The 56240-nt window shown below is 46.2% G+C and carries 61 protein-coding genes and 1 pseudogene (2 of these 62 cut by a window edge); 37 read left to right on the top strand and 25 right to left on the bottom strand.

The window, feature by feature from the left end; genetic code table 11:
• The 3 genes from ACMGDE_RS09720 to ACMGDE_RS09730 form a co-directional block, all read right to left on the bottom strand.
• A protein-coding gene (locus tag ACMGDE_RS09720; protein ID WP_436832591.1) for a DUF6266 family protein crosses the window boundary here: on the bottom strand, positions 1-211 show its 5' end (the start). The gene continues 428 nt to the left of window position 1, outside the view; only the first 211 of its 639 coding nucleotides appear in the window; its start codon is at positions 209-211; its stop codon lies off the left edge, out of view.
• Between the two features lie 354 nt (positions 212-565).
• Positions 566-847: a helix-turn-helix domain-containing protein gene (locus tag ACMGDE_RS09725; protein ID WP_436832592.1), complete on the bottom strand. Its 282-nt coding sequence runs from the start codon at positions 845-847 to the stop codon at positions 566-568.
• A 162-nt stretch (positions 848-1009) separates the two neighbouring features.
• Positions 1010-1858, bottom strand: a complete 849-nt coding sequence (locus ACMGDE_RS09730) for a hypothetical protein (RefSeq protein ID WP_436832593.1) — start codon at positions 1856-1858, stop codon at positions 1010-1012.
• Positions 1859-2121: 263 nt separating this feature from the next.
• Here ACMGDE_RS09730 and ACMGDE_RS09735 point away from each other — a divergent pair, with 263 nt between their 5' ends.
• The 4 genes from ACMGDE_RS09735 (at position 2122) to ACMGDE_RS09750 (ending at position 4359) form a co-directional block, all read left to right on the top strand.
• Positions 2122-2511, top strand: a complete 390-nt coding sequence (locus ACMGDE_RS09735; RefSeq protein ID WP_436832594.1) for a hypothetical protein — start codon at positions 2122-2124, stop codon at positions 2509-2511.
• Positions 2512-2652: 141 nt separating this feature from the next.
• Complete coding sequence (locus ACMGDE_RS09740) at positions 2653-3222, top strand: Crp/Fnr family transcriptional regulator (RefSeq protein ID WP_436832595.1); 570 nt, start codon at positions 2653-2655, stop codon at positions 3220-3222.
• An 82-nt stretch (positions 3223-3304) separates the two neighbouring features.
• The gene (locus ACMGDE_RS09745) at positions 3305-3886 is read left to right on the top strand and encodes a MauE/DoxX family redox-associated membrane protein (RefSeq protein WP_436832596.1); all 582 of its coding nucleotides are present in this window, start codon (positions 3305-3307) and stop codon (positions 3884-3886) included.
• A gap of 62 nt (positions 3887-3948) precedes the next feature.
• Positions 3949-4359, top strand: coding sequence for a hypothetical protein (locus tag ACMGDE_RS09750; RefSeq protein ID WP_436832597.1), 411 nt, complete (start codon positions 3949-3951; stop codon positions 4357-4359).
• Positions 4360-4397: 38 nt separating this feature from the next.
• On the opposite strand, the gene ACMGDE_RS09755 is transcribed toward ACMGDE_RS09750, so the two are convergent.
• From ACMGDE_RS09755 to ACMGDE_RS09765, 3 genes are read right to left on the bottom strand one after another with little or no spacing between them, the layout of a single operon-like run.
• Positions 4398-5801: a RagB/SusD family nutrient uptake outer membrane protein gene (locus ACMGDE_RS09755; protein WP_436832598.1), complete on the bottom strand. Its 1404-nt coding sequence runs from the start codon at positions 5799-5801 to the stop codon at positions 4398-4400.
• A 20-nt stretch (positions 5802-5821) separates the two neighbouring features.
• Positions 5822-9022, bottom strand: a complete 3201-nt coding sequence (locus ACMGDE_RS09760) for a SusC/RagA family TonB-linked outer membrane protein (RefSeq protein WP_436832599.1) — start codon at positions 9020-9022, stop codon at positions 5822-5824.
• A gap of 11 nt (positions 9023-9033) precedes the next feature.
• Entirely contained in the window at positions 9034-9705 is a 672-nt protein-coding gene (locus ACMGDE_RS09765) for a TlpA disulfide reductase family protein (protein WP_436832600.1), read from the bottom strand.
• Between the two features lie 774 nt (positions 9706-10479).
• On the opposite strand from ACMGDE_RS09765, the gene ACMGDE_RS09770 reads away from it, so the two are divergent.
• The 7 genes from ACMGDE_RS09770 to ACMGDE_RS09800 all read left to right on the top strand — a co-directional run bounded on the left by ACMGDE_RS09770 (position 10480) and on the right by ACMGDE_RS09800 (position 16737).
• The gene (locus ACMGDE_RS09770; RefSeq protein ID WP_436832601.1) at positions 10480-10893 is read left to right on the top strand and encodes a helix-turn-helix domain-containing protein; all 414 of its coding nucleotides are present in this window, start codon (positions 10480-10482) and stop codon (positions 10891-10893) included.
• Positions 10894-10976: 83 nt separating this feature from the next.
• Complete coding sequence (locus ACMGDE_RS09775; protein ID WP_436832602.1) at positions 10977-11609, top strand: hypothetical protein; 633 nt, start codon at positions 10977-10979, stop codon at positions 11607-11609.
• Between the two features lie 95 nt (positions 11610-11704).
• Positions 11705-12397 (top strand): hypothetical protein, encoded by a 693-nt coding sequence (locus ACMGDE_RS09780; RefSeq protein WP_436832603.1) that lies wholly within the window; start codon positions 11705-11707, stop codon positions 12395-12397.
• 144 nt (positions 12398-12541) lie between these two features.
• Positions 12542-12682 carry a macro domain-containing protein gene (locus tag ACMGDE_RS09785; RefSeq protein ID WP_436833112.1) on the top strand — a complete coding sequence of 47 codons (141 nt, stop codon included), beginning with the start codon at positions 12542-12544 and terminating at the stop codon, positions 12680-12682.
• Positions 12683-12821: 139 nt separating this feature from the next.
• Complete coding sequence (locus ACMGDE_RS09790) at positions 12822-14564, top strand: NACHT domain-containing protein (protein ID WP_436832604.1); 1743 nt, start codon at positions 12822-12824, stop codon at positions 14562-14564.
• A 276-nt stretch (positions 14565-14840) separates the two neighbouring features.
• A complete protein-coding gene (locus ACMGDE_RS09795) occupies positions 14841-15485 on the top strand; it encodes a hypothetical protein (protein WP_436832605.1) in 645 nt (214 codons plus the stop codon).
• Between the two features lie 664 nt (positions 15486-16149).
• The gene (locus ACMGDE_RS09800) at positions 16150-16737 is read left to right on the top strand and encodes an Abi family protein (protein WP_436832606.1); all 588 of its coding nucleotides are present in this window, start codon (positions 16150-16152) and stop codon (positions 16735-16737) included.
• A 546-nt stretch (positions 16738-17283) separates the two neighbouring features.
• Here ACMGDE_RS09800 and ACMGDE_RS09805 read toward each other — a convergent pair.
• On the bottom strand, positions 17284-18600 hold the full coding sequence (locus ACMGDE_RS09805; protein ID WP_436832607.1) for an ATP-binding protein: 1317 nt from the start codon (positions 18598-18600) through the stop codon (positions 17284-17286).
• Positions 18601-20115: 1515 nt separating this feature from the next.
• Between ACMGDE_RS09805 and ACMGDE_RS09810 the strand changes: the two genes are divergently transcribed.
• Positions 20116-20838, top strand: a complete 723-nt coding sequence (locus ACMGDE_RS09810) for a contact-dependent growth inhibition system immunity protein (RefSeq protein ID WP_436832608.1) — start codon at positions 20116-20118, stop codon at positions 20836-20838.
• An 83-nt stretch (positions 20839-20921) separates the two neighbouring features.
• Positions 20922-21500 (top strand): YdeI/OmpD-associated family protein, encoded by a 579-nt coding sequence (locus ACMGDE_RS09815; protein ID WP_436832609.1) that lies wholly within the window; start codon positions 20922-20924, stop codon positions 21498-21500.
• Positions 21501-21676: 176 nt separating this feature from the next.
• Here ACMGDE_RS09815 and ACMGDE_RS09820 read toward each other — a convergent pair whose 3' ends face one another.
• Positions 21677-22084, bottom strand: a complete 408-nt coding sequence (locus ACMGDE_RS09820; RefSeq protein WP_436832610.1) for a GNAT family N-acetyltransferase — start codon at positions 22082-22084, stop codon at positions 21677-21679.
• Between the two features lie 185 nt (positions 22085-22269).
• Here ACMGDE_RS09820 and ACMGDE_RS09825 point away from each other — a divergent pair, with 185 nt between their 5' ends.
• From ACMGDE_RS09825 to ACMGDE_RS09850, 6 genes are all read left to right on the top strand, one after another.
• Positions 22270-22638, top strand: a complete 369-nt coding sequence (locus tag ACMGDE_RS09825; RefSeq protein ID WP_436832611.1) for a DUF6934 family protein — start codon at positions 22270-22272, stop codon at positions 22636-22638.
• 108 nt (positions 22639-22746) lie between these two features.
• Positions 22747-22902, top strand: a complete 156-nt coding sequence (locus tag ACMGDE_RS09830; RefSeq protein WP_436832612.1) for a hypothetical protein — start codon at positions 22747-22749, stop codon at positions 22900-22902.
• 224 nt (positions 22903-23126) lie between these two features.
• Complete coding sequence (locus ACMGDE_RS09835) at positions 23127-23639, top strand: TlpA family protein disulfide reductase (RefSeq protein ID WP_436832613.1); 513 nt, start codon at positions 23127-23129, stop codon at positions 23637-23639.
• A gap of 399 nt (positions 23640-24038) precedes the next feature.
• Entirely contained in the window at positions 24039-24599 is a 561-nt protein-coding gene (locus ACMGDE_RS09840) for an ORF6N domain-containing protein (RefSeq protein WP_436832614.1), read from the top strand.
• An 83-nt stretch (positions 24600-24682) separates the two neighbouring features.
• On the top strand, positions 24683-25222 hold the full coding sequence (locus tag ACMGDE_RS09845; protein WP_436832615.1) for a hypothetical protein: 540 nt from the start codon (positions 24683-24685) through the stop codon (positions 25220-25222).
• Positions 25223-25251: 29 nt separating this feature from the next.
• On the top strand, positions 25252-25950 hold the full coding sequence (locus tag ACMGDE_RS09850; RefSeq protein ID WP_436832616.1) for a hypothetical protein: 699 nt from the start codon (positions 25252-25254) through the stop codon (positions 25948-25950).
• A 53-nt stretch (positions 25951-26003) separates the two neighbouring features.
• On the opposite strand, the gene ACMGDE_RS09855 is transcribed toward ACMGDE_RS09850, so the two are convergent.
• The gene (locus ACMGDE_RS09855) at positions 26004-26300 is read right to left on the bottom strand and encodes a winged helix-turn-helix transcriptional regulator (protein WP_436832617.1); all 297 of its coding nucleotides are present in this window, start codon (positions 26298-26300) and stop codon (positions 26004-26006) included.
• Positions 26301-26337: 37 nt separating this feature from the next.
• Here ACMGDE_RS09855 and ACMGDE_RS09860 point away from each other — a divergent pair, with 37 nt between their 5' ends.
• The 5 genes from ACMGDE_RS09860 (at position 26338) to ACMGDE_RS09880 (ending at position 29030) form a co-directional block, all read left to right on the top strand.
• Positions 26338-26724 (top strand): DoxX-like family protein, encoded by a 387-nt coding sequence (locus ACMGDE_RS09860; RefSeq protein WP_436832618.1) that lies wholly within the window; start codon positions 26338-26340, stop codon positions 26722-26724.
• The gene (locus ACMGDE_RS09865) at positions 26690-27424 is read left to right on the top strand and encodes a DUF2071 domain-containing protein (protein ID WP_436832619.1); all 735 of its coding nucleotides are present in this window, start codon (positions 26690-26692) and stop codon (positions 27422-27424) included. Before ACMGDE_RS09860 ends, ACMGDE_RS09865 begins: the two co-directional genes overlap by 35 nt.
• Complete coding sequence (locus tag ACMGDE_RS09870; RefSeq protein ID WP_436832620.1) at positions 27421-28182, top strand: class I SAM-dependent methyltransferase; 762 nt, start codon at positions 27421-27423, stop codon at positions 28180-28182. The genes ACMGDE_RS09865 and ACMGDE_RS09870 overlap by 4 nt, the downstream gene beginning before the upstream one ends.
• Positions 28166-28564, top strand: a complete 399-nt coding sequence (locus ACMGDE_RS09875; RefSeq protein WP_436832621.1) for a hypothetical protein — start codon at positions 28166-28168, stop codon at positions 28562-28564. Before ACMGDE_RS09870 ends, ACMGDE_RS09875 begins: the two co-directional genes overlap by 17 nt.
• A 202-nt stretch (positions 28565-28766) precedes the next feature.
• Positions 28767-29030: a DUF7683 domain-containing protein gene (locus ACMGDE_RS09880; RefSeq protein ID WP_436832622.1), complete on the top strand. Its 264-nt coding sequence runs from the start codon at positions 28767-28769 to the stop codon at positions 29028-29030.
• Positions 29031-29154: 124 nt separating this feature from the next.
• Here ACMGDE_RS09880 and ACMGDE_RS09885 read toward each other — a convergent pair whose 3' ends face one another.
• Positions 29155-30504, bottom strand: a complete 1350-nt coding sequence (locus tag ACMGDE_RS09885) for an ATP-binding protein (protein ID WP_436832623.1) — start codon at positions 30502-30504, stop codon at positions 29155-29157.
• Positions 30505-30787: 283 nt separating this feature from the next.
• Here ACMGDE_RS09885 and ACMGDE_RS09890 point away from each other — a divergent pair, with 283 nt between their 5' ends.
• Entirely contained in the window at positions 30788-30955 is a 168-nt protein-coding gene (locus ACMGDE_RS09890; RefSeq protein WP_436832624.1) for an ORF6N domain-containing protein, read from the top strand.
• A 245-nt stretch (positions 30956-31200) separates the two neighbouring features.
• Positions 31201-31644 carry a DUF6934 family protein gene (locus tag ACMGDE_RS09895; protein ID WP_436832625.1) on the top strand — a complete coding sequence of 148 codons (444 nt, stop codon included), beginning with the start codon at positions 31201-31203 and terminating at the stop codon, positions 31642-31644.
• Positions 31645-31776: 132 nt separating this feature from the next.
• Here the strand turns inward: ACMGDE_RS09895 and ACMGDE_RS09900 are convergent, their stop codons facing one another.
• A complete protein-coding gene (locus ACMGDE_RS09900; RefSeq protein WP_436833113.1) occupies positions 31777-32142 on the bottom strand; it encodes a TraB/GumN family protein in 366 nt (121 codons plus the stop codon).
• Between the two features lie 305 nt (positions 32143-32447).
• On the opposite strand from ACMGDE_RS09900, the gene ACMGDE_RS09905 reads away from it, so the two are divergent.
• Together ACMGDE_RS09905 and ACMGDE_RS09910 are read left to right on the top strand one after the other, a co-directional pair.
• Positions 32448-33086 (top strand): 3-keto-disaccharide hydrolase, encoded by a 639-nt coding sequence (locus ACMGDE_RS09905; RefSeq protein ID WP_436832626.1) that lies wholly within the window; start codon positions 32448-32450, stop codon positions 33084-33086.
• Between the two features lie 77 nt (positions 33087-33163).
• Positions 33164-33370, top strand: a complete 207-nt coding sequence (locus ACMGDE_RS09910; protein WP_436832627.1) for a hypothetical protein — start codon at positions 33164-33166, stop codon at positions 33368-33370.
• 148 nt (positions 33371-33518) lie between these two features.
• Here ACMGDE_RS09910 and ACMGDE_RS09915 read toward each other — a convergent pair whose 3' ends face one another.
• Together ACMGDE_RS09915 and ACMGDE_RS09920 are read right to left on the bottom strand one after the other, a co-directional pair.
• Positions 33519-33776 carry a hypothetical protein gene (locus tag ACMGDE_RS09915; RefSeq protein WP_436832628.1) on the bottom strand — a complete coding sequence of 86 codons (258 nt, stop codon included), beginning with the start codon at positions 33774-33776 and terminating at the stop codon, positions 33519-33521.
• On the bottom strand, positions 33773-34483 hold the full coding sequence (locus tag ACMGDE_RS09920) for an RpnC/YadD family protein (RefSeq protein ID WP_436832629.1): 711 nt from the start codon (positions 34481-34483) through the stop codon (positions 33773-33775). Before ACMGDE_RS09920 ends, ACMGDE_RS09915 begins: the two co-directional genes overlap by 4 nt.
• Positions 34484-34775: 292 nt before the next feature.
• On the opposite strand from ACMGDE_RS09920, the gene ACMGDE_RS09925 reads away from it, so the two are divergent.
• The 3 genes from ACMGDE_RS09925 to ACMGDE_RS09935 all read left to right on the top strand — a co-directional run bounded on the left by ACMGDE_RS09925 (position 34776) and on the right by ACMGDE_RS09935 (position 36560).
• Entirely contained in the window at positions 34776-35012 is a 237-nt protein-coding gene (locus tag ACMGDE_RS09925; protein ID WP_436832630.1) for a hypothetical protein, read from the top strand.
• Positions 34994-35293 carry a type II toxin-antitoxin system RelE/ParE family toxin gene (locus ACMGDE_RS09930; protein ID WP_436832631.1) on the top strand — a complete coding sequence of 100 codons (300 nt, stop codon included), beginning with the start codon at positions 34994-34996 and terminating at the stop codon, positions 35291-35293. Before ACMGDE_RS09925 ends, ACMGDE_RS09930 begins: the two co-directional genes overlap by 19 nt.
• A 763-nt stretch (positions 35294-36056) precedes the next feature.
• Entirely contained in the window at positions 36057-36560 is a 504-nt protein-coding gene (locus ACMGDE_RS09935; RefSeq protein ID WP_436832632.1) for a DinB family protein, read from the top strand.
• A 209-nt stretch (positions 36561-36769) separates the two neighbouring features.
• On the opposite strand, the gene ACMGDE_RS09940 is transcribed toward ACMGDE_RS09935, so the two are convergent.
• Entirely contained in the window at positions 36770-37663 is an 894-nt protein-coding gene (locus tag ACMGDE_RS09940) for an Rpn family recombination-promoting nuclease/putative transposase (RefSeq protein ID WP_436832633.1), read from the bottom strand.
• 79 nt (positions 37664-37742) lie between these two features.
• Here ACMGDE_RS09940 and ACMGDE_RS09945 point away from each other — a divergent pair, with 79 nt between their 5' ends.
• Positions 37743-37943 carry a macro domain-containing protein gene (locus ACMGDE_RS09945; RefSeq protein ID WP_436832634.1) on the top strand — a complete coding sequence of 67 codons (201 nt, stop codon included), beginning with the start codon at positions 37743-37745 and terminating at the stop codon, positions 37941-37943.
• Here the strand turns inward: ACMGDE_RS09945 and ACMGDE_RS09950 are convergent.
• Positions 37932-38471, bottom strand: coding sequence for a hypothetical protein (locus ACMGDE_RS09950; RefSeq protein WP_436832635.1), 540 nt, complete (start codon positions 38469-38471; stop codon positions 37932-37934). The genes ACMGDE_RS09945 and ACMGDE_RS09950 overlap by 12 nt on opposite strands.
• Before the next feature lie 273 nt (positions 38472-38744).
• On the opposite strand from ACMGDE_RS09950, the gene ACMGDE_RS09955 reads away from it, so the two are divergent.
• The 3 genes from ACMGDE_RS09955 (at position 38745) to ACMGDE_RS09965 (ending at position 42199) form a co-directional block, all read left to right on the top strand.
• Positions 38745-41090, top strand: coding sequence for an ABC transporter permease (locus ACMGDE_RS09955; RefSeq protein ID WP_436832636.1), 2346 nt, complete (start codon positions 38745-38747; stop codon positions 41088-41090).
• A gap of 110 nt (positions 41091-41200) precedes the next feature.
• Complete coding sequence (locus tag ACMGDE_RS09960; RefSeq protein WP_436832637.1) at positions 41201-41653, top strand: SRPBCC family protein; 453 nt, start codon at positions 41201-41203, stop codon at positions 41651-41653.
• Positions 41654-41674: 21 nt separating this feature from the next.
• Complete coding sequence (locus ACMGDE_RS09965; RefSeq protein ID WP_436832638.1) at positions 41675-42199, top strand: DinB family protein; 525 nt, start codon at positions 41675-41677, stop codon at positions 42197-42199.
• Between the two features lie 14 nt (positions 42200-42213).
• Here ACMGDE_RS09965 and ACMGDE_RS09970 read toward each other — a convergent pair whose 3' ends face one another.
• The 4 genes and pseudogenes from ACMGDE_RS09970 to ACMGDE_RS09985 all read right to left on the bottom strand — a co-directional run.
• Complete coding sequence (locus ACMGDE_RS09970; protein WP_436832639.1) at positions 42214-42675, bottom strand: MarR family winged helix-turn-helix transcriptional regulator; 462 nt, start codon at positions 42673-42675, stop codon at positions 42214-42216.
• Between the two features lie 25 nt (positions 42676-42700).
• Entirely contained in the window at positions 42701-43060 is a 360-nt protein-coding gene (locus ACMGDE_RS09975; RefSeq protein ID WP_436832640.1) for a VOC family protein, read from the bottom strand.
• A 77-nt stretch (positions 43061-43137) separates the two neighbouring features.
• Positions 43138-46080 (bottom strand): PVC-type heme-binding CxxCH protein, encoded by a 2943-nt coding sequence (locus tag ACMGDE_RS09980; RefSeq protein ID WP_436833114.1) that lies wholly within the window; start codon positions 46078-46080, stop codon positions 43138-43140.
• A 45-nt stretch (positions 46081-46125) separates the two neighbouring features.
• Positions 46126-46975: pseudogene (locus tag ACMGDE_RS09985) on the bottom strand (DUF6807 family protein); the annotation flags it as partial.
• Between the two features lie 276 nt (positions 46976-47251).
• Here ACMGDE_RS09985 and ACMGDE_RS09990 point away from each other — a divergent pair.
• Entirely contained in the window at positions 47252-48217 is a 966-nt protein-coding gene (locus ACMGDE_RS09990) for a TolB family protein (protein WP_436832641.1), read from the top strand.
• Positions 48218-48237: 20 nt separating this feature from the next.
• Here ACMGDE_RS09990 and ACMGDE_RS09995 read toward each other — a convergent pair whose 3' ends face one another.
• The 3 genes from ACMGDE_RS09995 to ACMGDE_RS10005 form a co-directional block, all read right to left on the bottom strand.
• On the bottom strand, positions 48238-48864 hold the full coding sequence (locus tag ACMGDE_RS09995) for a response regulator (protein ID WP_436832642.1): 627 nt from the start codon (positions 48862-48864) through the stop codon (positions 48238-48240).
• Positions 48861-50822 carry a tetratricopeptide repeat-containing sensor histidine kinase gene (locus ACMGDE_RS10000; protein WP_436832643.1) on the bottom strand — a complete coding sequence of 654 codons (1962 nt, stop codon included), beginning with the start codon at positions 50820-50822 and terminating at the stop codon, positions 48861-48863. The genes ACMGDE_RS09995 and ACMGDE_RS10000 overlap by 4 nt, the downstream gene beginning before the upstream one ends.
• An 82-nt stretch (positions 50823-50904) precedes the next feature.
• A complete protein-coding gene (locus ACMGDE_RS10005) occupies positions 50905-51264 on the bottom strand; it encodes a response regulator (RefSeq protein ID WP_436832644.1) in 360 nt (119 codons plus the stop codon).
• Positions 51265-51425: 161 nt separating this feature from the next.
• Between ACMGDE_RS10005 and ACMGDE_RS10010 the strand changes: the two genes are divergently transcribed.
• Positions 51426-52484, top strand: a complete 1059-nt coding sequence (locus tag ACMGDE_RS10010) for a threonine aldolase family protein (protein WP_436832645.1) — start codon at positions 51426-51428, stop codon at positions 52482-52484.
• On the opposite strand, the gene flxY is transcribed toward ACMGDE_RS10010, so the two are convergent.
• The 3 genes in view from flxY to ACMGDE_RS10025 are tightly spaced (at most 28 nt apart) and all read right to left on the bottom strand, a layout consistent with a single transcriptional unit that may run on beyond the window.
• On the bottom strand, positions 52472-53767 hold the full coding sequence (gene flxY, locus ACMGDE_RS10015) for a flexirubin biosynthesis putative acyl-CoA ligase FlxY (protein ID WP_436832646.1): 1296 nt from the start codon (positions 53765-53767) through the stop codon (positions 52472-52474). The genes ACMGDE_RS10010 and flxY overlap by 13 nt on opposite strands.
• Positions 53733-55436: a C45 family autoproteolytic acyltransferase/hydrolase gene (locus ACMGDE_RS10020; RefSeq protein WP_436832647.1), complete on the bottom strand. Its 1704-nt coding sequence runs from the start codon at positions 55434-55436 to the stop codon at positions 53733-53735. Before ACMGDE_RS10020 ends, flxY begins: the two co-directional genes overlap by 35 nt.
• Positions 55437-55464: 28 nt before the next feature.
• On the bottom strand, positions 55465-56240 hold the 3' portion of the coding sequence (locus tag ACMGDE_RS10025; protein WP_436832648.1) for an NAD(P)/FAD-dependent oxidoreductase. It continues 448 nt past the right edge of the window; 776 of the gene's 1224 nt are visible here — the last part of the coding sequence; the start codon falls outside the window, past its right edge; the stop codon is at positions 55465-55467.

Raw genomic sequence — 56240 nt, forward strand, 5'->3', positions numbered from 1 at the left:
TCAGGCCGATCTCCAACAGTCCTTTCAGGGGCAGCAGGAACTGTCCCATCAGACCAAACCGCTGCTGCTGCGCAAGCTGTGCTTCAGTAAAGGGCTTCGTGCGTTTCTTGCTCAACCCACGCATGTAAGGGATACTACGCCAGCTGCTACCGATGATGCTTCCCACTTTTCCGGAGAAGGTGCCAATGGCACCGTTTACGAATTTTGCCATATCATTTCATTTTTATGTTTGACTTAAAAAAAACCATCGCCGGTGTCCTGCCCTGGGGCAGCCCAACACCGACGAAGCAAACATAAAACACTGAAAAATAGCATACTATAGCTGACATACGATTGTCCGACAGGTGTCCGGCCAAAGCCAAAAATTGTCCGGAAGATGTCCGCTAAATGTCATGGTGGCTGCTGACGTTTGTAACAAACCCCGCTCGGGATCGGCTTCGGTGCTCAGCCCAGCCTCCGCCTTCACTCGGCCGAGGTTCATTGCGGACCGTCCGCTTTGAGCCTCAGTACAAGGCAGTGCAAACCAGCGGTCAGCGTCGGATAAGCACCCAAGCCGGACCCAAGCCTATTCCCCGTGGTAATACCTCCGGCAGCGTTCGATGTCGCTTTCGCGGAACAGGCGTCTGCCATTCTCATACGAGTCCACGGGTAATATACCCTTCTTGATAAGGCGGTAGAGTGTCCTGTCTACCACGCCGATGCGGTTTGCCGCATACTTCGCGTCATGAAGGGGATCGGGGTTTTCGGCTTGCTCACGTTGGATGGCATGCAGCATTTCTACGCACTGGCGCAGCAGGGTGATGATTTCACTTAGGTAATCAGTCAAGGTATGGATAAAGGTTTTCATGGACAATCGTGGTTTAGCACCATTGTCAATGCGGGGAGCCCGGCGACACCTCGAAGCAGGCGTGCTCAGGCAGGTAATGTTGGTTTTCCACGGGTAGTTGTCGCAACCGCCGACAAGTGGCAGATGTAACAATTCATTATTACAAACTTAAGCAAAAAACACTTATGTCTGATACCAATCAAGAAAGGCACCGGTCCGCGCCTTGCTGGTCAAAAACACGACACGCTCATACGGGCGCCGCAGCGTAATACGATAATGCCGCCCAATGGGTTTAGCCGCTGCGATCATATCCCGGCGGATGATGGCACCCTTTCGGATACTGAAAAACTGATGAGTATTCAGTTCAGCTTGCAATTCGCGGATGGTACGGGTATCGATCGTGCGCGTCCCCTCCTCCCAATACGCCATCGTCACCTTTCCTTCGGATTGGTAATACGCCGCCAGCGGCAAAGGAGGAAGTGAATGATCAGTCTGATCCGGGACAGCCGGTGGAATATCGGGAACCGCAGCCGCACCCTGCTCCGCGCCGGCGGCCTGCCTGGGCACCTTCCAATAATAGTACCGGATGTAAAAAGCGTTCAACAACAGCAGCAGCACGACCACAAAGGGAAGGTCCTGTACCAGGTAATCGAAGATCCGCGCAGGCACCTTTCGGAAAACAAAATACAGGAGGTTCCAACCCAAGGCGAAAACCGCCGGGATCAGCAAGCCACCGATCGCCTGCGCGGCCAATCGCTTCCAGAAGTAGCTGCGCCACGGCAGGCGCTTGTCCAGGTAGCGTGCACCACCGGATACGATCCGCATGGTGAAGTATGCACATGCTACACTGGGGATGACAGAGAAGTAAAAGCCCTTCGCCCAAAGGAGTGTGCCGAATGGAATGCGGTGGCCATATACCACCATCAATAGGCCGATCGAGGCGGCAAGTAACGGGATGGCCCACTTATCAGGATACTCTACATGCGGGGCATCCCTAGCACCATCCGACGTGTGCAGCAAATTTACAATCATGGTACAGCAGCAGTCTGGGTATGGTATGGATTTTCTAAGGTAGCAAATGACGGGCAAAAACCCAAACCACGGAGGCCGATTGTCCCATTCATCCGGTGGTCTGCCCGTTCATCCCCGCTTCGCCCGTTCTTCCCGAAAACCCTGCCCATTCATTCCAAAACCACGCAATCCCCGCTGTAACGGCCCGGTGCGGGCGTTAATTTCGGCACCAAAGGACACACGCGGTGTGTGTCTATTATGGTTAAACCTAACAAATACTTTACATGAAAGACAGGTATTTATTTACCAATGACGGGGTGCAGCTATGGCAAAGCGCCCTGTATGCACAGACCGATGCCGAGTTGTGGAAAGAGGCAGCCTTAGTTGCTGCCGGACTGGCCGATTGGCTACCCTACCGGTTTGAATTGAGCACAGATCAGGTAACATTCCTCATCGGCATCGACGAATCGTTGAGGCAGGTTTGGGCCGTGGAAATCGCCTACGCCATCCGGCACCGGATTCCGATCATCCTGAACAAGCCGGAGCAGCCGGAAGGTATCAGCATCACCAATACGAAGCTGGTGCTCAGCGAAGGCGAATTGGACTCGTCGCCCGGCAGCACTGCCAGCAGCGGAGGCGAAGGCCGTCACCTTACGTTTATAATCGTGTACTGATGCCCCGCCCGCCTTCAGGCAGGTAGAGGCATCAGCCACCGGTTTTCCATCGGGGGCAGGCATATCCTGCGGGCCACCGATTCTATACCGCCCAGCCCACGGAGCCCGAGCTGGGCGGTGTTTTTCTGTAGCCGGTTGCATATGGAACGATTTTACACCTACTGGAAAAAGCATTTCCAGCCCGAACAGGCAGCATGGGAATATCTGCAAGAACATGCCCGGGTCAGATCATATGCAACGGGCAGCTATTTCATGTTAGCGAAAGACGTACAGCCATACTGGTGCTTTGTACTGAACGGACTGGTCGCCGCGCTTGAGCTATTGCCCGGTAATAAAGCAGCCTATGCCTGGGTAGTCGACGCCAACCGTTATTTTACCGGTACCCGCCACCTCTTTACGACTCATGCCCCGGATTTCCACATCCAGTTCCTGCGGCCCACCCAGCTGCTGCTCATTCCGGTGGCCGTTATGCGCCAAGCCCAGCAACACTTCATGAGCGTGAGCGAACTGCTGCACGTGCTCAAGCAGCAGCGCATCAAGCGCCAGGAAACCATGCTGTTGCTTGCCCTGGCCAATACCGTCCAGCGGTATGCCCTGTTCAGAACCCTCCTGCCCGATTTGTACGCCCAATTAAACGAACACCAGCAAATCGCCTTCCTGCATATGAGCCGTAGCCAGTTTTACCGAGCCAAAGCTGCCTGGAACCGCTAGCATGGCGATCGCACTTGAACCGATCATCAATTCAGTCCGAAATCGGACTATTTACCCCATTTCCTTACTTCATATTTGCATTATGTCGATTACGAAAAAACCGTTCACAAACACCATTACCTCCCTCATCCGGCTGGCACTGTTGGCGCTGTGGGTTCCGGTCGCAGCGGACAAGCTGTGGGATCTGACGAGCTTCCACAGCACCCTGCTACGGCAGCCTTTTCCCAGCTGGTGGGCCGATGTGCTCTTCTGGCTGCTGCCCCTGCTGGAGCTGGCAGCTGCGGTGCTCATCGCTTGGCCGCGCAACCGGCAGCGCCAGCACCAAGGGACGTGGCTTTCGGCGGTGCTCATGCTCGGCTTTACGTTGTTTATCCTATTTGGCGTACTGGGCTGGTACGAAAAGCGCCCCTGCGGCTGCGGGTCGGTGATCAGCGGGCTTAGCTGGGAGGAGCATTTATGGTTCAACGCAGCCTACCTCCTACTGGCTGTCCTTGGCATCCGGCTTACAAGACCTCAAAAAACTGACGGCGAGCGCAAACCCCACCATAAAGCCACCCGACTTTTCGGGGGCAAAAGAATCACAAACCACATTCCTATTTACCGCACCCTTATTATGCGGCTACGTTTCCCTCGGAAGTTCGCGCTTTTCCGGCGCAGGCCGTGAGCAGCGCCAGCAAGGTACAGGAAACCTGAAGCAGGTGGCCTGCACCGATTACGGATCCCTGCATGCATGCCGCAGGCAAAAAAGGTGTGCCGCAAAAATTATTTATAATGATACTATTACAAAAATCGGTGAAGGTAGTCAAGGATTATTTCTTCACCCTGGCCCTGGTGGTCACGTTTATTGGGTTTTCGGCGTTTAAGGTGGTTCAGTCTACCCAGGCCCCTGAGGATGGGTGGTACAATGTAAGTATCACAGGAAGTCCAGCTTCGGATCCTGGGAACCAGCAAATCGGAATGAAACTCACCACCGATCCGCCGACGAGTGGGCTTGGTTGTGCTCAGCAAAATACTGGTGATCGCTGTGCGATTCATCTCGCCTTTGACGCAACCGCAACGGAAGTACCAAACACGGTTGAGGAAGCGGAAGATAGCAGCGAAGTCACCGTTGGAGACGATGCCAGTGACAGGCCCTAAGTAGTCAAAGGAGGCCCTGCGTGGGCCTCCTTTATCGATTATCGCTCATTTTGCTTCAACGCAGCCAGTGCAACTTCCTCATCCGGTATAGGCCAAACATATCGCTTTGAAAGCGGCTCAAGTTCATATGTACCTCCTTGCACAGTCCTATACAACGTTCTTTTATGGTTTTCATCCTTATTAAGCCTTCTCAGGTCTTCCCACGAAATGCCACGGAAAATCAATTCTTTACGCCGTTCAGCTACAATGATTTCAAGGAGCGCTTTGGAACCTTGGTCCACAATTGGATTAAAGGCATCTTTGTTATACCGATTTTTCATCAGGTAGTTCAACCGATCAAGAGCTTTGGTATGATTTCCCAAGCGGGCGGCGCATTCAGCCGCAATTAAATACATCTCATCCAAGGCAAGGCCGGTAAAAAAGCCAAATGGCCCATCGCCACAGTAGCTTCCTTTGAACAATAACTTATCTGTTTTGCCGCTGAAAAGTGCCTCCGCATCCCGCTCAAAATAAACATGGCGACGCAGGTCATTTTCTGCATACATTCCAAACAAAACGGTATCCACGTTAAGTCTCGCAGGATCCGTGACAGCGATGTTGGGGATGGCCGAAAAAAATATAACTTCCTTATTACGGTCTGTCGTATAAGGCTGCGATGGAAAAGGGTAATACCCAATTGAGTCAATTATATTGAAATCTATCAATCCGTTACCAAGTGCAATGCATGTTTCGGCATGAGCTTCTGCTTCGATGTACTTTCCCATATTCAGGTACGTTTTTGCAAGTAGCGCTTCAGACGCCTGCTTGGCCGGGAGCAGGGTGTTTTCAGAATGTTGCGGTAAAAATTCAAGTGAACTGCTTGCGTCCCGAATGATCCGATCATAGAGCGCTGCCACATTTCCACGTCCTAACTGTACTGTTATATCGGCCTCAAGCCTCAATGGTACTCCGGGGTCGATTGACGCCGAAGTGGAATCATACGGGTTACAAAATAGCTGGGCCAGGCAATAGTAGTTAAATGCCCGGATAAACAGGGCTGTACCCTTAACTCGATTCCAGGCGTTTTCATCATCGGCGGGCGAAATCTTACTTACACCGTCCAGCGCCATGTTTGCCAATAGTATCCGGTGATAAGCGTTGTCCCAATCCCCTACGTTTGTCTGTTGATAGACATCTGAAGCCCATATATAGCCATTTTTCTGATAAGGATCCCTTAGCGTTACCCAATCATCGTCCGTGAGGTAATACTCGTCGCTGCCTACCGCTGAAAGCAGATGGCTCGAATTGTAATTGACAGCATTCATGTTATTGAATAACGCCTCGTAATCCTGGATCGTTCGGGGTATGACTTGGCTCCCATCCCGTTTGATATCCAGAAATTCGCGCCCACATGCGGCAAATATCGTCAGTATGGCGAGCAATAAAAATTTTGTTGTCTTCATTTCTGCTTCGTTTTCGTTGGTTAAAAATCTAACTGCACACCCAGTGCGACAGTTCGAGGAGCGGGATATTCTGCATCTTTAAAATCCGGATCTATGCCATTGTCGTTAGATCGCCATAGTATCCCCAAATTTCTGGTGTAAGCATATAGGCGTATGCTTTGTAAAGGAAAGCTTCGCCTGCGATTGACATTTAAGGTATACCCAATCGTAACATCTTGAAGTCTTATTTGATCACCTTTGGTTACTAAAACCTCTGAATCCCGGTATACCGCATCGGCGTACGGCGTATATGCCGACGCATAAGCGGGAACATCGGTGCGCAATTCATCGCCCGGTTGCAGCCATCTTTTGAAATAGTCCATATGATATCCGGCGTTACCGAAAAATTCCTGGCCCGAAAACATGGAACGCCGCCGAAACACATATCCGGCCCTGAAAACAATGTTTACACCGAGTTCTATTCCACGCCATCCCAACGTGTTCCTCACACTACCATAGTAAGGCGGAACGGCGACTCCGGCAACCACTAATTCATCGGCACTATGACTTCCGTAGAACGCTTCGTAGTCATCCGTCCGGACGCCATCACTGTACATCACCGGATACCCCGTCTCATGGTCGAGCCCATACCAGGGCAGCGCATATACCACATCCCTCGATCGGCCGATGACAGGGGGCGGATTGGTAAAATAGGTGCCGATGGTAGGCACATCTCCTATGTTGAAATGTGTGACCCTGTTCTGCACGTAGCTGAACTGGAAATCGGTCTGCCACTTCAGTGCGCCCGTCAGGTTGCGTGTAGTGACCTGCACATCCCAGCCGTGCGTACGCAGGTTGGCATAATTGATCTGGTTGGACAGCCGGGCCGCGCTGTTGATCCCCGTAGATGGGGCCATGTAATCCTCGCCGATCAAGTCCTCGGCATGTTTCACATAATATTCCACATTCCCCTGTATCCGGTTGTTTCGGCTGGCGAAGTCCAGCCCGAAGTTCAACGTATTGACCTGCTCCCAGCGCAGCGACGGGTTGCCCACGCTCTGCACGTTGGCCACGGGCAACCCGGTGGTGGAGTTGGTGGTAAACCGCACCACCGGAAATACGCTCACCTGCTTATTGACATTGCCCGCGCTGCCATAGGTTGCCCGCAAGCGCAGGTATGGCAGGATCTCGTGCAGCCCGTAAAAACTTTCCTTGCTCATATTCCAGCTGCCGCCGATGGACCACAGCGGCACGCCCTTCTGGTTGGTCTTCACCCCAAAGAGGTTGCTGCCATCCCAGCGCAGGCTACCCGAGAGCGTGTAGCGATCGGCATAGGTGTAAGCCGCATTGCCGAAGTACGACAGGTAGCGGTCGGTATAATGCGTCAAACCCGTAGGGGGTGTGGGCAGGCGCGAGCTGCCAGAGGGCCGCACGGGATAAGACTGGTTATAGTTGTAGGTGGCCGTACCCGTCAGCACTTCGCGGTCAAAGTTGTAAATCCGGTAGCCCGGCGAGCTTTCGCTGATGGCCTCCCGGATCTCCGCACCGGCCAGGGCCGTTACACTGTGGTCGCTGCCGAAATCACGGCTGTAATTGAGCTGTGCACGGCCGGACTGGCTCCGGCCCACGGCATTGCGCCCGCCGTCCAGGATCGCCCCATGCGGCACGACCAAACTTCCGTCTGCCTGCGTGAACCGGTTTACCATATTGCGCACGAAATAGCTATCGGCATCATAGTAATTTTCGTTCGTACTGCTGCTTTGCAGGTATTGGTACGTCACGTTCAGGTTGAAATGGTCGAGGAAGCTGTAGCGCAGCGCGGCATTCAGCCGGTACTCGTTGCCGCTGGAAGTGTTGTCGGCCAGCCGCAGCTCGTCCAGCGGGCGGTAGTGCCAATCGAGCAGCCCCTCGCCCATCGCCGCGTCATAATATGCCAATCGCCGTTCCTGAGGTATGGCCCGCGCATTCCCATCGTCATCCGCCAGGCGCACGTAGGTAGACACCTGCTGTGCAGCGGCCGGATCGAGGCTGCCGAGGGAAAGGCCATTGCTGGCCGCCCGCTGCTGGGCATACCAGATACCTGCGGTCACTTCCAGTCCGTCGATGGGCCGGAAGGTGTTCTGCAGATTGATGTTCAATCGATTATTGCTGTTACCTACCAATACACCCCGATTCTGGTCATATCCAGAGGAAAGGTAGTAGCGGTATCGCTCCCCGCCCCCGCTGATATTCAGCGCATACTGCTGGTGGGCCTCACCCCGGTATAGGTGGCGCATGGCTTCGGTGCGCACATCCGTGCTGCGCATGAGCCCCTCCTGCCGGGCCAGCTCCGCATCACCGACCAGCCCGTCCCGGTGCTTGATCAACCACTCCACATAACCCGGAATCGGCGTCCGCGGCTCCTCGGCATAATGGCCGCGTTCAAACAATTCCTTTTCAATTTCCATCACCGTGGCACCTGGCAGCCAGCTCTGGCTGTAGAATAGATCCGGCTTCTCTCCCATGGTGAAGTTGCTGTTGAAAGATATTTTGGCTGCCTGATTGTATCGCCCCTGCTTAGTGGTGATAACAATGACCCCATTCCCTGCACGGGCACCCCAGATGCTGGCTGCCGCTGCATCGCGCAGCACCGTGATGCTCTCGATATCGTTGGGGTTGATGCTGTTGATATCACCCTCGTAAGGGAAATTATCCACCACGATGAGCGGCGTTTCATCCGATTCGATGGTGGCCACTCCGCGCACACGGATGTCCGCGGGCGAAGTGCCTCCGGCATTGACAAACTGCACACCGGGTGCGATGCCTTCCAGGCGTTGCAGGACATTCGGTCCCACACTGCGGTTGAGCAGCTCGTTGTCGATGTGCATGAAGGAGCCCGTGGCCCGCTCCTTGGGCACCTCATAGTAGCCCGTATTGATGATTACTTCTTCCAGCGCGGATGCGTCCGTTTCGAGATGAATCTCAATGGATTCGGAGCCATTCAGCCCATTGGTGGGCATACGTTGCGGTATGTAGCCCACATACGTTACCAGTATGGTATCGGTATCCACAGAGACCATGATCCGGAAACGGCCTTCGGCATCCGCCGTAGCCGACCCGCCATACCGCATTGAGCGGACATTGGCACCACCAAGCAGTGCACGCTCTTCTGCCGACCTCACGGTGCCCGTTATTATCTGCTGGGAAAATGCCGCGGCCACAGCAAAGCATAAGAATAGTATCAATAATAGGGTTGATTTCATTTCAAGATGGTTTAGTTGTTGGCAATAGGTTGTTCAGGCTGATTTTCCATATCCACATGCTCGCCGTTGATGACCTTGGCGATGTTTTCGGCAGTGATATCTTCATACTGCGGAATAGCCAGCAGTTTGCCCTCATGTATCCACACGGTGCCGAAGGCCGTCACATAGCGCGAAAAAGCGATGCCGTGCAGTGCAGGGTCGTTCACGATCGAATACCGGGTCCATTGATGCTTTTCCATGAAGGCTACAGCCCGGCGTTCGCTGTCGAACGCCTGCACTGGGATAACCGCCAGTTCAGCCTGAAATGCCGAATCTCTTATTGCATCCAGCTTATTGAGCGACTCCAGGCAAGGCTTGCACCACGTGGCCCAGAAATCCAATATGATCAGCTTCTTATCCCGGTAATCATTGAGTGTAATGGTATCCTTCCTTTCTGGATGGTTCACCACCTGCAGCGGCAGGTGCCACAAGGCTTCGGGGATGGTATCCCCGATTTGCAAGGGCTTGATACTATCCGAGGAAATACCCGACAGCACAGGCCCCGAGGGCTCGGGGCGCTGTGCGTGGGCTTCTGCACACATGAAAGAAACTACAGCCAAGAGACTGATATGTCGTATGTCGAGATGTTTGAGTATATGTTTGGTTAGGGCATAGTATACCCCTAAGCGTAAATTTTGCTTCATTAGATATTGGTAGTTAACGGTTTAAGAAAAATTGTTTCAAAAACCGGCCTCCAACGCCGAAGAAATTTCCATGAAAGTTGGAAGTATGAAAAAAAGCGTCTACTTTTAGCTATTGCGAATTGACTGAAAATAAACACCTTCTCCAACCTGAACTAAAACGGATTTATCCTTTCAGCATTGGGGTCGGTGGCAGCAGAGGAAGAGGCTTTTTATTGGCCGTGCTTCGGGGTTTGGCTTTTTAGGCCTCTCTCCTACGCGCTTCCGTCGGCTGCTTCGTTTTCGGCTAGCCCTATTCGGGACCGCATATAACGTTCTTTGTAAGGATACGCTGCACAAACCGTAGCCGCACCTCGTTGAGGCGGGATTCGGCATTTTGGTTTTGGTTTAAAATCGTTCTTTTCATAATCAATGTGGTTATGATATGAACGATGTTGGTCTCGAAGTGTAATAGGCACCACTTGAAATAAGCAAGGGGCAGCCGCACACCTTAGGCCCGAGGGTGACCAACCCAGTAGTCCCTAAGTCTTCACGAGACTCACGAGAGCACATTTTCCACCTAAAGCTGACGTGCAGCCACCCACATGCTATATGACAAAAGTAGGAAACTTTTTCAAAGCATGGGGCGATCACACGGTTCCCTCGGTGGAAATTGGTCGTTTACGGACCGAGAAAACATCGTTCATCAAGGCAAAATTGCCGTGATTATCAATCGCTGAAACAAATATAAGAACAATGTTCTAAACCCCCAAATATTTGGTGGTTAAATTTTTATTTATGACCGAGATTTATCAGACAAAAGCTATCTTTCGAATAGAATATGAATTAATATTAAATGTAAAGGCATTCCGTGACAAAAGAGGATGGTCCCAGGAGGTTCTGAGTGGTAAAATGCTTCTTGCCGTCAATTTTGTCGGCAAATGCGAATCTTTGGATCAGCCAGAGAAATATAATTTGCGCCATATAGGGATTTTGAAAAGAGTATTCGGCTTCAAAAGCCTTGATGAATTTTTCCCCTCTGGAATACCTAACGATGAACAGATTGTTATTAGATACAAAAAAGTGCCTAAGAAGAAAGCCGACGGAAGTGATTCCAAGATTATGGAAAATGTAGTGGTGGAAATAGTTGTTGTCGATGGGGAAACGAAAGCGGAGGTGAATAAGATGAATAAGAAAGGAACTGATGAGTAAAATTTAGCCGGCTAACAGATAGTGACGCAATAAAATTATAAACCGCTTATTCCAGAAACCAAACCAATGAACCTAAATGAATTATGGCCGTAATTAGATTTCTAAAAGAACAAAAGCTTACAGACTGGATACAAGTATGCTGTTCAATACTATTAGTGTTAGCCGCATTTTGGGCATTGTTTACTTGGAGAAATCAAAAAGAATATGAAGTCGAAATTTTGGGGATTTCGAATGCGTCAAAACATTTTGATACATTCATGAATGTCTATGCGATTAGTGAAGAAGGGCTGTCGGATGATCAAAGGAAGGTATTATCAGAATTTGTCAAAAAACAAGACAAATTAATCGAGCACAATCACAAGTTTTTGAATCTGTTAATTCACAAAACACTTATAGACAACAACAAAGAAAAGTACCGAAGCGAACATGATCTTATGATTGAACATATAAATCTGGTATTGTCAACTTTCAAAAAGAGATCAGATAAAACCTTATACCAATTCTATCACAAACTTTATACAGAGATTAGAGCAACTGATGTACGCCTGGAGATGTCCAGTATGATATTAAATTCCTTAAAAGATGATGGTATTATTTCTGACAACGATGTTGCAGAGTTGGCGGAATATGCCAACTGGTTAGATGATTCCGTCAAAAACACTAAAGCCAACTTGTTGTCGATTCATAAATTATTAACAGAACTAATAGATTTTTAACAAAGACGAACTCAACCTTTGATATCGCGTTCTATGATATCAAACACGAATACAGACCTATGGTGAAAAGCCAATAGAAAGACAGATACCTCCAAATGAAAAAATTATCAGAAAACAAAAAAAAAAATATTAGGAATGCATCATCGTTCGTATTAGGTGTGATAATAACAATAATAATAACTAAGACGTCAGACAAGATTGTTCCGAACGACCCGGTGATTGTAAAGGAATATACTGATACGATTAAAATAGTCCACGATTACAAAATTCCAAACGAATTAAACGGTGATTCGACAACACAAGAACTTGAAAGGAAAATTAAAAACTTAGAGCTATTGAATAATTATGACAGACAAATCAAAGAAAGAATTACGCTAACAAAAAATGTTGACGGAGTAATCCCAAATTTAATTCTAACAGGAAGTGAAAATAGAATAAAAAGTAAAGGGTACACATATGGCAGTTCTTCTGCTTATTTTACTTCCGTTTGTCCCGATATGAACAATGATTTTCTGGATATAAGACTTGATTTTTTTAACCCGACTTTCACGAAGGATATTGCTTATTTAAGAGTTAATATCTACCGTTTCGACAATAAGAACTCCAATGAAGCCAGAACTTCTATTCTCGAAGAATTTTACGAAGTAAAATCTCAAAATAATATAATTAGGATAAGCAATGATTTTCCAAAAGGAAAATATGAAATTCTTTATGGTTTTATATTTAACAACGAGCTTACAAAAACATTTCCTTCCTTTAATTTCAAGAAATGTATAGTGACCAAATAAAATTTACTACTGCCTGGATATGGCGGAGGTAACTGGGTTATGGTTTTCGCTGATGAAGGCTCTTCCCATTTTTGATGGTGGCCACCGCTCACCGATGTGCCGTTTTAAACAAAAGGTGGAGTAATTAGGCACAATGCTACAAACATTAACCTAACAAAAGCTTATGGCATATCTGAGCAAAACAGGTCGGCTTGCAACGTGGGCGAAGCGATGATCACCACCGCTGGCAATCTACCTGCGAAGTACGTAATCCATTCCGTAGGGCAGTTTACCTTTATAAATTGAAAACCAATTAGGCTGATAACTAAAAGAATATTAATGACATATGAAAAAAAAGTAAAATACTATTACAACTCGGATACCCTTCAATCCGAGACCAACACTTAATAAATATTTAAATAAAACACTTATAACCGTGCTGATTATGGAATTAATTAAAGAATTGATAGGGAAACCCCTTGATGCGTTCTGGTCTACACTAGGCGCTGAACTCAAAAACATCATTTCTAACCGAATGTTGGAGTACGAAATTGAAGAGTATGAAAGAAATTATTACACTAAGACAATAGTACATCGAACTGAACCCGTTAAATTATTCGACTTTTATTTACCTCTTCATATAAGGAAGCATGGCAATAATTACAAAGAAGATAGATTGCCTACGCTGAGCTGCCGAGATTTATTTGCCGACCATTCTGACTTTCTGACCATAATGGGGACAGCAGGAAGTGGGAAAAGTACTATTGTTAAATATTTAGTTGTTAAAGCAATTGAAGAGAAATTCAAGATACCTATTAAGGTCGAATTGCGATATTTGAATAGCTATAGTGGAAGTTTAAATAGTTTTATTGAACACGAGATATTCAAGTTCCAGCAATTGGCTTTTGATAATAATATTATTGATAGGCTATTAAAATCTGGTAATTTCATTTTCTTCTTTGACGGCTATGACGAATTGAGTTCCCATGTCAAAGATGGTATTACTAGGAACATTAACGACTTCACCAAGTTATATAACAAAAACTCTTATTTGTTAACAACAAGACCATTTACAAACATTGAGTTGTTGTCAAAATTTCGAAACTTTGAAGTGTGTCCCCTTAGTGAGGCCGAAATAGAACAATTCGTCAGGAAGCAAATCCCACCCAAAGAAAAAGAAACAGCAAATAAAATAGTAGAAGCGGCAAACTCAGCCGAAAATAGCAATTATACGTCCTACCTTAGCAATCCGTTACTTCTGTCAATGTTTATTCTAACATATCAGACTTATTCTAACGTTCCGCCTAAAAGAAGCTCTTTCTATCGACAGGTTTTCGAATCTCTATTCTATCTACACGATAGTATGTCAAAATTGTCATGGACAAGGGAAAAAAAATCTGGACTCAATAAAGAGCAATTTGAATATGTTCTTCAGCTATTCTCCTTTATAAGTTTTTTTCACGAAATGTTTGTCTTTGATATCAGTTACATTGAAGCTATTTTAAATCAAATAAAGGATAAAAAGAAGTCCATTGAGTTCGACAATAAAGATTTGCTAGACGATTTACAGGTTGGAATATGCATTTTGAATAAAGAAGGAATAGACTATGTGTTTCCTCACAGGTCTCTTCAAGAATACTTTGCATCACAATATATTGTCAATTTAGATCCTAAGAATAAGAAGGAGATTTATAAGAGGATTTTAGACCAATTTGTTACCTCCGACATTGTAGATTATTTTACTAAAGATAACTTTTACTCTTTAATCGCTGAACAAGATCCTATGGGAGTTATAAGAAACATATCTATACCTTATTTTGAGGAAGTTAATCAAAAGATTAAACTTGAATTGACCGAAGAGCAAAAAGCGAATCTAATTGATTCTGTTCGCTATTTCAGTTTATCTTTCCACACGAGCCATATTGATTTGACGCAGTTATTTAGAGCTTTTTCGGATTTTGCCGACGAGAGAAACCGATTATTCAAAGAAATATTTTCAAGAAACCGTAAATTGAAGAATGAAAACGGCAATATTAAACTCTTAAAAACAGAGAGCGAAAAATTATCTTCGATATATAATAACCAAATTAAGAATCTAAAACATTTATTACCGTCAATAATAAAGAACTGTAGAGGATTTCTTAGGGATGAGGAAAATAGCGACAGTGGAATCATCGATTTAATATAAATTAGTCACGACTTAATCTGACAGTTACAATTAGAAAAGTAACTTTAAGCAGATTAAGTAACATGGCAACACAATAAAATCAAGAACAAGTTAGGGGGTGTCCCAATGTATGTAGAATCCATCAAGCTGGCTTCTCGTAGAGAGGGAATGGTAGAGGCGATGAAGATATATCATGAAAACATCGAGACCGACAACGATACAAGCAAGTAACCGCCTTGCAACAATGCAATATCAACCATCGTAGGGGCGTACCTAATAGTACTATAATGCATCATTATGAGGGAAAGTATTCTCGAAAAGATTTCAGAGCTAGTTGCCAAAGGAATTAAATCGGAAGCGGAGTGTGTTTACCTGCTGGCACAAACAAGAAAATATATGGAACAGCAAGGCATGCCCGGATATTGGAATCTGAGGATGTGCGCCAATTGGACCCTGCACAGTCAGCTGGACAATCCTACCGTACAGGGTTTCCTCCGTGAACTGAACGATTTCCTTATCGATGCTGAAGCCCAGAGTAGATATAATATAGACCGTCATCCCTCGCTTAAAAGTAAGCTTTCCTTCGTCGCCTCTTTACAAGACGAGCTGTCCGAATTTCTAAATACTGTCGGAATCGATTCCACGATATGCACTGATTATTCAGCATTTCGCAGTCTTTTGGGGATATTCGGTCAAGTGATTGAAGACACGCCATTGCTTTGCAAAGCTAATTCGCCACTTTCCCATCTCAGTGAAGTGACATTTGCAAGGCGAAAATCCATCTTCCAAAAAGATATATACCCGATATCGCTTTACTGGAAGATTAAAAATGGGGATAAGGCCATTCTCCTAATAAAGTCAGACATACGTTCCGTACCATTAGGTCCATTTGAGGTTATTACCAAAACATTTACCATCGTGACGAATGACAACGAGTTATAGAAAAGGATGGTGCAGACTTTTAACGGTGTCTTGTACACTAATTCCAGAACATCCTCTCACAACCACGCATGAACGGCTACCTCGTTCCAAGTAATTTGGATACAGTCTTTAAACTTTCTACCTTTAACCTAACCAATGTGACCTAAAACACCGTTGGCATCGTTCCCTGCTGTTAGTCTCGTGCGAATCTGTTTACCGGTCCCATTGTGGCTGCCCGGAAACAGCGGTTTTTCAAATTGAGGACCGCTTGGGCTACATCAGAAACGATACATTGATCTACCAAATACCAAAAGAGAGTGACATTGCTTTATTCTTTCCGTATGAAACAGCCATTATCTGCAATATGGCTGTATTAGGAGCGTTATGACGCACCGTAACAAATTCAGGGATTCACGATAAACCGTAAATACCAATATATTACTAAAAAATTTGGCTAGAACCTATTGATTGTTTATCTTTACCACAACCAGCGTGAACTGATATTGAGAATAAGTTTCAGTTTAGAAAGGGAAAGAAAACCCTATAAAACGAAACCCGATAGCTTGAATTGCTTCAGGGGCTACCGGGAATAATCTTATACAAAGATAAGACTATCTATTGAAATAACAAAATACTAGGCCTAATGTTGTATTGCGATTTTCAGAGCATTATTTCACAACCACGCATGAACAGGTATCTTCATGCCTGCAACGGCGCTAGCAAAAAAGCGATGACGCTGTATCGGAAAAACCTCAAACTATCACAGGAGTTATTTACAATTATCAGCTGTTTTGAAATCGCGTTGCGGAATAAAGTGGATGTGGTCTACCGAAATGCACATGGTGCTGAATGGCTAAAAAACGCTGCGATAAATGGCATGTTCGACAATCAGAACTGCAGGCATACAAAAGCCATCATCCTGCAATGCCTCAAAAAACTAAATCATAACTACACTCCAGCAAAGCTTATTGCGGAAATGGATTTTGGTTTCTGGCGTTATCTCTTCGCACAACCGCAATTCCATGCAGGCAGTAAAATTCTGCTCAAAGCGTTTCCGGCCAAACCGACTAGTACACCAGCAATCCAATATAACCACAGCTACGTATTTAACCAGCTCGGCCAAATAAACGAACTGCGCAATCGCATCGCCCATCATGAGCCGATATGTTTCGCGCCCGGCCAGCCGTTGATCGATACAACATATGCGCGGCAACATTATAACCTCATATTGCAATTATTCCAGTGGATGAACATTGACGAATCGGCACTATGAAAACCACCAGCTCGCTGATAGTCGCCTGTCCACGTGATTTCACAGATTCCAGAATTTGAAGGGATAAGGCAGGCAATTGCCCCAGTAATAATTGCTCGCGGGCTACCTTGACTTCCAGCCGTTGCTTTTGCTGTCGCAATGCGAAGAATAACAGCCAAGGCTGTCAATTGGGGGTGTCTTCATGCAACGTCCCTTAGGTTTGGCGCAGCACAAGATAATAAGCCTCTTTGCTGTGTTCAATGATGGCTTCAAGCGAACTGTAGGGCACAAACACATACCCCGCGCGTAGTAAGAGGTAAGTATTCGGACAACTTAACGGACATTTATCGGACATTTCACCGCTTTAACGGACATTTATCGGACATAACTAATAATTTCGTCTGTTTATTTTTTTGTTTTTCAGCTGCCAGATGGTGCCTTTGATGATCAAAATAACCGAAGCTCACTTGTCAATAATCATTGCCCTGTGTGCTTAAATGCGAAGCATTCATGAGCACCTCTTGAAATAAGCGGAGAGTGAATAACATTATCTTAATCATGTCGGGTTCATTTATATAGGTACCTAGAAGATTTTTTGTCACCTTCTCTGTTTAGGAGTTGTTTCTCCACCAATTCCGACAAATCCCTCCTAGCAGTCCTATCCGTAATATCGTATCTTTTTACATATTCAGAATTGACGATTTCACCCTTTGTCTTGAAAAACAAAAGCGCATCAATTTGTCTATCATTCAATCCTAATCCGGACAGGTATTCCATATTGTAAATATCTTTCCGAAACACCACCCAAAAACCGGACATGTCGTAATCATACAATGGCTCAGGGAGCCCTGCCTTTAAACACTGACTGGTCATCTTAGTAAAACCTCGCCCCCACGCTTCGATATAACCGCTGCGGAAAAACGCATTGGCGATATCCGGGTTGTATGGCATGGACGGATGTTTCGCAAGCAGCTTTTCCATCGTCCAGTTATCGGGCATATTCCCTTGATTCCAGATCATGATCTTATCGCTGTACACGCTTATCTGTATGGGTATACAGCCTTCGTACATCTTATGTGCTAACGCATTGAGCAGGGCTTCTCGAACGGCTTCTTTGGGATATTCATGCGTTTCTACCCGACTGATGCCTTCGTAGCTGATGATAGCCTTGATATACTTGGTGAATAACAAATCCATGGCTTTCTCAATCTGCTCAAACAAGTTGCCGTGTATCTCATCCTGGAAGATCAGGTCAGCATCCATTTCGAAATAACCAATTTTGATGTAGGCCCCAGTGACAAATTTCTCCGGCCGTGGGTGGAACAGCAGGATGGCCGCCCGTTTCAGGTATTTTTTCTCAATCAGATCGAGGTTGGCAAGCAGGTGTTCATTGTCATCATCAATGCTACCTTCGTCCAGCCTTTGACTCTTTACCCCCTTCTTACGGAAGAATTCGAAGGTTTCGTGTTTAAGGTCGCTAACCGCCACATTTGGCACAGGCACGCCATCCCACCGCTTGCCCTTCCGCTGCAACAGAAACCGATTCAACGCGGCACCTTTCAGCTCTTGCTTGGTGCTTCCACTACGATAGTGGTATTGCCCTTTGTAATCCACGGGATTGGGATGAGCATCAACGATGATCTCCAGGTAGTCGCCTACTAGGGCTTTATGAAGGTTTACGTCTACAATAATCCCCAATATATCCCGTACTTTATTCGGAATGTCTTCAAGTAATTTTTCAGCACTGGGCATGCCCACGACGTTTCCCCTGTCGTCCATACCGATAAACAAATGCCCGCCATCGGCGTTCGCGAAGCCGCATATCCATTTCAGGTATTCATCGCGCCAAGAGGTTTTGTACTCGGTGTGTTGTGATTCGGCCATTGGAAGTAAGGTCTATCAATTAATACAGCAAATATATTAAATTTTGCTAAAAATATACGCACAGGCTACGCTCCAGGTTTGAAACAACCCTGAATACGGTCGTTTGTCCCTCAACCAAAAACACCGCCATACAGTCCAAAAACAAAGCCCCGAAACGGGGAGAATCGGGGCTTGTTAACTAACCAATTATAAACCTAAATTATGAACCCGACATGATTTAAATAATTATTAAATTACAAAGGGATAAGAATTATTTAAATCATCAAAGGCTCCATCTGGCAATAAAAAACAAACACAATCAGATGAAAAGACAATAGCATAACAAAAAGAGAAACCCGTTATATGCATGATAAATCCATGTATGCATTGGCCACAAGTACAAAAAAGGGTTCGACAAATTATGTTGTCCGAACCACCTGGAACTGAAACGAGGAGAGTGATTATGCCCGACGATTTAAGTATTTGGATTTTACAGGTAAACCGCCTATCTCTAACGAAACCGATGTGACCTGGGCCTGAAGTAAGTGGAATGTTTTGGTTTGAACGATTACGAAAATTATGAATAGAGATTTTAGAGATACTCCCTTGCCACAAGCGATAAAGCTCATCGATGCTTAAGATGGAACGGAATGTTTATGTTTTCTACGTTGTTTGAAATAAACAACGGTCTTAATCTTGACATGGAAAAGTTGATGAGCCAATTTTTTATAATAAAATATGGTAACGAATTAACTCGAGATCAAGGCTATTATATGGAAAGTTATCAAAATAGCTTCATAGCAACAACGAGACTTGGAAAAACGGGGGCCAACTGAAGAAAAAATCCTTTCCTGATATTTTGTTTGCAAAGGAGACCATGCAGCGGGCGCACGACCTCCTTTAGTTTACAAAACTTTATTAGTGGCTCATTTACTGAATCTCTCTTTCTAAGATTTACTTCTGAATAGAAGATAAATAATCGGCCAAACGAAAGGTAAAAAAACAATGCCCGCCAAATTCAGCCAATGTATTTGTCTACGTCTTTTACCCATATCGTAAGCAACCCAAAAGAAGGATACCACGATAAGACCTAACATAACAAAAAACAGAAGTTCCATAAACAATTATAATAAAAAAAATTTAATATCCTAATTAATAGCGCAGGCTGCCGCAGATGCCACAGCCATAGAAGCGTGGCAACTTGGAGTCATGTCACACATGAAATCACAAGTAGCATCGCTTTCACAAGCGTCTTTGGCAGCCTGATAAACTCTCACGGTACAATCTATAAAGCTTTCATCCGGCGCAACACGCCCTTGGAGATTCTTTCCGGCTACCGCTACCTTGTCGATCCTTCTTATCTTTAGCGAGTTGGTTGGCCACGTAGCCTTCATCAATCCTAAATCAAAAAGATAAATTTTTTAGTATTTCATGTCTGTATTATTGGAGGTCAAAAACTAAACACCTATATTTACCTCAAGTAGATTGTCCATCTTGAGGTCACAATTTGTGACTTCAAGATTAAACGACCAACTTATGGCAAAAACCGAACTAGATAACGATGAGATAGTGATAGCTACTGAATCGGTAATGAATCAAATTTTCAACATCAGAGGACAGAAAGTGATGTTGGATTTTCATCTTGCTGCATTGTATGAAGTGGAAAATCGCATACTCAAACAAGCAGTGAAAAGGAAACAAAACAGGTTCCCAGATGATTTTATGTTTCAGCTTACCAAGGATGAATGGCAGGAGCTTATCACAATTTGTGATAACCTACCTGAAGGAATCAAATTCAGTCCTGCCACTCCCTTTGCCTTTACCGAGCAGGGGGTGGCTATGCTGTCCAGTATTCTGAATAGCGAAAGGGCGGTAGCTGTTAACATTCAAATCATGCGTGTTTTTACCCGTATCAGGCAAATGCTTACCGACAATACGGAGCTACGCTTGGAAATAGAAAAAATAAAACGCTCACTTGATAACCAAAATAAAAACATCGAACTAGTATCCAAAAAGCCATTGAATGAATTCTCGGCAGAAGATTTGAGGCTTATGATTGGACAGGGGGCTTCATTAAATTACCTAATCCCTTTGGCTTTTGATTTCTTAAAAGAAGACTTGTTAACAGAAGGCGACCTCTATCCTAGCGATTTGCTTAAGAGTGTACAATCGATAGATGAAACATTTTGGGAAAGCAATCCAAATTTGCGGAAAGAACTGAATAAATTGATTGATGATAGAAAGATAAGCACTAAATGAATGTATTTAAACAGAATTACGTTTGATGCGGTTTGTTGTGAAAATTAAGGAATTACAATAGAACGAAAAAAAAGTTACAGTATATGACTAAACTAAACACTATTCCTATTGTGGAATTCAAAACAGCTGAAACATTTGAAACCTGGCTCGTAAAGAATCACGATAACTCAAATGGGCTTTGGATCAAAATATTCAAGAAAGATTCCGGGAAAAAGACCATCAGCTATGCAGAAGCACTTGATGTAGCGCTTTGCTACGGGTGGATTGATGGTCAAAAACAAGCATATGACGAACAAGCCTGGCTACAAAAGTTTTGCCCCCGAAGCGCAAAAAGCATTTGGTCCAAAATAAATATTGGACATATCGAAAGATTAATTAATGAAGGAAGAATGAGACCCGCAGGATTAAAGGCTGTCGAAAAAGCCAAAGCAGACGGTAGTTGGGAAAAGGCTTACGATCCGCCAAGCAAAATGACGATCCCTGAAGACTTTCTAAAAGAACTTAGCAAAAACGAAAAAGCGAAAGCGGCTTTTACGGGTCTCAATAAGACCAATCTGTTCTCCATTGGATTTCGCCTACAGACCGCAAAAAAACAAGAGACAAGGGAAAAGCGTATGAAAGAAATTATTGAAATGCTGGAAAAGGGTGAGAAATTCCATTAAATGGTAGCACAAAGTTGAGCTTAGACTCTTCAGTGGTATCAGCACACCATCAGTGTCCCATCATCGTTGATAGCTGTTTGCGGATTCTAAAATGAAGGTGGCGTTGCTTTCAGGTCTGAATCTAAAAAGTCGCGTATCCCAAAAAGAAGCCCCGAAATGGAGGTCTTGTGTCGGCATCAATGTTCGCCTCCTCGGTATATCCACATGGGTTCGGTCTCCCCCGCCCTAACGAAACCTACTTTTTCGTAAAATGCGGTGGCCTTTCCATCGGCCGTCAGCATCTGCATATGGAAATGTCCATATCTTTCCTGCATTTTTTTCATGATCATCTGCCCTATTCCTCGTCCTTGGAACGAGGGAAGCACCAACAAATGGGGATAGTAAACAACCAAATATCCATCTGAAATAGCATTGCCGATCCCAACTAACTTCTCACCTTCCCAAGCCGAAAACAATGAATGGGAATTCATCAATGCATTATACAATTCAATGGGTTTGTTTGCCGAACTCCAGTTGTTCGCTTTGTAGAGTTCGATGATATCATCAAGTTTGATGTCGCGATTTTCTGAGATCCGTATTTCCATAACTGATACAAATGTACAGCTAATCCCGACGTGCAAAAACACCGTTGTACAGTTTAAAAACAAAGCCTCGGTGGTGGATAATAAAAATCTATTTACTATATTTGTTAGCACAACAACTAAAAAACATAACCAAAACCATCTGCCTAATGGATAGGGTATGGGAATTTAACTGGTAAACCAAGGGTATGAACTTAGACCATTACGATCTACATCCCGGATCCGAGAATTTTTATTACGAGTTCTATAGTGAAGGGCCAAAAGGACGCATCCGGAAACTGATCCAGTTTCACATGTTACAGGACAGCCCCGACATTATTTACAATCTGGGTTTTGGGGATTGGGTAGACGAAACGGGTGATGTGGATGACCTTGCCGTCTCCAATAATAGCGACAGAAAGAAAGTGCTTTCAACTGTAGCAAAGGCTGTGCTGACTTTCACGGACAAACACGAAAACGCCTTTATCGTTGCTAAGGGAAGTACGCCTGCACGAACGCGGCTATATCAAATGGGCATCGCAGAATTCTATGATGACATAGAATCACTATTTACATAAGCGGCAGAATAGGCAATCAATGGTTTGCTTTTGAGAAAGGAAAAAACTACGATGCATTTTTGATAAAGCGCAAATAATTCGATAACTTTGTTTTCAGGAGGTATTACCATGTCCGTAATCAAAAAAAAGAGAGATTCCAAAAAGCAGGAGCAAGAAACAACACGTTTTGAGCGGTATGACAAAGCGCCTTATTTTATCGAGAAGAATAAGCAAGCAGCCAAATTAATTAAAGAAACACCGATTCCCGATTGGATGAGAAAATAATCCGATGTATTAGTATATCTTCTCCCCTATAGCGATCCGTATCCAGACACAGAATATTTTCTTCCCTACAACTAGTCAGCGGGAAATTCGTCCTCCCTCCCATCCCCCGCGCTCGCCCGTTAATTGATTGATCAAGAACCCCGCTCTTTCCCCCATTAATTGGTTCTATTCGATTTCCGACCAAAGCGATGGAGTCCTTCTCGGACCTTTCATGGATGGATTGAATGGATAGGGAAGCCGAGAATTCGTGGTATTACTCCACGTACTTGACAGACTATGAGCCGGAGACACGCAAGTCCTTATCCATCATCGAGATCGGCGAAAAGGCTCCTGAAATTGACCTGATTGATTTGCGTACGGGGAGCCGGGAAACGCTATCAGACTACCGTGGCCGGATGGTGTCATTGGAATTCTGGATAACGAACTTCGGCTATTGCATTGAGGCCGTACCGATACTGAACGAACTAGCCGGGCTGAATAATGCGGACGAACTGGTTGTTTTGGGCGTTAATACCATAGACAGTGAAAATACGGTCAGATCCTTCATGCTGCGAAACAAGGTAACGTTCGACATGCTTTGGGGAGCCGACGCGAATATCAATGAGGGATACGGAATCGATGCCTTCCCTCAGGTGGTATCACTCGATGAGGCTGGCGTGGTCAGTTACTCCGGCCGCCTGGATGTGCAACGGATTATGGCCATAATCAATAAGGGTGAAGTTGATGATGGGCTTTGAATGGGCATGTATGCCAGCCCCTTTCGTCCCTGAAGCCAGCCGATTGCATAACTAAACATAGCCATTCGTCCCTATATATGGGCTTTTGTCCCACCATGCGACAGTTTATCCCTGAATATAGCATGTCGTCCCATAATTGAAAGAAAACAGGTGGAAGAAACGGTAGTGAGTAATCCGAATCGGAAAGTGCTTTCGTAAAAAAAGAAACCTGTCTCGTCTAAAACGAGATGAGAATCCGCCGCCAACGGGTTGGAAGAGTTGGATTTGGATATTGTGCCCAAACTTTTTACCTTTATCAAAACCAATGGGACCTGGGCCTGAAGTAATCGGAATTTTTTGGTTTTGGAATACCTAAGATCGCAAATTGCGACCTTAGATAACAATACGACATCTAAGCTTATGGGTAAAACACAAAACGAAACCATCAAGAAAACAGTAATACCTGATGAGATAGTTATCAGCAAAATATACCTCATTCGGGATCAAAAAGTAATGCTTGACAGCGATTTGGCAGAATTATATGGCGTGAAAACATTTAGGCTTAATGAACAGGTAAAGCGAAACATCAATAGATTCCCAGAAGATTTTATGTTTCAATTAACAGAAGATGAATGGGAATCTTTGACATCGCAAATTGCGATATCAAAGAAAGGACGGGGCGGAAGAAGAACGCTTCCATACGTATTTACGGAGCATGGTGTACTTATGCTATCAAGCGTATTGAACAGCGAACAGGCAATACAGGTAAATATCCAGATTATGCGCATCTATACCAAGATAAGGGAAATGTTGCTTGCACATAAGGACGTATTCCTGCGCGTGGAACAGGTGGAGAAACAAATGATCAAACAGGATCAGAAAATTGAGGTATTGTTCGGCTACCTGAGCAAGTTCATCGAACACGAAGACAAACCAAGAAAGCGGATTGGGTATGAGATAGGGCTACATCGTGCTCAATGAACTGGAAAGGAAATTTGGAAAGCAACGGTCACGGGCTTTCAAGTCAAACTAGGATATTTTTGGATGAAGTGAAGACATAAAACATGAATAAAAAACAGGCAACCGATCGGATAAAGCTAACGAAGTGGCAACTTTTCTGGCATTTTTCCGTGGTACCATTTTTACTCATCTTACCCGTTGCTACAATAATCGATATCATCCGAATGTACCTCGATGATACCTACAGACCGGTTCCAGCGGAAGAGGAACTGCTTTGGATCGTAGTGATATTTATTGGAATGGCGCTTATTTCGTTCTTCATACAGCGCGTAAGACTTCGCTTTAAGGTATTCGATATCCAATACAATGATGAGCAATTCGACAATGCCTTGAAAATGACATGTGAGAACCTGGAGTGGACAATCCTAACGAAGCGGAAATCTTATGTAAGGGCCAGCAGACGTTGGGATTGGTCCTCAAGTTGGGGTGAATTGATAACGATCAAGCGGAAGAAGGATAAAATATTGATCAACAGTATCTGTGATCCAGATGCCATCCCTTCGGTTATTTCCTATGGCTGGAACAAGCACAATGTCAGAACGTTTATGGGTAATTTAAAAAAGCAAAGTGAGGCCGTTTCATAAAAATAAAGATGATACCATAAGCTATTCCAATGACCGTTGAAGAATTAACCTTGGAAATTCTAGGCGAAAGGGCATTTTCCCAGTTTGACAGCAAAAACCTTGTTGATTGGGCAGTAAACGTCATGGCGCTAGGATATGAAAGTGAAAACTTAGTCATTTTAGCCGGTTTGGATTTCGACACCACAGAAATACGGGAAAAGTACTTCCGGAAATCTATCGAGGATTTGAAGATAGATACCAATAAGCGCGACGAAGAGATCCTTGAAAAATATGCTTTGATTACAGCTGAAAAGGCTGTGGCGGGTGAGATAAGCATCAATCATGCGTTTGGACGGATGCGAAATATCGTATCCGCCAGTGGTTACGACGCACGATATATAGCTTTTTATGAGATAGATGAAGACTTGGATTGCTTGAGGTATAATGATTCCGTCCTTTTCAATAGCGAACTTACACTGGAAAACCAAAAGGAATATATTTTGGAGGAGCTTAAATTGTTTTATAAAATGGAAAGCCTTGGTATTCCTGTGGACGAACGAAGAAAATGGTATTGTAAACGATGCAAAAAGCTGACCTCTCCTACCCTAAAAACAAAATATCAGTTAAAACAGCCCTTCAAATATCAAACTTGGTGCTGTGGAATATGCGGATCGGAAAAACACATAATTGGAGGTATCCATACGGTTAAAAGAAAAATTATACAGGAATTTGTTGATCGTAATACATGATGAAAAAATTATTTGGCCTCCTCCGTAAAAACAGCCGCAGCCATTGGTGTGGTTTAGTTATCGAGCACCTCCCAATGACCGCCCCTGGCAGGGCCGATATGCTCGATTAATCCCATATCGCGAAGTTTCCCGATATTCTTATAAATGCTAATCGTGGATACACCGATGCGTTCAGATAATGCAACTTGGGTCACCTTGCTATCTGCTTGCATTGCCTCAATAATAGCCAGCTGCGTTGGAGAGAGTTTTTCACCTAACTTTTCACCTAACTTTTCACCTAACTCTTTGTCCGTAGCTGCGAGTCGTAGGTAAATCGGCCTTATAAAACCTATATTTGCCCTTAAATACATTAACCATCATTTAAATACTAACCATCATTCTTTGACAATGTACCGTGCATTGACTTATTCCCTCGCAGCAATATGGCTGGCAAACGGCTTTGCTTGCAAAGTATTAGGCTTAGTCCCGAGGCACGGACAGATCGTGGCCAGAATCTTGGGCGATGGTCTTGCTAGGCCGCTAACCCTCCTGATCGGACTGGCCGAAACGGGAATGGCAGTGTGGATTTTGACTCGGTGGATACCGAGAACCAATGCCATTGCTCAAATGGTGCTTGTAGCAATGATGAATATGCTGGAATTTTTCGTGGCGCCTGACTTGTTGCTTTGGGGTCGGGTAAACGTTGTATTTGCGGGTCTATTCATCGGGCTTGTATATTATTGGGAATTTGTGCTTAGATATGAAGATGCTAAAAAATCATCCGTTTGCAGTTGATGCGTTCTTCGAACATTCGCTGGTACTAACATTCGCGATGCCAAAAGCGCAATTGGCTGGTATGATTCCCGAATGCCTCGAGTTGGATGTACTGCGAGACGAATGGGGCTTCCTTGCGGTAGCCATGGTGCAAGCCCGTGGCTTGCGGCCCGCGCACTTTCCAAAATGGATAGGCAGCGATTTTTTCTTGATCGGCTATCGGATTTTTGTCCGCTACCGGACCCGCGCCGGGAAACGCCTACGTGGGTTGTATATCCTCAAGTCCGAAACCGATAACGGCAAAATGGCTCTTTTGGGAAATATCTTTACTCACTATGCATACACGACCACCGATATCTGCCAGGCGGTAACGGATAAAACAAAGACAGTCCACTCGGAAAAATCTTGCCTTGAGGTTTCTGTCTTATATATAGACGGTGAAGTACCGCTGCCCAGCGGGTCACCTTTCGCAGACTGGAAGGACGCCCGGAAATTCGCTGGCCCCATGCCGTATACCTTTGGTTATGACGCAGCAAAAAAGGAAGTGGTGATCGTTGAAGGAGTCCGCCAAAACTGGGAACCGGCTCCGCTCACGGTAAGCAATTATTCGATAGGTTTCTTTGGCCAGCTACAACTGTCGGATACGGTACTGGCAGGTGCATTCGAAGTTTCAAATATTCCATACCACTGGAAAAAAGGGAGGGTGGAAAAGTGGAAATGAAACGGAAATCGTACCAGGGCGTCGCAAATATCGTCCGCTTCAACTGGCATTTCTACGCTATGGCCAGTGCGGCCGTCGCTGTGGCATGGATATCGGCAGACGCCTTTCCGGATGGCATTCAGCAGTTGGTGATGATTGCAGCTGTCCTATCCATTATTACCGTCGTCACTTCGTTGACGGCATCTTTTTATATTTATGACCTTTCCAACCTTTATTGCATGAGATGGCTCGAAAGTGCTGGCTTGAACGACGATCAACCGCGTATTTTGAACATCCATGCGGGATTTGACGAAACGAGCGGAATTCTGAAACAGAAATATGGCAAACTGGCCGTAACCATCTGCGATTTCTATAATCCGGAAATGCATACCGAGGTATCGATCAGGCGCGCAAGGAAAGCGTATCCGCCCCATCCAAAGACCGTAATGGTTACGACGGAAAACCTGCCTTTTGCCGATGGAGCGTTTGACCTTGCGGTGGTTATGCTTGCTGCCCACGAAATCCGCGACCGCGAAGAGCGGATACGGTTTTTCAGGGAAGTCAACCGGGTAATCACGGCTACGGGAAACGCCACTGTAACCGAGCATCTGCGCGACGTGAACAATTTCTTAGCGTTTTCGATAGGTTTTTTCCATTTTTACCCACGAACGTCATGGTTACGGACGTTTCGGGCGGCGGGTTTGAATGTGAAGCATGAAATCAGGTCGACTCCCTTTATTCGGACATTCATACTGGAAAAACATGACAGTGCATCTTAAAATAACCGGCGTCCTATTGATGGCATTGGCGCTCATCCATGTGTTTTTCCCCATGTATTTCAACTGGCGGGAATCGTTGAGGCCCTTGAGCCTGATCAATAGGCAGATGATGCTGGTACATGTGTTTTTCATCGCACTGACCGTATTCTTGATGGGTTTGCTATGCGTAACGCATGCGGAAGATATAATCACCACCGGCTTAGGTAAGGCGATTTCTTTTGGTTTGGGTATTTTCTGGGTAATCCGGCTATTGACCCAGTTTTTTGGGTACGCCTCAGAACTCTGGCGGGGGAAAGTATTCGAAACAACGGCGCATGTGATATTTAGCTTATTATGGGTGTATTTCAGCGCCGTATTTCTTTTCGTTTCGATAGCTAGGTAGTGTAACGGGCCGGTGCCTTCGTATTTGCGAAAACTCGGCATTTCTTGATTACATTCGCAAAGACACCTTTGACACGGCTGATTTTCCGGGTTCATTCCGGCACTTTCAGCTGCTGGGGCAGGATCAAATTGTTAACGTTGCCTGCCAAGTGGAACCGTTGGTGGAACGGATTAGATGAAGCGGGAAAAATGATAGCGTAAGAATGGATCTGAACAAACATTTCAAAATTGAACGGGTAATTAGCTGGTACGACCTTACATCGGATGTGCTAATCGGAGAATTTAACATCGATCATGTGCCATTCGATTCGCTCAAGGCATTGTTCTTGCCGCCGGTAGAAGATCCGCTGATGTATGACTGCTACGAAGTTGACGAGGTAAAGGGGGAACAAATAAATGTATTAACCGAATTTGAGTTTGATTTCAACAGGTTTGTTTACTTCGTTGAATGCTATCAGGTTGATTGATTTTCAATTTTGCTTTATTGCGGGATATGGTATACAGAATGTCTATGAGAAACTTGATCTGTTGTTTCCCGAACAATACCATGTAGAGTTAAGTAGAGACGAGGGAAAAGAGTTTCTGCATAATTTAGTCTCCAGTCACCGCCCAATGACCACCCTTGGCCGGGCCGATACGTAATAACTTGTTATCCTTTTGCAATTGGCTGATATTTCGTTCTACAGAACGCTCCGTAATTTCCAGTAATCGTGAAAGCTCAGGTATGGTGATATTGGGGTTCTCTTGAATGTAAGCTATAATTTTTCCCGACGTTTTCCCCGACGTTTTCCCCGACATTTTCCCCGACGTTCTTTCTATATCAGTTGTCGTCTCCGCATACACGACGACGCGGAATCCATGCTGGAAATTTTCGAATCTGGGCGCGCTAAGCCCATACTGCTCAAATGCCTCACGGATACGCCGGATACCTGATCCATATTTTTCAATAAGCTGGGCTTCCTTAAAAGTAGCAGCGACTTTCCGGTTACGGGAATAGGACGAATACTCATCGGCAAGCAATTGCTCAATAGTGATCGTATCCGGCAAATGGCCGGGATTGAAAAACTCGATATAATCATCAAAGATTTTTACCGATGAATCGCCGCTATTCATGTAATCGCGATGAACCACCATATTCGTAACGATTTCACGCAGCGCTGGCATCGGATATTGCCAGCGCTCCTCCCGTTGTGGGTCACCGGTGATGATATATCCCTTATTGATATGTTTACGGATGAACCCCAGCACCTCTTCCACTTCGCTGAACAGGTCGCTGCGGACGGTCAATCCATCCTTGATACTGGTGGGTGTAGAGAAGCGGCCCAATTCAATGGCTGCCTGAAAGACATCGTTTTTGGCAAACAGCAGGAATCCGGCATTGGTTACCTGCGTATCCCGGATCAACTCAAACTTGGTCAATACGGTCAACGGATCATCGACTAACGGTATCTCCTTCCCTTGGTTGCCCTTTTCGATAAACTTCACGACCTTCTCCAACGATAGGTCATCAAGCGTGCGATCCGGATTGATATAGCTGTCCCAACTGGTATTGAATGACCGGAGGTGCAGGTCGGCGATTTCCGTCAACGACAGTTGGTGGTTTGCATTATTCACCCGCTTGTAATACCGGCCTTTGAATGCAACGGGTTTTACCGGAAATTCTTTTACCGACAATACACCGACTTTGGCTCCTCCGAGATCAACCACTTCGGCATCGGGGATAATACTCGGCTGGGTTTTATTCTTGACCTCATTTACCCATTTCTGCAAAGACTCGTTGCCTAAAGTAAAACCCTTCGCAGGCTTGCCCTTGTCGTCCACACCGACCAATACCCTGCCGCCCTCGCTATTGGCAAAGGCCGTTAGTGACTCGATAACCGTATCGGTAAACGAGCTTTTGAATTCAGTATGTTGATCTTCCCGTAATCCGGTTTTTGGCATATCCGTATTGTCTTTCTTGGCTTTGTCGGATGGGGCAAAGATATTGTTTTATTTCTCATGTTAAAAGACAAACGCGCATATACATGATCGTTCGTCTCTCGAGATTTCTTGGGAGTCCGGCAGCACCTTTTTGGCTTAGTTCGTGCTTAAGAAATTCGAGGCAGAGGTTAAAGTCGTTGATTGACCGCTTCCTGACGAGCTTCAGGTCTTTCTCAAACCGGTTGGTATAGGAAAGCGTATACATTACAGTTTAGCGAAGAACTCGTCTATATCGGTAATCTTTTTGGAATACCGCATTTTAAGGAGCCAATTTGGCACCTTAAAGCAAGGCGATCATTCAAAGTATCCGCCGATGGTGTTCACCGAACAGGGTGTTGCGATGCTGTCAAGCGTAATCAACAGTAAGCGAGCGATCCAAGTCAACATCTGCATAATGCGGATAAGGATCTAAATTTATTTTTTAATTGGGCAAAAATTAGTAGCTATGAGGCTAACCGGTGCGATTACAAATTCAATTCGACAAACCAACGCCATACTCATTGGAGATCCCGCAGCCCGTGTATATATCGGTGATTCTGTTGTGGGTTGAATTGATTTTGGCAAGGTGTCGCTTTTGCAAATAGATAATATTTTTAGTATTTTTGCACCTATAATATTACGATTTAAACCTTAAAAAGTCTATGTAAAACAACAATTATGAACTTGGACCGCTACGTTTATTTCACCAACAACGATTTTCATGATTACGAGTTCTACAGTGAAGGCCCAAATGGAAGGATACAAAAAGTCGTCAGGTTTGCATGTATCCAGCAGGGTAATCCTGGGGTGTATAATTTAGGCTTTGGAGATTTAAACAGCGAGGGTGTGGTTGATGACACCTCTGTCAGTAATAACGCAGACAGGGATAAGGTGCTTGCAACGGTAGCCTCCACCATCATAGACTTCTGTAATCGACACGGTGATCATTACATATACGCATCAGGCAGCACACCCTCCCGGACGAGGTTATACCAGATGAGTATATCTCGACTATGGGATGATATACAAGTTGATTTTGAAGTCTACGGATTAAAAGACAATGAGTGGCACGAGTTTAGCAAAAACACCAACTACACAGCGTTTTTGGTAAAGCGAAGATAATTTATTAAATTTGAACTTCTAAAAACCGAAAAGGAGAGGTATGCCGGTTTCAGTAAATAAACGTACAGGGGCTACAAAAGGTCATACAAATGCAGTGCTTAGCAACCAGGTGAAAAGCTATGCAAATGACCCTTATTTTGTGAAGAAAGCGGAAGAGGCAAAAAAAAACATCGAGAAAGTTGGGCTGCCGAATCCTAAAAAACGGTAAATCAAGTCGTTGATTGACCGCTTCTTGACGGGCTTCAGGTCTTTCTCAAACCGGTTGGTGTAGGTGGATATTGCGGTGCAAGCTGACCCCCATCGGCTAGCTTTGACTTTCCGGATATCAGCACGATTGATCCAATCGCAAACCTTGTACAGACGTGTATATCCCCTATCTTCTAATAGGCTCAAAACACCATGCTCATAAGGTAAATGAGCTGCACCGATAACAACAAAAACAGGCTTGGATTGCATGATTTCATCGATTCCGTCTGCCATTTTTTTGTTTCGCCGAATGCTTCAATTTGCGGAGCAATTTACCGATGAAGAAATTGTCGTTACACTGTCACGACCAAGTTTATCAGTATTAGCGGCAAGATATTCTTAATCGTGTATTTCATTGCTGTGTCTTTTCGTTGTCTCTTTGGATAGTTTGACATTATTACGATATCAATCCAGGAAATATAAAAAACTTTTTGCGATATCGTACTTATTCAACAGATTTCTTGAATGGCTGAACAGAAAAATGTATTATTGAACATGCATACTCACACGGCAATATCCGTTGATGACGTTTTAATGCGCGCTAAATAAATATGATGATGAAAACAAGAACAATCCTTTTAGGCATATGCGCCTTTATTTCCATTACTGCTTTCGGACAAAAAGCTGATAAAAACGGCTGGATTTCACTTTGGGACGGGGAAACCTTGGACGGATGGAAAGCCAGTGAGAATCCGGCTTCCTTTTCCGTTGAAAACGGGAGCATAAAAGTAGATGGTCCACGGGCTCACCTGTTCTACGTCGGTGATATTGAAGGCAGCGACTTTACAAATTTTGAATTCAAGGCCAAGGTGAAAACTGCTCCCTCTGCTAATTCAGGGATTTTTTTTCATACAGCATATCAGGAGGAAGGCTGGCCTTCCAAAGGATATGAGGTACAGGTGAATCAGTCTCACAGCGACTGGAGAAAAACAGGCAGTCTCTATTCCTATGATGATGTACGGGAGGTACATGTTGATGACAATGAATGGTATACACAGCATTTCATCGTAAAGGGCGATTCGATCACAGTAAAAATCAATGGTAAAACAGTGGTAGAATACGTGGAGTCAAAGGACCAGAAGAGGTCCAGCGATAAAGGAGAGCAAAAATTTGACAGCGGTACTTTTGCCATTCAGGCTCATGATCCTGAAAGTGTGGTCTACTTCAAGGATATACAGGTGAAGCCTCTCCCATAAACAAGTGAAGTTTCATTTTTATCTTTGAAAGGATATCATAACCATCGGAATATGCTCGGCCATTTCGTTAAATTTAAATGAGAACCTACTATCTTTTCAGCGGATTGGGGGCAGACCATCGGGCATTTCAGGAACCATCGAATACCGTACATATACACGGCACCGCTGACCGGATATTGCCCTTCCGCTTTGTAAAGGCAGACTATGTGATACCCGGCGGCTCGCACCTCATGGTGGTAAACCGGGCAAAGGAAATCAGCGATATAATAGCTGGCATAGGTTGATTACGTTTTGCTACACACCGAAAAAAATTGCTCCTCTCCTACTCGCGAACTTGGTGGCAGGATAGTGAAACAACGTTTTGGAATGACTGGATTTCAACGATAAGTTGATTGCACCGGAGCGAAGTGGTTTCGCCCGGGTCAGATACCGCTATTTCTTCTTCTTGGCCAAATCAGCGCGGACTTTGTGAACGAATTCAGTGGATACTTCGGCAATGTCAGCAGCCTGCTCATCGGATAAGCCAAGTTTGACGATAAGATTTTCAACTACATCATAGCTTTTCTGTTCTGAGCCTTGCTGTAGTCCTTGCTGCCGTTCCTGCCGTTTTATAGCTTCTATAACACCCATATTGATTGTGCCTCCTGTCAGTTGTACCACTTGTTCATCAAACTTAGAAAAGTTTGTCATGCAAAACAAACTTTTCGGTCTCTCATCGGCCATTTAAGATATACACTTCGATGAAACATACGATTTATTTTCTGATCATCTATGAAAATGAAGTTTTTCAGGAACACCAAAAAGCTGGTGATGCGGTCCCGATCGTATTCATACCGTAGCAGCGCCTTGGCAATGGTAAGCCTGTCCTCGCCCAACTCCTCATCCGGCACTTTGCCTTCTAGCAATGCCTTTTGGCAGGCAAGCACGATGAGTGAGAACGGATTCTCCATCGCCAGGAGTTCCTCCTCGGCATGATCAAAGATCTGGTAGGCAAGATACCGGAAATGGATCGTGGTGCGGATGCCCTGATGCCAGTATTCCGATGGCCTGCGCTGGCTTTTCCTGCCCGTGAAAACCGCAATGGTTTCCACCGGTACACGGTACCTATCCAGTAAACGGTAATGGTACTGGAAAAGCCGGAAGGCGAAATCCACTTGATTGCCGCCCTCTATCTCGGTATGCAGCAGTATCCATTTTTCGGTCCCATCCTTCAGGTACACTTTCACCAGAAGGTCCGCAACACGCTTACCTTTCTTACGCTCCCTGTCGGGAATGATCTCGAGCAATTCCTTATCCATGAATTCCAATCCCCGGGCGAAGTCGAACAGTTCATCGGCATTGAAATAAAGGAAGCGCATGAATTCAGTGAACCATTCCTCAAAGGCGCCTTTGAGCAACTCGTCGTTCTGCTTGGGCGGTTTATTATTGGTTTGGTTTCGTTTACGAAGCCCCCCTCAACGACAAGTACTATCAATCCAGGCAGAAAGAAAATGTAGTAGCTCCGATGGAACTTGAGAGTCTATCCCACACACGAATATCCTGATCGATGGGTTGATTGGATACGGCTTTTTCAATGACCCGAAATCGCTGATAGATACGGCGAAGCATTTGTATATCCATGGCAATAACCTTTTTTCGATCTGACAATTTTGTGTTATATTTGTTGATAGGTAACAAACGTTTTTAGTCATGAGTACGCTGGAATTAAAGGATATGTTGATTCATCGGATTGCCGAGATCGACGATGTGCAATTTCTGAAAGCCCTTAAAACGATTTTGGATACGAAAACCGAAGCCCAAACCATCAACCTTACCCAAGCGCAGATTCAGGAAATCCAAGCCTCTCGCGAGGATATCGCGGCAGGCAGATTTGTTGAGCAGGATGACTTGGATGCCGAATTCAATACATGGCTAAAAAGAAAATAGTATGGTCTCACAAAGCGCGGATAAAACTCTTCGAAATCATGGAGTTTTATGCCAAGCGGAACCAAAGTACAGCCTATTCAACCAAATTGTATAAACTTTTTACCAAAAACACTCGCCTGCTGCTCAAACATCCGAAACTCGGAATCAAGACTAGTGTTGAGGAAGTTAGAGGGCTGATCATTTCAGACTACATTCTCTTTTACGAATTCATCGATGACACGCTTGTGATCCATACATTGTGGCCCTGCAAGCAAAATCTGGAAGATCTGGTAATTAAATAGCTAAGGAATGATTTGACAATAGCTCCCGAAATTCATTACCTATATGCTGGCGGGCCGTTGACGCGCTCGTGGCGGTCACTGTTTTTCTGCCAAAAAAAACCTGCAACGGTGAGGCTTGTCGGCCTGGTGGACAACGAATAGCCGAAGAAGTGCAATCTGAGTAGAGCGATAGCCGGACTGAGTTCTCTCTTTCTAAGATTTATTTCTGAATAGAAGATAAATAATCGGCCAAACGAAAGGTAAAAAAACAATGCCTGCCAAATTCAGCCAATGTATTTGTCTACGTCTTTTACCCATATCGTAAGCAACCCAAAAGAAGGATACCACGATAAGACCTAACGTAACAAAAAACAGAAGTTCCATAAACAATTATAATAAATTTTTTTAATATTTCTAATTAATAGCGCAGGATGCCGCAGCCATAGAAGCGAGGAACACCGCCTTTCCGTATCATCGATATCTACGTACGCTACTTATTTCTTCAATTTGGCAACTTGTATAGCGATGAATTCCGGCAAATAGTCGGGCGTACAATTTTTTGCCACTATTTGGTCTCTGTAAAGGCCTGTTCGTTCTCCAAGGGCTATGCATCTGGAACGAAATTCTTCTTGAAAAATCCCAATTTGAGCTGCAGTAAAATTCATCGCCCATTGGATTGCCGTCATTGCTTCTAAAAAGCGGAAGTTGTAAGTTTGTGTTGCAAAACAAACTACAACAGGGTTAAAAGTAGGGGAATAAATTTTGTCGGATAAGAGTTAAAAACATGAAGTATACACCTGAAGATGGCTTTCCATATTATCTGGACTTTGTAAAAAAGTTGGACTGTCTGCCACTTTTTACGTCTGAATCGACTTATAATTTTTTAAATTCAATCAGTGAAGAAAAAGCACTTTATCGTTATAAAACAGATAAATGGAGCATAAAGCAAATTGTTGGGCATATAACTGACCACGAAAGGATAAAGATATTCCGAGCCTTTTTAATGAGCAGAAATATCGACGTGGAACTATGGGGATACGACCAAAACTTATTGGTAGATAACAGTCGATTTGAAGAGTTAACATTTCGTCAACTTTTGACTGACTATAAAAATGTAAGGAACGCAACCATTAGTTTTATAGAATCCTTATCCGAAAGTCAATTGAACATAAAAGGTCGGGCTCGGCAATATGAAGTCACACTGGAAGATTTTTTAAAATCCATTATTGGACACGAAATCCATCATATCAACATTATCAAAGAAAGCTATCTTTCGCAATGGGATTAATACCAGCGAAATTCTTCGAATGGTTCGATCTGGCTTTCCCGGAAATCAGTGTTCACTCTAAAAGCTATTCAAAACGAAGCCCAGAAACGGAGAGAATCGGGGCTTCAAACTATCCAAACTATAAACCTAAATGGGACCTGCACTTTTCTCGAAAGCGCAATTGCTAAACTGTAATCTACCTCCATTTGGGATGATATGGCAAACGATAATTAAAGACTTTCAATCTCCTTGATGGATAGACCAGTGCCTTTGGCAATATCTGCTATGGGTACACCCATATTTTTAAACTCCAAAGCAATCTTGCGTTTCTCGGCCTCTGCTTTGACGCGTTCTTTTTTGGCACCTTCTTTAAGAGCCTCCCTGCGAACTGTATCAAATGCATTCTGTGTATCCCATTTTGCCTTTAAACTCGCTTCGTATGCCACACGTTCCTCCTTTCTTAATTTTGCGAATTCCGATATCTTGAAGATAAGCTGAAACACGCGCTTATCCAAAAATGTCGGAACCTTATCTAGGGTGCTCATATGCTTCAGTAGGTACATCCACTTGTCCATGTCCGTGAGCAAATCATCACCGGTTTTCACAAAATTAACGATTTCCAAGAATTTAAAACCTAATTTGTTGTAAAATAATTTACCGGATGTCTTTTCCATCAGTGCAATATCATGGAAGTACTTGTCTTGTTCACCGGCATCCATACTGAATTCCAAAATGCCGATCAAGTAAACCGCTGGCAGTTGGTAATCATTTGATTCTTGTCCTCTTTTTAACAACCGCTGGATCAGTCGCGATACGTAGAACAATGCCCTATCTTTAAAATAATCCTGCCGGATACGCTGCATCTCCACGATAAAATATTCGCCGTTGTCGCCCTTGCACTGCAGGTCGAAAATGACGCGCTTGTCCGTGCCATCCTCTCCATCGTGTTCATGTGGAGCGTATTCAAGTTCAGCAATATGCTTCTCTCCCCGAAAAAGGTCGTTCAGGAACTCTATGAGTATTTCCTTGTTTGGCACCCGGCCGAATAGATGTCGGAAACCCCAGTCCGTGAGCGGGTCTATGAATTTCCCGATGGTAGGTTGTTTTGGATGTTGTGTTTTCATACTCCAAACATGAGAAACTCATATCTACTAGCCGGATATAAACGTTTATATCCGTTTATTTCCGGCTATGGGCAGGTTTATGGATTCCTTAGCTAGAAGGCGTGCATTTGATATCAGCACAGGCATCTATCGGTTCCCGAAGGAAAGGGCCGTCGAAATCGCAATCATTACTGCGAAGGAATTCTTTGATGCAGTCACCCAGTTAAAAGAAATAGGCGATCGTTATTTCGGCGAGGGGATAACTTTCATCGGTGATAGCATCTATGTGCTACCTCCCTAATATCGTTGGAATCGAAGCAACCGCCTTACTGATAGCATTTTCCCGATAAATTACACTAAAGGTCCCTTCATATGTGTTGAATTCCTCCTTGAATTCACCATCGTACAAGCGGTCCTTTTTGAGATTGACCGAAAACCTCGCCAGAATACGGCTTTCTATGTTATCAAATCCCAGTATTTCAAAGCGGTTCATTTTGGAAGAGTCCAAGCTATACGTGGCCGCGATACTGGCGCAGAGCTCACAGCTAGGTATTGTCACACGGGCATCAAATCCACCCAGCTTACCGACAAACGACGGATCTCTTTTGAAAATAAATGCTATAAGTTCATTATTTTGGCCCGACGCTTGAATATAAAAGGTACTATCGTTGCTGTGACGATACCCCTGAACAGCGTTTACCTTCCAATCGACACCGTTCTTTTTAACCCGGAAAACGAATTCCTGCTTATCTTCATTTTCCATTTTGGCTTTGGAACACCCACTTACGACTACAAATAAAATAGCACAAATGATAATTGTATATTTCATACACAATACTTAAACGTCCATGTTAAAGGTAGCATAAAATTGAAAAAATAGAAATTAAACTATGATACTCCCTAGTTCCGTTGGATTCAAGAAAGAGTGTCTTACGAGTATTGTTCAATTTTTGGGGAAGTACTACATGTTCAAAAACGGACAGCAAGTGTTCGTATTCGAACAGTGCTTTAAAGTAAAACAGGTCTTGAACAAACCCTAAAGGCCGTTTATATAAAATGGCTTGTTATTTGAACCCCATTTATCATTCTAAATTTATATGATATGTTCAACCACTATTTTCGAATTGCAATACGATCGATAGCTCGTTATAAATCTTACGCAGCAATTAATATTTTCGGCTTGGCCTTAGGACTTGCCTCCTGTATATTAATCTTTCTCATCGTTAGGAATGAACTTAGTTATGATCAATATCATAGGCATGCGGATAAAACTTATCGAATCACTTCGCTGGGTTTAGATTATAATCCGAGCGTTTCTTTTGCCGTCGCCCCGGCTCTTAGAAATGATTTCCCGGAACTGGAACATGTTTCACAATATTATTATTGGCGGGAAAGCATGATCGAAATAAACCACGATCGTTACATCATAAAAGACATCGGCGCAGCCGACAACGAATTTGCAAAAATATTCGATTTAGAATGGTTGGCCGGCGATCCCAACTCGGCACTGGAAGCGCCTTATACGATCGTACTGACAGAGAGTACCGCAAAACAGTATTTTGGAGATCAGAATCCCATGGGGCAGACAATCCGTATGGACAACGATTGGGAGCTGAAGGTAACCGGCCTGATCAAAGATCTTCCAAGTAATAGCCATTTAACATTTAAGTCGCTGGTTTCATGGGCGACATTTCATGATCAAACAACAAATTATTGGTCTATACAGGGAGGATACTTATATATTACCCTGCCGGATAATCTAGCTGCCCGCAACATTGAGCAAAAGCTTCCTGCGTTTATTAAGAAGAACTGGGGTGAAGACGTTGAAAAAGAAGGCCAACTATTATTGCAACCGCTAACGGACATACACTATGACCAACGATATCTCGACCAAACGAGTATGCCGCGCTCTAAAAAGAGTATATACGGCTTAGCGGCAGTTGGCCTATTTATTTTACTAATAGCTTGTATAAACTTTGTTAATATGGCAACCGCATTTGCTGTAAAACGCTCCAAAGATGTGGGTATTCGAAAGGTCATAGGAGCCAAACCGATCCAGATCATGAAAGGTGCGCTTTCGGAAATAGTCGTTCAAGTGACCATCGCATTAGCCGTAGCATTGGGCAGCTTGCTGTTATTTATCCCGTATGCGGAAAGGTTCTTTGGTACACGTATTACCTCCAGTCAGCTTGTACAGGCTGATGTTGTCATTGGTCTTTTCGTTATTTCACTGTTTGCGGTTTTGGTCTCGGGCCTGTACCCCGCGCTGATACAGTCGCGCTTTAACCAGTTGCAGATTTTAAAGTCGTCGTTCTCAACAGCTGTTAAAGGAAATACAACGTTAAAAAGGGGGTTGATCGGCATCCAGTTCTTGGTAACTCAATTGCTCATTATCAGTACATTCATTGTTGCCCAACAGATGGATTTTTTTCTGAATAGAGATATCGGTTTTGATAAAGAATCGATTATAACTTTTGATGTGGGTAAAAATCCGGAGGGATTACGCCAGCTACTTTCAGCCCAACCGGGGGTTAATGACTTCAGCTTCGCCTCGGTTGCACCGGCTTACAATATAAACTACATGCCATTTAATGCGCCTCACTTAGGCATGAATGAAGTAGATGTGACCGAAGCGAAAGTAGTGGATGAAAATTACCTCCCGATGTTTAACCTGAAGATGTTGGCAGGTCTGCCCATTGCGAAGCGAGCAACCCCGGACAGTGTCTTAAAAATCGTCGTTAATAAAACGTTTATAACACGATTAGGCATACACCAGCCGGAAGATGCTGTGGGAGAACAAGTGACAGTGGGTGATCGCAGGGCGGAAATTCAAGGCGTAGTGGCCGACTTTCAAAGTGAATCGAAGCATAAAAAAATCAGAGCCTGCTTTCTTTACTACAGTCCTGAAAGATTCTATCAGGCAAGTGTGAAGCTTCAGCCAACAGGCATCAGACAAACAATTGCAGCCATTAATAAGGAGTGGTCAGCACTCAATCCTGAATCGATATTTAACTATGAATTTATTGATAACAAGATTGCTAGATTGTATGAGCGCGAGCAGACGCTTTATAATACGTTTAAGGTTTTTACTGTTATCGCCATCATCATCAGTTGTGTAGGATTATTGGGGCTTGTGTCTTTAATGGCCGTTCAGCGCGTAAAAGAGATCGGCGTGCGCAAAGTTCTAGGTGCATCGGTCAAAAATATTGTGATGCTCTTTTTAAAAGATTTTGTCATACTAATCTTGGTAGCCTTTGCCATAGCAGTACCCGTTGCTTGGTATGCAATGAATAGCTGGTTGCAGGAATTTGCCTATCAGATTGAAATTACACCCATACACTTTATGGTAGGATTGCTGGCCACCCTCGTTGTTGCCGGAACTACCGTTTTTATCCGCAGCTTCATCGCCGCTACAAGCAATCCAATTAAAGCAATAAAAGAAGAATAGTGATTAGTCGCGGTACCCCCTCTTATTTGTCTTCTATGCCCCTTGTGTCTTTTTATATTTCGCTGTAGCTTTACAGTAACAAAATACGTAACCTTTTAAAACGAGATACCATGGTGACACTGCAGTTCTCTAAAGAAATCAAAGCGCCGGCCCAGAAAGTCTGGGACACGCTTTGGAACCCAGAAACTTATTTAACATGGACGAAGGCCTTTAACCCGGAAGATGCTGGCGGATCTATCCAGAGCGACTGGCAGGTGGGTGGAAAGACGCTCTTCTTGGACAGTAAGGGCAGCGGCATGGTAAGTACCATAAGGTCCAAAAACGAGCCCTATGATGTGGTATTTGAACACCTGGGTGAAGTAACTGATGGCGAAGAAGATACCACGAGCGAAAAAGTGAAGGCTTGGGCCGGTTCGCTGGAAGAATACCACCTTTCGGAAAATAACGGCACCACCACGCTCACGGCTTCCGTACAAACAGCGCCGGAATGGGAAGAGCATATGAATGTTGCGTTTGCCAAGGGCCTGGAGGAAGTAAAGAAACTCTCCGAACAAGAAAATTAACTACACAAAATAAACAGCAGCATGGACAAGCCCGTAGCTAAAACCCTGACCATCGTTATCCCTGCCTACCGCATGCATAGCCAGCTATTGAATAATATGCTGGATGGTATCCGGGAGGAAGATGCCCAAAAGCGCATAGCCGATAAAACCAATCATTTTGCCTGGATGGTCGGCAACCTGGTCAATTGCAGGTATTGGCTGGCCGAACTCTTGGGTATTCCCGAAAAGGACCCCAACGAGGAGCTGTTCAAGGATGCGAAAGCGCTGGATCCCTCCATCCAATACCCACCGCTGGATGAGCTAAAAAAGCAGTGGCATAAGATCTCGCCGCTGCTATACCAGAAATTATTATTGGTGGAGGAAGAGGAACTTAGCCAGGCGTATGCGTTTGGGATGGATACGCCCTATGTCGAGGAAAACAAACTGAACATGGTGGGTATGAGCCTGGACCGTGAAAGCTACCTGTTCGGTCAATTGGGCCTGATGCGAAAGGCCCTGGGCTATGAGGGGGTAAGGTATGACCTGGATGATCGCTTAAGCTATTAAGGCTAACGAGGCTTTTATTCGTCTTTGTTTGCTTCAATCAATTTTTGCATATTGAAATTGAGGTCGGTTAGTTTTTTACCGATGCTTGAGAAAAATTCAATATCGGCATTTTCAATTTTCGTCAGCGCAATTTGTAATGTCTTCTTTCCGCTTGCTGTCAGTGTTACAATTTTTGCTCTTGTATCGGTATCGTGTTCCCGCCTGGTAACCAACTTTTTTGCTTGTAATGTCCGCAAAACTTTGGACACCATCATTCTGTCAAAGTTGCTGAGATTGGCAATGTCCACTTGCGTTATGTTTTCACGTTGGTTGGACAGCCACGCGATAGAACATAACAAAATAAACTGTGTGGGCGTCAAATTCAGCGGGTCTAACACTTTCTTTTGTTTGCGTTGCCAAAGCAAAGTCAGTTGGCCTAACAAATAGCCGGGACTTTCTTCTGGACTTTTAAACAGAAATTTGACCTTATCAGGCATATTTTTATTTAGCTAGCGGGATTGATTATTTTGTTTCCAAAAAAGTGAGTTTATAACCGTCAAGGTCTTTTACGTGAAACGCCCTTCCAAAAGGGGTCTCCATGATCGGAGTTGCAGTGGTTATTCCGTTTGCAATGAATTGTTTTTTCAGTTCATCAACGTTTTCGGTCACGGCAAACCAAAGAGCAACACCTGTGCCCAATTCCTTGCCGTCTAGGTCTTCAAGCGGTGTTCGGATAGCAAAACTTGCTTCTCCTTTGTTGTATTTGAAAACGCAGGCTTGTGGATTTGTTTCCCCGATTTCAAAACCCAGCTTGTTGGTGTAGAAATCTTTTGATGCTTCTAAATCGTTTACTTGCAACGATGCGAAAGTTAGTTGTCTCATCTTACTATCATTTAGTTATGTTGCCACAAATATAATATACATAACAACAATATACAATTATTTTTTTCAAGCACTTCTTAATCCACGCGATTTTTGGTCTGTAGATAAGCCATCAGATGCACGATCTCCTGTTCATTCAAGTTTTCAAAAAGTCCGGGGGGCATCATGGACACCGCGGCCACTTCCCTGGATTGGATCGTTGATTTATTGATCAACACGGGTTCTTCCTGTCCCACCACACGGAGCGTTAGTTGCCTTTGATTCTCGCCGACTACGTTGCCGGAGTAGGTTCTGCCATCACGGGTATTGATCACGACCATTTTATACGCATCCTGAATTTCTGCGCTCGGTTCTAAGACATTCAAAAGGATATAATTGACATCAGCCCTGTTTGATCCGGTGAGATCAGGTCCCATCACGCCCCCTTCAGCATACATCTTATGGCAGCTCCCGCAGGTTTTTTGAAAGAGGACCTTCCCTTGTTTTACGTCCGCTCGTGCGATGGCCTCTTTACTGAGCATCTTTCGGTACTTTTCATAAGCAGCTTCATCACTTGCTACCTGCTCGATAGGGCCCCATATTTCTATAAACCCGCTTCCTACCACACGGAGCAGCTGCCGCGCAATATTTGCCGGCACTTCTTTTTTAGGAATTCGCTTTGCCTTGATTTCTTCCATCAGCATATTCCCATACCGTGATCGTGATGAAAGGGTCTGAACGGCTTCTAACTGCTCATCGGAACTGAAATTTTTATAGTTATCAATCAACATTTTCCCCAATGCGTCATTATCAAAGGCAGCGACAGCACGAATGGCGTCTTTTCGCAGAGCGGGTTCTTGTAAGAGCTTTGGCAACTCAACCGGCAGCTCTTTTTGCTGTTGGGCGGTCAATACCTGAAGTGCCTTCTTCCGCTGATCGATCGGAGCGCTTTTGTCTTTAAGAATGGCAAAAGCCCGCTGTGTAGCCTCTGTATCTCCAAATAATCCTGAAATATCCATCGCCAATTCTTTTATGCTTCCGTTGCTTTTTTGTAGTTTTTCGGAAACAGTCTTCCAATTGGCTGGTATCTGAATATCTGTTCGCCCTTCCATTCCATTGAGCATCCCGGTAAGCAAATGCTGCGTATTATTCCCACCCTTTCCAATCAACGCAACGAGCCGTTGTGATTCATCCCCGTCCATTGCTCTTCTCGCAATGTATTGGGTGACCATCGGAATCTGCGAAGCTGTGGAAAGTTTCAAAAACTTGTCTGGATTTTTTTCCATCAACGGCGCGATGCCATACCAAATCATCTTGGGCAGATTGTGGTCGTTTTCATCCGCTTTATGCCGCAAAAGATTGCTAGCTATGGCCCACTTCTCTTCGGTATCGATCCGCTGCAAGGCAGCCGCCAAGTATAGGCGGACTACCGGAGATGGATCGCTTTTTGCCAATGACTGGAACTTGGACAACGCCGCTACTGAAGGTGATCGGTCTTCGCACAGCAATTGGATGGCCCAAGCTCTCACATACGGGTTTTTATCTTGCAATGACTCCACCAATTCGCTTTGGCTTAGACCTCCGATGAGGTGAAGGCTCCACATGGCCCTCAACCGCCAATCCGGATGCTGATTTTTCTCAAAAATCGATTTCAACTGCGCGTGGGTGCCGGCGTGTAGCTTTTTGGAAGCGGCCCTTTTTTGAAGGATACCTCTCGCCCTCCGAGCGTGCCAATCGCTGGCATTGGTCTGAAGTTCAACCAGCTGCTTATCGGTCATGGAATTGAGATCTGTATACCTTCCGGCAAAATTCTTCGCAAGGGACTTGGAAGGCATGATCCTGAAAATCCGACCGGTCTCCTCATTCAAGACCTCCTGCCCACAAATATCGGCATCGTGCCAATCGAGCACATAAAGCCCCCCATCCGGACCGATCTCCATGCTGAAACCTACCCATTGGGCATTGTTTGCCAGCATGAATTCGTCCCCGTGCTGGCCCTCAAAGCCCGAGCCTTTGGGCACCAAGAGATCGGACAAAACCGCATGTTCATGGATATTAGCCATAAAAATCTTTCCCTGCTCTTCTTTCGGAAAAGCATCAGACTGGTATATCCTTGCGCCCCCGTGTGCCGAGCTGTGGCTGTGGTTGGCAATTGTCTTGATGTCTTCATAGACATAGGGGCTGAAATGCTGCCCCCCTTGTCTGTGGTAAATGCCGCCTGGAATCACATGCCATAAATGGGGGATCACACAGGCCGTCATAAAGAATTGGCCATTGGCATCATAATCGATGCCCCAAGGATTGCTGAATCCGTGGGCCACTACTTCAAAACGCTGTTTAACCGGATGATAACGCCACACGCCGCCATTGATATCGACGCCGTCCGCTTCGAGCAAATCTTCAGGAAACGGGTCGTTGCGAAAATAAAGCTTCGCATCCCCGTTGGGCTTCCTGATCTTGGATGGCGTAGCAAACCCCTGCAACCCGTACAACCAACCATCTGGCCCCCATAGCAAACTATTGAGTGTTTCGTGCCGGTCGCGGATACCCCATCCGGTCAACAAAATTTCAATATCTTCCATCTCTGCCTTGTCATCGCCGTTTTTATCAGGCACAAACAGAAGGTTGGGCGGTGCCCCTACGAAAAGCCCGTCAAAGCCCACAGCAATAGCAGCAGGGAACGCCAAGCCCTCCATAAACACGTCCTGGCGGTCTGCCTTCCCATCACCGTCGGTATCTTCCAAAATCAATATGCGGCTGGTGCCTGCATTGGAAAAACCGTGGCCACGGGATTCATAGTCTTTATTTTCGGCTACCCATAAGCGCCCTTGGTCATCCCAGCAAAAAGCCATAGGCTGCGTCATCATCGGCTCTGCTGCCCACACATTCACTTCGTATCCCTTTTTGACCGTCATCGACTCCACTGCCTCTTGTGGGGTCAGAAACTTGGCGTTCCTGCCTTCTTGCTGAGCCAGCGCCCAAAGCTCCGTGACACTGTGCATCCCTTCTTTCCCAGAAAACTGGCTCCAGGCTTCGGTCATTTCCACATCGTTCAGTTTCCCGGAATAAACCACCAACCGGTGCTTCAGCGTTTCGGTCTTGCCCTTTTCAATATTCCAGTCGCTATCCCGGGTATAGGCAGGTCCCAACCCCAGCTGACCATCCACACGCCACTTATTGGGATACCCCCTGTTGGCCGGGTGGTCAAAAATAGCCACATTCGCCCAGTCATCCTGCCCGTGCACCGCCATGCCTACATTCGCCCATATTGCTGGCTGGCCTTCTGCATGTTCGTTTTTCTTGCGTGCTGAATTGATGATTTCACCTTCGACACCCTCCTTCCAGGGCATCCGGAGGAACAGTCCACCGTAGTCATATTTGCCTATGACCACATCGGTTTTGGCCGTTCCATTCCATGTCCAGGAGGTATTTGCCACCGATCACCTGCATTGACCAATTCTGAGTCTCCTCCATTACTGCGTTTCCGCTTTCGTCTAGCAGTTGATAGATCGTTTGCCACTTGACGGTGTCCCCTTCCTCCTCCAGGACGTTTGCCGCCACTTTTTTCCAATGGTCACCTTGGAAGTTATGGAAATAATCCCGGCCATTCACCCGCGTAAGCCCCCAATATAGTCCGGTCTGATGCTTGTGATGGTCCGGACTATATTCGGTCAGCACCGTCTCTCCATTTGGTGCCACGATCGGATGTATGTACGGCCGGAAATCGTCCTTGGCATGTTGAACCAGGATAGGTTCGTTGCTATCCGCACGGAAGACCGAAATCGTACCATCGTTGGCATTATTTTCAATTTTCAACGCGACGGGATTCGGGGATTCGTCCGCCCCACTCGACGCTCCCTTAGGAAAATTGCAACTGTAAAGAACACAAAAAGTCAAAAAAAGTAAGCCGTTTAAGGCATTGGCAGCATGTTTCATATACGCTAAATCATCTATTAGCTTTTCAGACTATATTCTATAGATCCGTTTATAATTTTTCGCTTGGGTTTGAGTTGGAAAAGTAGCTACTGCCATTAATGAGAATCATCATTAGTCCGTTAACTTGAAATTGGTTATCACAAAGTTCGGTAACTCACCTTGTATATACAAGAAAATTAATTCGCTTCCATATCGGTAATTTCATTTTCCTTGTTTTCGGGGATTGTCCGGCACTGAACCGCAGCATACCTTTGTTTTTACACAACTTGAGGTATTATGAATACAAAAACAAAAACTGTTGCACTTGCTTTGATTGCTGCTTTCGGGGTCTTATCGTGCGCCAAAGACGACGACACCAATCCGGACGGTGGTGTCAGCCCCTACGGTTTAACGGGGAAACTCATCTACACTTTTACTAGCAATGTGTACCAGCTGGACTTGCAAACAAACCGGCAGAGCACTTACTTCACCTACAATACGTACGGCTTCAACAACTGGGACATGAGCTGGGATGAGCAGTTCAGGCTGACCAATGAGCGGGAAGGCGGGGTATTTGATGTGGCTAAAATTACGTTGGTACGCAATGAAGATGGGGCTATTGTGGATGAATTTGACTACGACTCGCCTTACGGAAACGACACCGACACCGAAGCTTTTCTCTCTCCGGACAATGCAAAAGTAGTATATAACCCGACGTTTGACAATGGTATTGTCATTACTGATCTGGACGGAAACTTGATTATTCATCTGGAGTCTGTGACGGTAGGGCAGGAAACAGTAGCGTTTGGAATCAGCGATGAGGTGCTATGGCTTCCTGACAACAGTTTGCTGTTTACGTTGGACAATCGGTATATACTCAGGGCTGCGCCGCCGTACACCAGCCTGTCGTTGGTGAAAGATATGCCCTACACGCAATGGGGCAACCTGAGGGTGAATAGGCAGGGTACACAGCTTGCGATGATGGTGAGCAATCATATTTATGTGATGGATATAGACGGCAACGATTTGCGGCAGGTGACGGAGAGCAGTGGCGGAGAAATTCATGCCGACTTTTCGCCGGACGGGGAGCATTTGCTGGTAGCGAAGAAAATCGGGCCGACATTTTTTTACTGGAATCTCGCGGTGGTACCGAACGACGGACAGGTTTATAACATGGATGATAGTGAAGCGGTGATGATCATCAAGCCCGAAGGTGAAAACACCCTGCCAGCGGTTGATGGCGGCACGTTCTGGATTGAATAGCAATATTCAATTGATTCGGCTCATATGTACTTCATCTCTGAAGCTTTATAAATCAAAGCGGCTACGTTGCTGGCATTGAATTTTTTGAGTAACGTCCTTCGATAGCTTTCGACGGTCAGGTGGCTGATGAAAATCTTTTCTCCGATCTCGTGTGAGTTGAGCCCCCGGGCAAGCAGTTCGAGCACTTCTTGCTCCCGGCGGGTCAACAACGGGAAGGTATCTTTTGCCTTCGGGTGGTTGATCAACCGGTCTATTTCTTCGCTCAACCCGGTCTGGCCGGCTATTGCTGAATGGATACAGGTTCGGATTTCTTCGGCAGATGCATTCTTTAGTACATATCCCGATGCGCCTGCGTCGAGCATGCGCCGGATGATGCTGTACTCGTTGCTGTTGCTGATTCCGATGACTTTGATATCGGGGTTGGTTTTCGTGATTTGGCTACACGCTTCGATCCCGTTGATATCGGGCAAGCCGATGTCCAGCAGTACCACGTCCGGTTTTTGTTGTTCTATAAAGGCTATTGCCGGCCGGGCTTCCTTAAAATCGGCGAGCAGTTCAAATTCCGGCAGGTGCTGCAGCATGTAAGCAAAGCCTTGCAACACTACAGGATGGTCGTCTACGACGATGAGTCTGATTTTTCTTGTCATATCGGAATTGTTATGCTGATGGTGGTGCCTCGGTGCGGCTGGGTATCTGTTTCCATCCGACCATTGAGTAGGGCTACCCGGTTTTCGATGCTTTTAAGTCCTATTCCACCGGTTTTTAGATTTAGGGCGTCAAATCCTTTTCCGTTGTCTTCCACAGTGAGAAACAGGTGGTCCTTCTCGTCGCTGCACTGTACGATGATCTGGGAAGCGTCTGCATGTTTCAGCGCATTGGTGAGCAATTCCTGGACGATGCGATAAACGTTTGTCATTATGGTACCGGTATACGCTGGTTTCAGGTCTAATCCTTGGAACAGTATGCGGGTACGCAGGGAATTGAGAAACTTGCACAGGTCGGAAAGCGCGTGTTCCAATCCGATATTCAGCAGTGTTTCGGGCATCATATTGCGGGCGATACGCCTTAATTCATCGGATGCTGTGTTTAAATCCCCGATGACAAGCGACAACTCTTCTTCTTCCTCCACCTGCGGTGCAGCGCTTAAACTACGTGAAGTCAACGCGGATAGGCGGAGTTTTATGCCCGCCAGAAGGCCCCCTAAGCCATCATGCAGGTCGCGGGCGATTCGGTTCCGTTCTTCCTCCTGGACGTGCAGTATGGTTTGGTATTGGCTCAGCCGCTCCTTTTGTGTCATGGATTGGAGTTTCTCCTTCGCTAGCTTCCATAAAAAGAATGCAATGACCGAGGCCAATAAACCTAATGATGCGGACAGCATAATCCAAATCCGGTTCTTATCCAATGCCAGCCGCTGTCTTTGATTGGCATCCTGCAACCGGAGGATTTCGTTTTCTTTTTCTAGGGTCTCGAACCGTTTTTCGAGCGCCAGGATTTCATTGGTATTGTCTGCGCGAGAAAGGCTGTCCTTCGCCAGTGCGTATCGCTGCATCTGCTCGAAAGCTAAGTTGTGATTGCCGAGTTTGTAATTGATATCGGCCATTTCACGCAAATGCAGTAAGGTGTCTGCCGCGGTAACCCCAAAATCATACTGATTGGCTTGCAGCAGCATCTTTTTTGCTTCGGTGTACCGGCCCTCGTCCCGGTAGGTTTGAAATAATTCGTAGTAACTGTCTCGGATGGCCTTATCGTCATACCCGGTTTTTTCAAACGCTATGGCCCTCAGGAGATAATCTTTTGCCGTATCGTATTCTTTTACATAACGATGATAACGGCCCTCTGTGCGGTAATAATAAGGAATGTCTGGGGAATGGGGCATGGATCTGCTCAATGCAGATGCCTGATCGAGATACTGCCTGCCCCGTTGCAGATTGTCGCCCAGTATAGCTGCGTTTGCTGCGTAGATATAGGCCGTGAATAGATTCCGCTTGTCGCCTTCCCCGTGTTGCAACGCCTGGATAGCCTGATCAAAATACCGGTCCGCCCGGTCATATAGCAACTTATTGGTGAGCAGCAGGCCAATGTTGGTCAAACCGTTTGCAGCAGCCAAACTGTCTCCAGCAAGGCGGGCATAGGGGATCGCCTTGTCTATGATGACCTGCATGTATGCTTCGGGACGGTCTTCCAATTGATAAAGGATGCCGTAATTATTCCAAACTTTAGAGCGGTATTTATAAGACACGGGATTTTGGTATGCAGAAAGCAATTGATCGGCATGCATATACGCCGTTCGGGCGCGTTCAATATCATGACTGAAAATCACGTTGGCGGTGTATAGGTGGACCAGTCCTTTCTGAAAATCAGAAGCACGACCGGAAAGGAGCTTTTTTGCTTCATCTATAAAATGATAGGCTTTGGTTGTGTCAATTTCGCTCCAATAAAGGCTTAAATCAAGATAGCCGGTAAATTTTTTGTCTTGGTCCGTGAGGTTTTTGATGACCGCAAGAACGCTGTCGGTATACCGGTTTTGGGGCATTGTCTGCTGCGCAAATGCCTTATCATTGATAACCATAAGCAGTAGACACAGAACGCGTTTAATGTGAGCCATTAAAACGAATTTCGACAAGATACGGCAGATTTGCAAACGACAGGCAACTTTCCGGAAGGGCTGGCCTGCAAGCTGGATTGTATTACTCCCGAAAATGCTTCGCCACCATGGCAATGGCATCATACATGTCGAATGGTTTCCTGATGTAGCCGACAGCTCCGCAGGTTTTTGAAATGTGAGCGATGTTGGGAGAAGCTGATATCATGATAACGGGGATATCCTTCGTCTCTGGACTGGCTTTCAGCTCCATGCACAGCTGGCTGCCGGTGGTCCAAAACAACCGCTGGTCAAGCAGAATGAGACCAACCTTGTTTTCCCGGAGAATCTTAAACATCGATTTGCCATTGTCCGTGATCACTTCGTACTGTTCGTATTCCATGATTTCGGTGATCAGGGCAGAAACATCCAAATCGTCTTCAATATAAAGCAGTTTGTTTTTCAAAGTATTAGGTCGAAGTTCATTAGTAGATTATTCTCGGCAATTGCCGCAGACGCAAAGCTAAATAAAACGTTTTAAATTGTCAAATGGCAAGTTTGTACTGAAATTGCATTTAACTGATACAATGTGTAAGTTTGAACCGAATCGACCAGTATCGCATATTCATGAGCACTTACCGTTATTTTTTCAGAGACGACTACAGCGAGGGCTGCCATCCGCGTATTTTGGCTGCGCTTCAAGAAACTTCCTTATCACAACAGATCGGCTACGGCAATGATGTGTATTCGGCGGAAGCGAAATCACTGATCGGCGACTTATTGCCGGGTCACGATGCCGATATTCATTTTGTTTCGGGTGGCACGCAGGCCAACTTGATTGTGATCGGTGCAGCATTGCGGTCGTATGAGTCGGTCTTATCGGCGCAGACGGGCCACATCAACGGCCATGAGGGCGGTGCCATCGAAGCGGGTGGACACCGGGTGGAGGCCATAGACACGCCGGATGGCAAGTTGAATGTGGAGCTCCTGACGCCCTTATTAGCCCAATCGGGCGTGGTGGGAAGTACGCAACCGAAGATGGTGTATATCTCGAATACGACGGAATTGGGCACGCTGTATACCAAGGCGGAGCTGAAGGCGTTGTCGGATTTTTGCCGCAAACAGGGATGGTACCTTTACCTGGACGGTGCCCGCCTCCCGGCGGCGCTGATGGCTGAGGACAACGACCTGACGCTGGCGGACGTGGCGGAATGGACGGATGCGTTTTATATCGGCGGCACCAAAAACGGTGCACTGCTGGGTGAAGCGATCGTGATTACGCACCCGGAACTTAAAAAGGGGTTTAAACATTACCTCAAGCAAACGGGTGCAATGCTGGCCAAGGGGCGGGTGCTGGGGTTGCAATTCCGTGAATTGTTTCGTGACAACCTGATCTTTGAGCTGGCTGCTCATGCCAATGCGACCGCGCTGGGCATGGTGTCGGTTTTTGAACAGCTGGGATACGCCTTTTTGGTGCCGCCGCAGTCTAATCAACTGTTTCCGATACTGCCCAAGAGCATTATGGAGGAGCTGGCAAAAAACTACTTGTTTCACCAATGGAAGCAACTGGACGGGGAACAGGCGGTGATACGCCTGGTGACTTCGTGGGCGACACCGGCGACGATTTGCACGCAGTTCCTGGGGGATCTGACCCGGCTGACAGCTGACCGAACTTATCGCCGGTGATCGATAAGGGTAACGCTTTTGCGCGAATTTTCGGGAAACTTGATCCGGTTGATCTCGGGTATGGGAGCGAAACTGATGGTAGGGCTCACGCGCAGCTTGGCCCGGAACCGGTCTTTGATCTTAGCCATGAGCTCGTCTGTAGGGTGAGCGGCGCCAACCCGCACGGTGATCTCATCTTCCCCGAACTCGTCTCTGGATAGCTCGATGACGTAATTTTCTACCGCTTCAAAATCGTTCAGTAAGTCAAACATCGCGGGTGGGTATAGCGTAGTCCCTTTGTATTTGATCATCTGGTTATTGCGCCCGATGACGGGTCCGAGGCGCATGGTGGTACGGCCGCAGGCGCAGGGTTCGTAATGGGGCTGCAGGATGTCTCCGGTCTTGAAGCGCAGCAGGGGCATGCCGGATACACCTAGGGTGGTGACGACCAGCTCGCCGGCCGCTCCTTCGGGCACAGGGTTATTGTCGGCATCGACGAACTCGGTGATGATCAATTCGGGGTGATGGTGCCCGCCTACCCCATGGCTGCATTCGGTAAATGCAGTGGCCATTTCGGTGGAGGCGTAGGTGGAAAACAGCTGGATACCCCATAGGCGCTGGATACGCCCGGCCAGGGTGTTGAGGGAGAAATCGGGATGGCGCAGGGGTTCGCCGATGCACAGGGCCTTTTTGACGCTGCTCCCCTGAAAGTCGATGCCGTTGGCCTCGGCATACTCGACCATCTTGAGCAGGAACGACGGGACACAGACGATGGCATCCGGCTGCACCCGCGCGATGGTATCCCACTGCAGTTCGGGTACGCCGGAGCCTACCCGCACGACACCCATTCCGGCCCGGCGTGCGCCGAGGAAATAGGCCAAGCCCGCCATGAAACGCCGGTCGATGGTGGTGGTGAGCTGGAGGGTTTGGCCGGCAGCCATGCCCATGCATTGGTAGGATAGCGATTCGTTGTACGCCAGCCGGTCGAGGTCGCCGTCGGTAAGGGCCAGCAACACGGGGTCGCCGGAGGTGCCCGAGGTGGTGACGTAATCGGTTACTTGCGCAGCATCGACACAGCGAAACGCGCGGTTGTGCTGGTGGAGGTCGTCTTTGGTGGTCACCGGAATGCGCGGCAGGTCTTCCAACAGGCGGATGGCCCCCCAATCGATACCCTGGGAGCGGAACAGCTCCCGGTAATAGGTGGAATGGACCCGAAGGTAAGCCAGCAATTGCTGCAACTTTTCTTCCTGAAACCGCTTAACGGCGATTTTATCGGCTTGTTCGATGGCTGGTATGGGTATCATATTTTTGCTCACATTGCTTAATCCGTTTTTCGATCAATGCCCTATCGGGCGCGGTGGTCACTTCTTTGCCGGCGGCCTGCCGGAAAAAAGACAAAGCTTTTGCATATTGCCGTTGACTGAAATAATATTCGCCGATGAGAAAACTGGTTTTCCAAAATTCGGGATTGAGCTGCAGGAAATGCGCCAGCGTATCGTCAGGCAACGGTGCCTTTGCGGCGATGGCCGCATTCAGCTCCTTTAGTTTTTTCCGGAAGGTTTGATAATTTTCAAATTCAACGGAGTGCATGAACTGATCAGCCGGGATATCCAGCGCATGGCTGGCCAAGGGGATGTCCGTGCCCGACAAAGGCGCTTTGCTGAATACCTCGTCCAGATCATACGCGACAAACGCACCCAGTTGGTAAGGATTGGCCGATACCCACATCCGGCGGTCTTCGGGCTGGAAGATGACGCCATGGTGCGCGAGCAGTTGGTTAATGGCCATTTCGTTGCCATACCCTAGGCGTGCACCCCCTTTGCCCTCGCGGTTGCGCAGCGCGGCAGCCGCCAGCGCGGGAGTGAGCGGCGGCGTAGACGCGATCAGCTCATGCATACGGTCAAACCGGTATTGGGAATGGCTCTCGGCCAGCCGCCGCAGGTTATTTCGGTCCGTTTGATAGGGCTGGCTCTGGAAATGGTTGGCACACACCAGCAGCTCAGCGCTATTGGCTACTTCGTATACACCGAACTTCTGGGGCGATACTTCGATGAGGGCCGCCCTCCCATCTGCCGCACTGCCTACAAGGATGGATTCGGAAACGAAGACTTCGTGTTGCTGGGCGATGTGGATGGCCTCATCGATGGTAGCGGCGTATTGGAGGATCTCGCGCGTCAGGAGCGATATGGGTGTCTTGGCCTGAAGCGGCCGGTCTGACTTGCCGGCATTGATGGTAACGGTGAGCCCTTTTTCATTCATGCCGGATACCGCTCCGACCATGCCCGCCCAGGTGACCATGGCGTGGTTATACCCGCTGTCGGGCTGGATGAAGGCGACGATCTTCTCTTCGGAGAATGCATCGCCCATGTAGAAATCGAAATTGCGCCCGATCAGCAGCTTTCCGTCGGCGGTCTGCGACCCCCAGGCGGCAAAAGAGGTGCACCCCACCAACGCGAGGTCACGCAGGGCGTGCCCGATGTCATGCGCGCCATGAACGTACAGCAGCCGCTGATACGGCGGGGCCATGAAGTTGAAGGTGTCGGACGCCGAACGGGAGATGCCGTATATTTCGCATTGATATTCGATGGGGATATGGTCGGCCAGCCGCCGGTTGAAGAAACGGAGGAAACTCCGCAGCAGGCGTTGCCGAAACCGCGAAGGCACTAGCTCATCTACCCGCGAAAAGAAAGCTGCCTCTTGCTTATCGAGCAGCTCCTTGGTCAGCATGCCCATGGTGAGCCCCCGCTCCGAGGGGTCGCCGGTGACGAATAATTCCCAGATGCCCTGTTGGTTTTTGCGGAGTGTGCCGTGGGGCATCACATAGTAATGGGGCGACGGCGCCGCCCGCTCCCCTACCTGGGTGCCGTACTGGGCCACTGGCGGGAGCCGCTTGACACCCGCACAGGAGGTGACCAGTAACAGCGCCGCCCACGCTGAGAGGATGCCTATCTGATAACGGGATAACTTCGACAACTCAATTTTATAAACCAACCACCAATCGCTACCTCAACAAATGCGTCACCGCGCGTACCGCGCGGTCGTGTTTCTTGACAAACGGATTTTCCTTATCCCATACATAGCCGGCCAATACGGAACACACTTTTCGGCGGACGTCTTCATTGACCTCTTGGTGGAAGAAGAATTTCTGCAGATCACCAGAATACCAATCGCGTATGTAGGAGCGGAACACGTTGATCCCCCACAGCATGTGCTCTTCGTATTCGCGTTCCCAATCTACCGCGTCGCCTGCCAGCTGCCTGGCCGCGAGCTTGGCGGCCAGCGCCCCCGATTCGGTCGCGAAGCAAACGCCCGAAGAAAACACGGGGTCCAAAAACTCGGCGCTGTTGCCCGTGAGGGCGAAACCTTCGCCATAGAGCTTCTTTACCGCCTTGGCGTACGACACGATCTGCTTCGGCTCAAACAGGAAGTCCAACCCCTGGAACCGATCCCGGTAATGCGCCGACTGCTGGATGATGTATTGAAAGGTACGGGCATTATCGCCTTGATGGATGGCGGCTAACCGTTCTTGGGGGCACACCAATCCCAATGAGGTCCGCCCATCAGCAAAGGGGATCACCCAAAACCACTCCTGCTGCGCTAACACATCAAAGGTAATACGCGTACCTTCGACCCCGCCAGGCCGACGGGCATCCTGTACGTGCACAAACGTAGCGGCCATGGGTGCAAAAGTAGATGGGCTGTCCAAATCCAGCAAGCGGGGCAATACGCGGCCGTAACCACTGGCATCGATGAGGTACCGGGCATGGATTTCCGTGC

Source organism: Parapedobacter brassicae, from assembly GCF_051400755.1.
GTDB lineage: Bacteria > Bacteroidota > Bacteroidia > Sphingobacteriales > Sphingobacteriaceae > Parapedobacter.

What these genes read in the sequence shown, in the direction of transcription:
- ACMGDE_RS09950 (WP_436832635.1), bottom strand. Translation starts at nt 38,471, where the DNA reads ATGAAATATACAATTATCATTTGTGCTATTTTATTTGTAGTCGTAAGT.
- ACMGDE_RS09930 (WP_436832631.1), top strand. Translation starts at nt 34,994, where the DNA reads ATGGCTAAAAAGAAAATAGTATGGTCTCACAAAGCGCGGATAAAACTC.
- ACMGDE_RS09850 (WP_436832616.1), top strand. Translation starts at nt 25,252, where the DNA reads ATGACCGTTGAAGAATTAACCTTGGAAATTCTAGGCGAAAGGGCATTT.
- ACMGDE_RS09980 (WP_436833114.1), bottom strand. Translation starts at nt 46,080, where the DNA reads ATGACCGAAGCCTGGAGCCAGTTTTCTGGGAAAGAAGGGATGCACAGT.
- ACMGDE_RS09790 (WP_436832604.1), top strand. Translation starts at nt 12,822, where the DNA reads ATGGAATTAATTAAAGAATTGATAGGGAAACCCCTTGATGCGTTCTGG.
- ACMGDE_RS09745 (WP_436832596.1), top strand. Translation starts at nt 3,305, where the DNA reads ATGTCGATTACGAAAAAACCGTTCACAAACACCATTACCTCCCTCATC.
- ACMGDE_RS09970 (WP_436832639.1), bottom strand. Translation starts at nt 42,675, where the DNA reads ATGCCTGATAAGGTCAAATTTCTGTTTAAAAGTCCAGAAGAAAGTCCC.
- ACMGDE_RS10010 (WP_436832645.1), top strand. Translation starts at nt 51,426, where the DNA reads ATGAGCACTTACCGTTATTTTTTCAGAGACGACTACAGCGAGGGCTGC.
- ACMGDE_RS09940 (WP_436832633.1), bottom strand. Translation starts at nt 37,663, where the DNA reads ATGAAAACACAACATCCAAAACAACCTACCATCGGGAAATTCATAGAC.
- ACMGDE_RS09915 (WP_436832628.1), bottom strand. Translation starts at nt 33,776, where the DNA reads ATGACAAACTTTTCTAAGTTTGATGAACAAGTGGTACAACTGACAGGA.
- ACMGDE_RS09945 (WP_436832634.1), top strand. Translation starts at nt 37,743, where the DNA reads ATGGATTCCTTAGCTAGAAGGCGTGCATTTGATATCAGCACAGGCATC.
- ACMGDE_RS09870 (WP_436832620.1), top strand. Translation starts at nt 27,421, where the DNA reads ATGAAACGGAAATCGTACCAGGGCGTCGCAAATATCGTCCGCTTCAAC.
- ACMGDE_RS09750 (WP_436832597.1), top strand. Translation starts at nt 3,949, where the DNA reads ATGCATGCCGCAGGCAAAAAAGGTGTGCCGCAAAAATTATTTATAATG.
- ACMGDE_RS09960 (WP_436832637.1), top strand. Translation starts at nt 41,201, where the DNA reads ATGGTGACACTGCAGTTCTCTAAAGAAATCAAAGCGCCGGCCCAGAAA.
- ACMGDE_RS09810 (WP_436832608.1), top strand. Translation starts at nt 20,116, where the DNA reads ATGGCAAAAACCGAACTAGATAACGATGAGATAGTGATAGCTACTGAA.
- ACMGDE_RS09805 (WP_436832607.1), bottom strand. Translation starts at nt 18,600, where the DNA reads ATGGCCGAATCACAACACACCGAGTACAAAACCTCTTGGCGCGATGAA.
- ACMGDE_RS09975 (WP_436832640.1), bottom strand. Translation starts at nt 43,060, where the DNA reads ATGAGACAACTAACTTTCGCATCGTTGCAAGTAAACGATTTAGAAGCA.
- ACMGDE_RS09800 (WP_436832606.1), top strand. Translation starts at nt 16,150, where the DNA reads ATGAACAGGTATCTTCATGCCTGCAACGGCGCTAGCAAAAAAGCGATG.
- ACMGDE_RS09875 (WP_436832621.1), top strand. Translation starts at nt 28,166, where the DNA reads ATGACAGTGCATCTTAAAATAACCGGCGTCCTATTGATGGCATTGGCG.
- ACMGDE_RS09775 (WP_436832602.1), top strand. Translation starts at nt 10,977, where the DNA reads ATGGCCGTAATTAGATTTCTAAAAGAACAAAAGCTTACAGACTGGATA.
- ACMGDE_RS09830 (WP_436832612.1), top strand. Translation starts at nt 22,747, where the DNA reads ATGTCCGTAATCAAAAAAAAGAGAGATTCCAAAAAGCAGGAGCAAGAA.
- ACMGDE_RS09885 (WP_436832623.1), bottom strand. Translation starts at nt 30,504, where the DNA reads ATGCCAAAAACCGGATTACGGGAAGATCAACATACTGAATTCAAAAGC.
- ACMGDE_RS09995 (WP_436832642.1), bottom strand. Translation starts at nt 48,864, where the DNA reads ATGACAAGAAAAATCAGACTCATCGTCGTAGACGACCATCCTGTAGTG.
- ACMGDE_RS09770 (WP_436832601.1), top strand. Translation starts at nt 10,480, where the DNA reads ATGACCGAGATTTATCAGACAAAAGCTATCTTTCGAATAGAATATGAA.
- ACMGDE_RS09735 (WP_436832594.1), top strand. Translation starts at nt 2,122, where the DNA reads ATGAAAGACAGGTATTTATTTACCAATGACGGGGTGCAGCTATGGCAA.
- ACMGDE_RS09895 (WP_436832625.1), top strand. Translation starts at nt 31,201, where the DNA reads ATGAACTTGGACCGCTACGTTTATTTCACCAACAACGATTTTCATGAT.
- ACMGDE_RS09925 (WP_436832630.1), top strand. Translation starts at nt 34,776, where the DNA reads ATGAGTACGCTGGAATTAAAGGATATGTTGATTCATCGGATTGCCGAG.
- ACMGDE_RS09765 (WP_436832600.1), bottom strand. Translation starts at nt 9,705, where the DNA reads ATGAAGCAAAATTTACGCTTAGGGGTATACTATGCCCTAACCAAACAT.
- ACMGDE_RS09955 (WP_436832636.1), top strand. Translation starts at nt 38,745, where the DNA reads ATGTTCAACCACTATTTTCGAATTGCAATACGATCGATAGCTCGTTAT.
- ACMGDE_RS09845 (WP_436832615.1), top strand. Translation starts at nt 24,683, where the DNA reads ATGAATAAAAAACAGGCAACCGATCGGATAAAGCTAACGAAGTGGCAA.
- ACMGDE_RS09825 (WP_436832611.1), top strand. Translation starts at nt 22,270, where the DNA reads ATGAACTTAGACCATTACGATCTACATCCCGGATCCGAGAATTTTTAT.
- ACMGDE_RS09780 (WP_436832603.1), top strand. Translation starts at nt 11,705, where the DNA reads ATGAAAAAATTATCAGAAAACAAAAAAAAAAATATTAGGAATGCATCA.
- ACMGDE_RS09835 (WP_436832613.1), top strand. Translation starts at nt 23,127, where the DNA reads ATGGATAGGGAAGCCGAGAATTCGTGGTATTACTCCACGTACTTGACA.
- ACMGDE_RS09755 (WP_436832598.1), bottom strand. Translation starts at nt 5,801, where the DNA reads ATGAAGACAACAAAATTTTTATTGCTCGCCATACTGACGATATTTGCC.
- ACMGDE_RS09820 (WP_436832610.1), bottom strand. Translation starts at nt 22,084, where the DNA reads ATGGAAATACGGATCTCAGAAAATCGCGACATCAAACTTGATGATATC.
- ACMGDE_RS09880 (WP_436832622.1), top strand. Translation starts at nt 28,767, where the DNA reads ATGGATCTGAACAAACATTTCAAAATTGAACGGGTAATTAGCTGGTAC.
- ACMGDE_RS09740 (WP_436832595.1), top strand. Translation starts at nt 2,653, where the DNA reads ATGGAACGATTTTACACCTACTGGAAAAAGCATTTCCAGCCCGAACAG.
- ACMGDE_RS09855 (WP_436832617.1), bottom strand. Translation starts at nt 26,300, where the DNA reads ATGTATTTAAGGGCAAATATAGGTTTTATAAGGCCGATTTACCTACGA.
- ACMGDE_RS09905 (WP_436832626.1), top strand. Translation starts at nt 32,448, where the DNA reads ATGAAAACAAGAACAATCCTTTTAGGCATATGCGCCTTTATTTCCATT.
- ACMGDE_RS09990 (WP_436832641.1), top strand. Translation starts at nt 47,252, where the DNA reads ATGAATACAAAAACAAAAACTGTTGCACTTGCTTTGATTGCTGCTTTC.
- ACMGDE_RS09840 (WP_436832614.1), top strand. Translation starts at nt 24,039, where the DNA reads ATGGGTAAAACACAAAACGAAACCATCAAGAAAACAGTAATACCTGAT.
- ACMGDE_RS09935 (WP_436832632.1), top strand. Translation starts at nt 36,057, where the DNA reads ATGAAGTATACACCTGAAGATGGCTTTCCATATTATCTGGACTTTGTA.
- ACMGDE_RS09865 (WP_436832619.1), top strand. Translation starts at nt 26,690, where the DNA reads ATGAAGATGCTAAAAAATCATCCGTTTGCAGTTGATGCGTTCTTCGAA.
- ACMGDE_RS09860 (WP_436832618.1), top strand. Translation starts at nt 26,338, where the DNA reads ATGTACCGTGCATTGACTTATTCCCTCGCAGCAATATGGCTGGCAAAC.
- ACMGDE_RS09725 (WP_436832592.1), bottom strand. Translation starts at nt 847, where the DNA reads ATGAAAACCTTTATCCATACCTTGACTGATTACCTAAGTGAAATCATC.
- ACMGDE_RS10000 (WP_436832643.1), bottom strand. Translation starts at nt 50,822, where the DNA reads ATGGCTCACATTAAACGCGTTCTGTGTCTACTGCTTATGGTTATCAAT.
- ACMGDE_RS09760 (WP_436832599.1), bottom strand. Translation starts at nt 9,022, where the DNA reads ATGAAATCAACCCTATTATTGATACTATTCTTATGCTTTGCTGTGGCC.
- ACMGDE_RS09730 (WP_436832593.1), bottom strand. Translation starts at nt 1,858, where the DNA reads ATGATTGTAAATTTGCTGCACACGTCGGATGGTGCTAGGGATGCCCCG.
- ACMGDE_RS09965 (WP_436832638.1), top strand. Translation starts at nt 41,675, where the DNA reads ATGGACAAGCCCGTAGCTAAAACCCTGACCATCGTTATCCCTGCCTAC.
- ACMGDE_RS09910 (WP_436832627.1), top strand. Translation starts at nt 33,164, where the DNA reads ATGAGAACCTACTATCTTTTCAGCGGATTGGGGGCAGACCATCGGGCA.
- ACMGDE_RS09815 (WP_436832609.1), top strand. Translation starts at nt 20,922, where the DNA reads ATGACTAAACTAAACACTATTCCTATTGTGGAATTCAAAACAGCTGAA.
- ACMGDE_RS09795 (WP_436832605.1), top strand. Translation starts at nt 14,841, where the DNA reads ATGAGGGAAAGTATTCTCGAAAAGATTTCAGAGCTAGTTGCCAAAGGA.
- flxY (WP_436832646.1), bottom strand. Translation starts at nt 53,767, where the DNA reads ATGATACCCATACCAGCCATCGAACAAGCCGATAAAATCGCCGTTAAG.